Source organism: Rugamonas brunnea (assembly GCF_014042345.1).
Lineage (GTDB): Bacteria > Pseudomonadota > Gammaproteobacteria > Burkholderiales > Burkholderiaceae_D > Rugamonas > Rugamonas brunnea.
Window position 1 is genome coordinate 1 of record NZ_JACEZT010000015.1, and the last position, 54855, is coordinate 54855.

Annotated in this window: 54 protein-coding genes (1 of these 54 only partly in view); 14 read left to right on the forward strand and 40 right to left on the reverse strand. The window is 66.7% G+C overall.

Annotated features, from left to right (window positions below; genetic code table 11):
- Positions 1–130: 130 nt before the first annotated feature.
- The gene (locus H3H37_RS19710) at positions 131–712 is read right to left on the reverse strand and encodes a ferritin-like domain-containing protein (protein ID WP_182165708.1); all 582 of its coding nucleotides are present in this window, start codon (positions 710–712) and stop codon (positions 131–133) included.
- A 64-nt stretch (positions 713–776) separates the two neighbouring features.
- Positions 777–1448, reverse strand: a complete 672-nt coding sequence (locus H3H37_RS19715) for an RNA polymerase sigma factor (protein ID WP_182165711.1) — start codon at positions 1446–1448, stop codon at positions 777–779.
- 209 nt (positions 1449–1657) lie between these two features.
- Here H3H37_RS19715 and H3H37_RS19720 point away from each other — a divergent pair, with 209 nt between their 5' ends.
- From H3H37_RS19720 to H3H37_RS19730, 3 genes are all read left to right on the forward strand, one after another.
- The gene (locus tag H3H37_RS19720; RefSeq protein WP_182165713.1) at positions 1658–2926 is read left to right on the forward strand and encodes a DUF2863 family protein; all 1269 of its coding nucleotides are present in this window, start codon (positions 1658–1660) and stop codon (positions 2924–2926) included.
- Between the two features lie 200 nt (positions 2927–3126).
- Entirely contained in the window at positions 3127–4551 is a 1425-nt protein-coding gene (locus tag H3H37_RS19725; protein WP_182165715.1) for a sensor histidine kinase, read from the forward strand.
- Between the two features lie 17 nt (positions 4552–4568).
- Complete coding sequence (locus H3H37_RS19730) at positions 4569–5216, forward strand: response regulator (RefSeq protein WP_182165717.1); 648 nt, start codon at positions 4569–4571, stop codon at positions 5214–5216.
- Between the two features lie 2 nt (positions 5217–5218).
- Here the strand turns inward: H3H37_RS19730 and pqqD are convergent, their stop codons facing one another.
- From pqqD to scpC, 10 genes are all read right to left on the reverse strand, one after another.
- Positions 5219–5494: a pyrroloquinoline quinone biosynthesis peptide chaperone PqqD gene (gene pqqD / locus H3H37_RS19735; RefSeq protein WP_182165719.1), complete on the reverse strand. Its 276-nt coding sequence runs from the start codon at positions 5492–5494 to the stop codon at positions 5219–5221.
- Between the two features lie 63 nt (positions 5495–5557).
- Entirely contained in the window at positions 5558–5632 is a 75-nt protein-coding gene (gene pqqA, locus H3H37_RS26250) for a pyrroloquinoline quinone precursor peptide PqqA (RefSeq protein ID WP_182155479.1), read from the reverse strand.
- Positions 5633–5739: 107 nt separating this feature from the next.
- Positions 5740–6522: a dihydroorotate dehydrogenase gene (locus tag H3H37_RS19745; protein ID WP_182165721.1), complete on the reverse strand. Its 783-nt coding sequence runs from the start codon at positions 6520–6522 to the stop codon at positions 5740–5742.
- Positions 6519–7604 carry a 3-phosphoserine/phosphohydroxythreonine transaminase gene (gene serC / locus H3H37_RS19750; protein WP_182165723.1) on the reverse strand — a complete coding sequence of 362 codons (1086 nt, stop codon included), beginning with the start codon at positions 7602–7604 and terminating at the stop codon, positions 6519–6521. Before serC ends, H3H37_RS19745 begins: the two co-directional genes overlap by 4 nt.
- Complete coding sequence (locus tag H3H37_RS19755; RefSeq protein WP_182165725.1) at positions 7601–8107, reverse strand: urate hydroxylase PuuD; 507 nt, start codon at positions 8105–8107, stop codon at positions 7601–7603. Before H3H37_RS19755 ends, serC begins: the two co-directional genes overlap by 4 nt.
- Before the next feature lie 115 nt (positions 8108–8222).
- Positions 8223–9368, reverse strand: a complete 1146-nt coding sequence (pqqE, locus tag H3H37_RS19760) for a pyrroloquinoline quinone biosynthesis protein PqqE (RefSeq protein ID WP_182165727.1) — start codon at positions 9366–9368, stop codon at positions 8223–8225.
- A 139-nt stretch (positions 9369–9507) separates the two neighbouring features.
- A complete protein-coding gene (locus H3H37_RS19765; protein WP_182165729.1) occupies positions 9508–9819 on the reverse strand; it encodes a hypothetical protein in 312 nt (103 codons plus the stop codon).
- A gap of 29 nt (positions 9820–9848) precedes the next feature.
- Complete coding sequence (locus tag H3H37_RS19770; RefSeq protein ID WP_182165730.1) at positions 9849–10313, reverse strand: CYTH domain-containing protein; 465 nt, start codon at positions 10311–10313, stop codon at positions 9849–9851.
- A 2-nt stretch (positions 10314–10315) separates the two neighbouring features.
- A complete protein-coding gene (locus H3H37_RS19775) occupies positions 10316–11437 on the reverse strand; it encodes a M14 family metallopeptidase (RefSeq protein ID WP_182165731.1) in 1122 nt (373 codons plus the stop codon).
- Positions 11438–11618: 181 nt separating this feature from the next.
- Positions 11619–13118: a succinyl-CoA:acetate CoA-transferase ScpC gene (scpC, locus tag H3H37_RS19780; RefSeq protein WP_182165732.1), complete on the reverse strand. Its 1500-nt coding sequence runs from the start codon at positions 13116–13118 to the stop codon at positions 11619–11621.
- 99 nt (positions 13119–13217) lie between these two features.
- On the opposite strand from scpC, the gene H3H37_RS19785 reads away from it, so the two are divergent.
- Entirely contained in the window at positions 13218–14108 is an 891-nt protein-coding gene (locus H3H37_RS19785) for a LysR substrate-binding domain-containing protein (RefSeq protein ID WP_182165733.1), read from the forward strand.
- Between the two features lie 43 nt (positions 14109–14151).
- Here H3H37_RS19785 and H3H37_RS19790 read toward each other — a convergent pair whose 3' ends face one another.
- The 4 genes from H3H37_RS19790 to H3H37_RS19805 all read right to left on the reverse strand — a co-directional run bounded on the left by H3H37_RS19790 (position 14152) and on the right by H3H37_RS19805 (position 21911).
- Positions 14152–15261, reverse strand: a complete 1110-nt coding sequence (locus H3H37_RS19790; protein ID WP_229218928.1) for a patatin-like phospholipase family protein — start codon at positions 15259–15261, stop codon at positions 14152–14154.
- A gap of 103 nt (positions 15262–15364) precedes the next feature.
- Positions 15365–16828, reverse strand: coding sequence for a catalase (locus H3H37_RS19795; protein ID WP_182165734.1), 1464 nt, complete (start codon positions 16826–16828; stop codon positions 15365–15367).
- 177 nt (positions 16829–17005) lie between these two features.
- A complete protein-coding gene (cphA, locus tag H3H37_RS19800) occupies positions 17006–19576 on the reverse strand; it encodes a cyanophycin synthetase (protein ID WP_182165735.1) in 2571 nt (856 codons plus the stop codon).
- 172 nt (positions 19577–19748) lie between these two features.
- The gene (locus tag H3H37_RS19805) at positions 19749–21911 is read right to left on the reverse strand and encodes a cyanophycin synthetase (protein ID WP_182165737.1); all 2163 of its coding nucleotides are present in this window, start codon (positions 21909–21911) and stop codon (positions 19749–19751) included.
- A 406-nt stretch (positions 21912–22317) separates the two neighbouring features.
- Between H3H37_RS19805 and H3H37_RS19810 the strand changes: the two genes are divergently transcribed.
- Positions 22318–24588, forward strand: coding sequence for a cyanophycin metabolism-associated ABC transporter (locus H3H37_RS19810; protein ID WP_182165739.1), 2271 nt, complete (start codon positions 22318–22320; stop codon positions 24586–24588).
- Positions 24589–24597: 9 nt separating this feature from the next.
- On the forward strand, positions 24598–25068 hold the full coding sequence (locus H3H37_RS19815; protein WP_182165740.1) for a cyanophycin metabolism-associated DUF1854 family protein: 471 nt from the start codon (positions 24598–24600) through the stop codon (positions 25066–25068).
- 6 nt (positions 25069–25074) lie between these two features.
- Here the strand turns inward: H3H37_RS19815 and H3H37_RS19820 are convergent, their stop codons facing one another.
- A complete protein-coding gene (locus H3H37_RS19820; RefSeq protein WP_182165741.1) occupies positions 25075–25956 on the reverse strand; it encodes a LysR family transcriptional regulator in 882 nt (293 codons plus the stop codon).
- Positions 25957–26060: 104 nt separating this feature from the next.
- On the opposite strand from H3H37_RS19820, the gene H3H37_RS19825 reads away from it, so the two are divergent.
- Entirely contained in the window at positions 26061–26684 is a 624-nt protein-coding gene (locus H3H37_RS19825; RefSeq protein ID WP_182165742.1) for a glutathione S-transferase family protein, read from the forward strand.
- 24 nt (positions 26685–26708) lie between these two features.
- Positions 26709–27347 (forward strand): LysE family translocator, encoded by a 639-nt coding sequence (locus H3H37_RS19830; protein WP_182165743.1) that lies wholly within the window; start codon positions 26709–26711, stop codon positions 27345–27347.
- A 9-nt stretch (positions 27348–27356) separates the two neighbouring features.
- Here H3H37_RS19830 and H3H37_RS19835 read toward each other — a convergent pair whose 3' ends face one another.
- The 4 genes from H3H37_RS19835 to H3H37_RS19850 all read right to left on the reverse strand — a co-directional run bounded on the left by H3H37_RS19835 (position 27357) and on the right by H3H37_RS19850 (position 30195).
- Positions 27357–27665, reverse strand: a complete 309-nt coding sequence (locus H3H37_RS19835; RefSeq protein ID WP_182165744.1) for a type II toxin-antitoxin system RelE/ParE family toxin — start codon at positions 27663–27665, stop codon at positions 27357–27359.
- 4 nt (positions 27666–27669) lie between these two features.
- Positions 27670–27864 (reverse strand): hypothetical protein, encoded by a 195-nt coding sequence (locus H3H37_RS19840; protein ID WP_182165745.1) that lies wholly within the window; start codon positions 27862–27864, stop codon positions 27670–27672.
- A 113-nt stretch (positions 27865–27977) separates the two neighbouring features.
- On the reverse strand, positions 27978–28343 hold the full coding sequence (locus tag H3H37_RS19845) for a VOC family protein (RefSeq protein ID WP_182165747.1): 366 nt from the start codon (positions 28341–28343) through the stop codon (positions 27978–27980).
- A 118-nt stretch (positions 28344–28461) separates the two neighbouring features.
- The gene (locus tag H3H37_RS19850; protein WP_182165749.1) at positions 28462–30195 is read right to left on the reverse strand and encodes a SulP family inorganic anion transporter; all 1734 of its coding nucleotides are present in this window, start codon (positions 30193–30195) and stop codon (positions 28462–28464) included.
- A gap of 272 nt (positions 30196–30467) precedes the next feature.
- On the opposite strand from H3H37_RS19850, the gene H3H37_RS19855 reads away from it, so the two are divergent.
- Together H3H37_RS19855 and H3H37_RS19860 are read left to right on the forward strand one after the other, a co-directional pair.
- A complete protein-coding gene (locus H3H37_RS19855) occupies positions 30468–31424 on the forward strand; it encodes a PAT1 family protein (RefSeq protein ID WP_182165751.1) in 957 nt (318 codons plus the stop codon).
- Between the two features lie 107 nt (positions 31425–31531).
- Positions 31532–32377: a substrate-binding periplasmic protein gene (locus H3H37_RS19860; RefSeq protein ID WP_182165753.1), complete on the forward strand. Its 846-nt coding sequence runs from the start codon at positions 31532–31534 to the stop codon at positions 32375–32377.
- On the opposite strand, the gene pcaF is transcribed toward H3H37_RS19860, so the two are convergent.
- Genes pcaF through H3H37_RS19875 form a run of 3 tightly spaced genes read right to left on the reverse strand, consistent with a single transcriptional unit; the run spans position 32361 to position 34898 of the window.
- Positions 32361–33572, reverse strand: coding sequence for a 3-oxoadipyl-CoA thiolase (pcaF, locus tag H3H37_RS19865; protein ID WP_182165755.1), 1212 nt, complete (start codon positions 33570–33572; stop codon positions 32361–32363). The genes H3H37_RS19860 and pcaF overlap by 17 nt on opposite strands.
- Before the next feature lie 16 nt (positions 33573–33588).
- Positions 33589–34233 (reverse strand): CoA transferase subunit B, encoded by a 645-nt coding sequence (locus tag H3H37_RS19870; protein WP_182165757.1) that lies wholly within the window; start codon positions 34231–34233, stop codon positions 33589–33591.
- Positions 34233–34898 carry a 3-oxoacid CoA-transferase subunit A gene (locus H3H37_RS19875; protein ID WP_182165759.1) on the reverse strand — a complete coding sequence of 222 codons (666 nt, stop codon included), beginning with the start codon at positions 34896–34898 and terminating at the stop codon, positions 34233–34235. Before H3H37_RS19875 ends, H3H37_RS19870 begins: the two co-directional genes overlap by 1 nt.
- Before the next feature lie 136 nt (positions 34899–35034).
- Between H3H37_RS19875 and H3H37_RS19880 the strand changes: the two genes are divergently transcribed.
- Positions 35035–35877, forward strand: a complete 843-nt coding sequence (locus H3H37_RS19880) for an IclR family transcriptional regulator domain-containing protein (protein ID WP_182165761.1) — start codon at positions 35035–35037, stop codon at positions 35875–35877.
- Positions 35878–35982: 105 nt separating this feature from the next.
- On the opposite strand, the gene H3H37_RS19885 is transcribed toward H3H37_RS19880, so the two are convergent.
- Complete coding sequence (locus H3H37_RS19885; RefSeq protein ID WP_182165763.1) at positions 35983–37074, reverse strand: porin; 1092 nt, start codon at positions 37072–37074, stop codon at positions 35983–35985.
- Positions 37075–37205: 131 nt separating this feature from the next.
- Between H3H37_RS19885 and H3H37_RS19890 the strand changes: the two genes are divergently transcribed.
- Positions 37206–37724, forward strand: a complete 519-nt coding sequence (locus H3H37_RS19890) for a cache domain-containing protein (protein WP_182165765.1) — start codon at positions 37206–37208, stop codon at positions 37722–37724.
- A gap of 36 nt (positions 37725–37760) precedes the next feature.
- Here H3H37_RS19890 and H3H37_RS19895 read toward each other — a convergent pair whose 3' ends face one another.
- The 10 genes from H3H37_RS19895 to H3H37_RS19940 form a co-directional block, all read right to left on the reverse strand.
- The gene (locus H3H37_RS19895) at positions 37761–39119 is read right to left on the reverse strand and encodes an MFS transporter (protein WP_182165767.1); all 1359 of its coding nucleotides are present in this window, start codon (positions 39117–39119) and stop codon (positions 37761–37763) included.
- 129 nt (positions 39120–39248) lie between these two features.
- Positions 39249–40523: a benzoate/H(+) symporter BenE family transporter gene (locus tag H3H37_RS19900; RefSeq protein WP_182165769.1), complete on the reverse strand. Its 1275-nt coding sequence runs from the start codon at positions 40521–40523 to the stop codon at positions 39249–39251.
- 95 nt (positions 40524–40618) lie between these two features.
- Positions 40619–41398 carry a 3-oxoadipate enol-lactonase gene (gene pcaD / locus H3H37_RS19905; RefSeq protein ID WP_182165770.1) on the reverse strand — a complete coding sequence of 260 codons (780 nt, stop codon included), beginning with the start codon at positions 41396–41398 and terminating at the stop codon, positions 40619–40621.
- A gap of 28 nt (positions 41399–41426) precedes the next feature.
- Positions 41427–42209 carry a benzoate diol dehydrogenase BenD gene (benD, locus tag H3H37_RS19910; protein ID WP_182165772.1) on the reverse strand — a complete coding sequence of 261 codons (783 nt, stop codon included), beginning with the start codon at positions 42207–42209 and terminating at the stop codon, positions 41427–41429.
- Complete coding sequence (benC, locus tag H3H37_RS19915) at positions 42206–43231, reverse strand: benzoate 1,2-dioxygenase electron transfer component BenC (RefSeq protein WP_182165774.1); 1026 nt, start codon at positions 43229–43231, stop codon at positions 42206–42208. Before benC ends, benD begins: the two co-directional genes overlap by 4 nt.
- Before the next feature lie 52 nt (positions 43232–43283).
- Positions 43284–43775 (reverse strand): benzoate 1,2-dioxygenase small subunit, encoded by a 492-nt coding sequence (gene benB, locus H3H37_RS19920; protein ID WP_182165776.1) that lies wholly within the window; start codon positions 43773–43775, stop codon positions 43284–43286.
- Entirely contained in the window at positions 43772–45142 is a 1371-nt protein-coding gene (gene benA, locus H3H37_RS19925) for a benzoate 1,2-dioxygenase large subunit (protein ID WP_182165778.1), read from the reverse strand. The genes benB and benA overlap by 4 nt, the downstream gene beginning before the upstream one ends.
- Before the next feature lie 14 nt (positions 45143–45156).
- Complete coding sequence (gene catA / locus H3H37_RS19930; RefSeq protein WP_182165780.1) at positions 45157–46077, reverse strand: catechol 1,2-dioxygenase; 921 nt, start codon at positions 46075–46077, stop codon at positions 45157–45159.
- A 51-nt stretch (positions 46078–46128) separates the two neighbouring features.
- Positions 46129–46419 carry a muconolactone Delta-isomerase gene (gene catC / locus H3H37_RS19935; RefSeq protein WP_182165782.1) on the reverse strand — a complete coding sequence of 97 codons (291 nt, stop codon included), beginning with the start codon at positions 46417–46419 and terminating at the stop codon, positions 46129–46131.
- 39 nt (positions 46420–46458) lie between these two features.
- Complete coding sequence (locus tag H3H37_RS19940) at positions 46459–47568, reverse strand: muconate/chloromuconate family cycloisomerase (RefSeq protein WP_182165784.1); 1110 nt, start codon at positions 47566–47568, stop codon at positions 46459–46461.
- Positions 47569–47669: 101 nt separating this feature from the next.
- Between H3H37_RS19940 and H3H37_RS19945 the strand changes: the two genes are divergently transcribed.
- Positions 47670–48584: a LysR family transcriptional regulator gene (locus H3H37_RS19945; protein WP_182165785.1), complete on the forward strand. Its 915-nt coding sequence runs from the start codon at positions 47670–47672 to the stop codon at positions 48582–48584.
- A gap of 19 nt (positions 48585–48603) precedes the next feature.
- On the opposite strand, the gene H3H37_RS19950 is transcribed toward H3H37_RS19945, so the two are convergent.
- The 5 genes from H3H37_RS19950 to H3H37_RS19970 all read right to left on the reverse strand — a co-directional run bounded on the left by H3H37_RS19950 (position 48604) and on the right by H3H37_RS19970 (position 53721).
- A complete protein-coding gene (locus H3H37_RS19950; RefSeq protein WP_182165786.1) occupies positions 48604–49548 on the reverse strand; it encodes an ABC transporter substrate-binding protein in 945 nt (314 codons plus the stop codon).
- A 178-nt stretch (positions 49549–49726) separates the two neighbouring features.
- The gene (locus tag H3H37_RS19955; protein ID WP_182165788.1) at positions 49727–50884 is read right to left on the reverse strand and encodes a zinc-binding dehydrogenase; all 1158 of its coding nucleotides are present in this window, start codon (positions 50882–50884) and stop codon (positions 49727–49729) included.
- 3 nt (positions 50885–50887) lie between these two features.
- A complete protein-coding gene (locus H3H37_RS19960) occupies positions 50888–51580 on the reverse strand; it encodes a hypothetical protein (RefSeq protein WP_182165790.1) in 693 nt (230 codons plus the stop codon).
- A 19-nt stretch (positions 51581–51599) separates the two neighbouring features.
- Complete coding sequence (locus H3H37_RS19965; protein ID WP_182165792.1) at positions 51600–52451, reverse strand: alpha/beta fold hydrolase; 852 nt, start codon at positions 52449–52451, stop codon at positions 51600–51602.
- Between the two features lie 172 nt (positions 52452–52623).
- On the reverse strand, positions 52624–53721 hold the full coding sequence (locus H3H37_RS19970) for a helix-turn-helix transcriptional regulator (RefSeq protein WP_182165794.1): 1098 nt from the start codon (positions 53719–53721) through the stop codon (positions 52624–52626).
- A gap of 167 nt (positions 53722–53888) precedes the next feature.
- Here H3H37_RS19970 and H3H37_RS19975 point away from each other — a divergent pair, with 167 nt between their 5' ends.
- Positions 53889–54855: the 5' portion of an NAD(P)H-dependent flavin oxidoreductase gene (locus H3H37_RS19975; protein ID WP_182165796.1), read on the forward strand. It continues 11 nt past the right edge of the window; only the first 967 of its 978 coding nucleotides appear in the window; its start codon is at positions 53889–53891; the stop codon falls past the right edge of the window.

The window sequence follows — 54855 nt, forward strand, 5'->3', positions numbered from 1 at the left end:
ACCGACAGGCGCGACTCTCATCGTGGCGCGGAGTACATCTCCAATTAGACGCCGGATAGATTTAAGCGAGCCTTCTTACAGCATACAAAAAATCAGCTTGCAAAAAAGAGGGTGACCATAGATTTTTTGTTTAGCCCATGAAGGCGGCCGGTACCGGCTCCTCGCCCAGCGCGTTGCGCAGCACGGCCCAGTGCATGGCCTCGTCGCCGAGGATGCTGGCGGCGGCCTTGGCCAGCTCGCGGTCGCGGAACAGCGGCACCGCGCCCAGGTAGGCGCTCACGGCGCCCTTCTCCAGCCCGGCCGCGAAGCGCAGCACGTCGGCCTGCGTCTTCAGCGTGTCGACCGGGAAGTCGTACTTGGCCTTCGCTTCCACCGGCTTGCCGCCCAGCTTGACGATGGTGGCCGACAGGATGCCGGCGTGGGCCTTGTGGTGGCCCTGGAAGGTGACGGCCAGGTCCAGCGTGGGCTTGAGCAGCAGCCCGCTGTCGGCGCCCAGCTGGTAGGCGGCCACCGCCTCCAGTTCCGCGCCCAGCGCCGTGTTGAGGATCTGGAGGTCGGACGGGGTGGCGGCGCCCTTGGCGGCCAGCGCGTCGCGCCCGGCCAGCAGGGCCACGGCGGCGCCGGACAACAGCAGGCCGGACTGGCCCAGGAACAGACGGCGCGGCTGGGGCCGGGACAGCAGGTCGCCGTCATCATTGGTCAGAAAAGACATGGTGGTTCTCCTTGGTGAACGTGCTACATGAAATCATTGCGGGCGCGGGGCCAAAGGCCCGCCTTCAAAGGCGCGCCAGCACGCCGGCCACGATGCGGTCGCAGCGCGCGCCGTCGAAGCCGAACGCGTCCTCCAGCGCCACATCGACCCGCTGCGCCAGCGCCGCGCGCAACAAGCTACGGGCGCGGAAGTAGCGGCTGCGCACGGTGGCCTCGGGAATATCGAGGCAGGCCGCCACTTCCTCGCCGCTCATCTCCTCCACCGCGCGCAACATGAACACGGTGCGGAACGCTTCCGGCAACTGGTCTATCGATTGCTCCAGCAACTGGCGCATCTGGGTCCGCATGGCGGCGTCTTCCGGCGTATCGTGGTCGCCATTGCTCATAGCCTGTTCCTCCCCTGGTTCGGCACCGCCATCCAGGCGGATCACTTCGGCACGCCGGCGGCCGCGCCGCGCGCGCGCCAGCGCTTCGTTGACGACGATGCGGGTGAGCCAGGTGCCCAGTTTGGCGTCGGCCCGGTACTGGCCGATGGCGCCGAAGGCCAGCAGGTAGGCGTCCTGCAGCGCGTCCTCGGCCTCGGCGTCGTCGCGCAGGATGCTGCGGGCGGCGCGGTACAGGCTGCGGTTGTAGCGCCGCATCAGCAGCGTGAAGGCGTCGCGCTCGCCGGCGGCCACGCGCCGCGCCAGTTCGGCGTCGGGCAGGTCGGGCAAGGCTGGTATCAGGTCGGGCTGCATGATGGAACTTTCTGTGTCAGCTGGGTGGTCATGCCGCATTAGATGCATGCGCGCGGCGCGGCGTTCCCGGCGTTCCGCAAAAAAGGCACTGGCCGGGGACGATTGCCTGATTATCCGGCGAATCCACTACAATACGGGGCATAAGGGTTATCATCTGCCTGACTGATAACTGATCCGCTTTTTTCACTTCATGAGAGCTTTATAGCGCTATGCGTCGTCCATCAAAAGATTCATCCCATAAATTGTCTGCCGAGAGCCAACGCCTCGTCGCCTATGCCCAGGCAGTGGGGCAGGCGGCCAGCCGTATCGAAGAGCGGGCCTGGGAACACAGCCTCGATGCGCAGCTCCAGAAACTCCTCAAGACCGGCCACCAGGACACCATCGACACCACGCTGGGCAGCCTGTTCAAGCAAGACTTGAACGCCTACGACGTGTTGATGGATGGCGTGGAGGCGGTCAGCGAGTCCGCGACCATCACGCAGGACGTGGAAGGCGTGCCGCACCAGTACGACGTGCTGCTGGTGGCTGCGCCCATCCTGGCCTGGACCCGCTTCGCCATCGCTTCCGGCCCCATCCCGGCCGACATCCTGGGCACGCTGTCCACCCATTTCTCGGCCCACCTGCTGGCCGACGGCACGCAGATGGCCATGTCGCCCACGCTGTATTCGATCGACCAGCTGCCGCGCAGCCACGTGGAAACCTATGGCAAGACGCTCAAGCTGGGCCAGGCCGCGCTCAAGGGTTCCACGCTGAAGGCCGAAACCAAGATCCCGGAAACGGCGCCCTTCCTGGCCGACACCCGCTACCTGCTGGTGGCCGTGGTGGCGCCAGCCGGCGCGCCGCTGTTCCGCTGGCAGATGCCGGCCCACCAGGCCAACTTCAGCGCCGAGCGCTCGGCCGCGCTGGAGCAATGGCGCACCCAGGCCATGCCGACCGTGGCGCGCTTGCTGCCGGGCTGCGGCATCGACCTGCTGCTGCCGGAAGCGTATTACATGGCCTGCCGCGAAGCGGACAAGCTGATCCGCCCGGTGTCGATCCGCGCCGCCGTGCACTACCTGACCAACACGCTGTCGGTGGAGCCGTCCGAGCTGCGCGCCGTAATCGCCGGCTTCGGCGAGGAAACGTCGGACGGCCAGATCGACGAGTACCGCGTCGCCTTCACCCAGCGCCAGTCGACGGACGTGATCTACGGCGTGGTGTGGCCGCTGTATGGCCAAGAGGACGAGGAAGGCACGCCACCCGAAGGTCCGGGCCAGGGCGGCGCCGACGGCCCGCTGGGCAAGCCGGTGACGCCGGTCGACGAGATCGTACGCTGCCTGAACGAGGCCGGCGTGACGGTGGTGAAGAAGCACAACGAGCGCTACGTGGTCGAGTTCTGCGACGACTGCGGCGCGCCGCTGTTCGCCGACCCCACCGGCGAACTGGCCCACGCGGAAATGCCGGAAGACGCGCCCACGGGCACCGAGCACTTCCACTGACCGGCGGCCAGCCCGCGCAACAAGCCACGGACAGCCCGCGCCCGCGCGCGGGCTGTTTGTATTTCGCCGCCAGGCCAGTGCGCCGGGACGGAACACCGTGCCAACCATGTGCTGGCACGAATCGCCACACCTCCCCCTCCTGCCCCGCCTGAATCCAACGGTACAATTCTTGCATGCACCTCCACCGGAAGGAGGCTGCGATGGGCGAAGTACCAGCGAAAACAGCGGAAACAGCAACCAGGCTGGCCCGATTGGGGCCATTGAGCCTGCGCACCCGTATCAGCCTGCTGCTGACAGCCGTGGCGGCGTGCCTGACGCTGGCGCTGGGCGCGCTCTGGCTGCAAGCCACGCGGACCAGCATCGACGAGGAAATCACGGCCGGCACCCGCGTCTGCGAACAGTGGCTGACCGTGCTGGCGCGCGAGCAGGACGCTGCGCCCGGCGCGGCCGCAGCCGAACAGTTGCTGGTACGGGTTCGGGCCGCCGGCCGCATCCGCGCCAACGCCCTGCGCGCGTTCGATTCCGCCGGCCGGTTGCTGTACGTGTCGCCGGCGCCGCTATACAAGGCGGGACGCGACGCGCCGCCCTGGTTCGCCAGCCTGCTCGATCCCCATGTGCAGCCGCGCCGCATCGCCGCCGGTGCACTGACCCTGGTGCTGACGCCCGATCCCTCGCGCGCCAGCGTGGACGCGTGGGACAGCGCGCAGGCCATGGTGCGCTGGGCCGTCGCCCTGCTGGCGCTCCTGTTCCTGAGCACCCGCCTCCTGCTCGACCGCGCCCTGGCGCCGCTGGAGCAGATCCGCGCCGCGCTGGAACGCACAGGGCGCGGCCGGCATGACCTGCGCCTGCCGGTCTACGCGGCGCGCGAACTGAACCTGCTGGCCCATGCCTACAACGGCATGGCCGACCGCCTCGACCAGGCCGTGAACGACAACGTGCGCCTGTATAGCGAATGCGAACTGGCGCAGCTGATGCAGGCCAGGGTCGAACGCGAACGGCGCGGCATCGCCCGCGAACTGCACGACGAGCTGGCGCAAGGCATCACCGCCGTACGCGCGCTGGCCGGCGCCATCGTCCAACGCACGGCGGATCAGGCCCCGCTGCACGGCCATGCGCAAAGCATCATCGCCGTCACCAACGACATCCAGCAAGGCATACGCCACATCCTGCGGCAACTGCAGCCTCCGTCCGGCGGCGCGCAGGACCTGGGCGCGGCGCTGCAGCGCCACCTGGCGCTATGGCACCGCCACTATCCGCAACTGGACCTGCAGGTGGAGTCGGACGGCGACTGCCTGCAGGTGGACGACACGGTGGCGCTGGCGCTGTTGCGCGTGCTGCAGGAGGGCTTGACCAACGTCGCCCGCCACGCGGGCGCGGCACGGGTGCGCGTGTCCCTGCGGCTGTGCCGTCAGCCCGACGGCGACTGGCTGGAATTGACGCTGGCGGACGATGGGCGCGGCCTGCCGCCCGCAGCGGCCCGGCGGCACGGCTTTGGCTTGCGCGGCATGCACGAGCGCGTGCTCGCGCTCAAGGGCGAACTCACCATCGAGAACCAGCCAGGACAAGGCGTGCGCCTGTGCGCGCGGCTGCCGGCCCAAGGCGCCACACTGGGCCAGAACGGCTGAACCGGAGACGACAAACGATGAATACGGTATTGAACAATATGACGGTGCTGCTGGCCGACGACCACGCCATCGTGCGCATGGGCTTCCGGCTGCTGCTGGAAGGCGCGGGCGCCGCCCGCGTGCTGGAAGCCGACTGCGGCGAAACGGCGCTCACGCTGTTTGAGCAGGCCGCACCGGACGTGCTGGTGATGGATATCTCGATGCCCGGCATGGGCGGGCTGGCCGCGCTGGCGCGCCTGCTGGCGCACCGGCCCGGCGCGCGGGTCCTGATGCTGTCGGCCTACCATGAAAGCATCGTGCCGATGCGCGCGCTCAAGGCCGGCGCGCTGGGCTACCTGAGCAAACGTTGCCAGCCCGAGGAACTGGTGCGGGCCGTGCGGCAGGTGGGCCAGGGGCGGCGCTACATCGATCCGGAACTGGCGCAGGCGGTGGCGCTGGCCAACCTGTCCGGTGACGCCGATCCCGCCAGCACGCTGACGGAGAAGGAAATGCAGGTGTTCCTGCAACTGGCGCAAGGACGTTCCGTGAACGCTGTGGCGCAGGACTTCCACCTCAGCCCCAGCACCGTGGGCACCCACCTGTACCACATCAAGCAAAAACTCAACATCAGCAACGGGGCCGAAATGACGATGGTGGCGCTGCGCAGCGGCTTGCTGGACGTGTGACCTCAGACCCGCAGCCAGCCCTTGTCGCAAGCCACGTCGAGGAAGGCCAGCGTGCCGCGCTGCACCTCGTCCGGCGTGCCGGGAAACGCTTCCCGCAGTTCAGCCACGATGGCCGCCACGTCGCGCCGGCCGTCGCAGCGTTGCATGATTTCGCTGGCCGAGCCGTTCAGCTTGACCAGTCCTTCGGGATACAGCAGCAGCCAGGCGGCCTGGCTTTCCTCCCAACGGAACACATAGTGCGGCGCGAGCCGGGGAATGGTGTGATCGGACAGGGACATGATGGACTTGAAAACAAGATGGTGAAGGAAAGGAAGCGGCGCGGAGCCGCTTCCCCGTGATACTTAGCGCGTGTAGACGTAAGCCGTCACTTCAAAGCCGAGACGGATTTCGCAGTAGGCGGGGGTTTCCCAGTTCATTGTGTATCTCCTCGATGGATGGCCAGCGACATGCTGCACCTGTGATCAGTATCGCGTCGCCCGCGCGGACGCGCCAACGGCGGCCAGCCAGATGCGCCTCGCGATTATCATGAGTTCGCGAACGACGCGGCCTGTCCTGCCAGGCCTGCCAGCCCTTCTCTGAGCGGCGCGATGCACGCGGCGCCCTGCTCGACGAACGCGCGATGGACCTGGATGCCGCCGGCTCCGGCCTGCAACGCGGCCCGCACGTCGGCCGCGCTGCGCATGCCGCCCACGGCGATCAACGTGGCGCCAGCGCGGGCGCCGATGGCCCAGCCATGCAGCCAGTCGATCCGGGCGGCGTGTTCCGGCAGCACGGTGACCAGGGCATCGAAGCCCGATTCCAGCGCCGCGCGCGCCGGAGCGCTGGGCCGTGGCCCGTCCAGCGGCAGTTTCAGCGCGAAGCCGACGCGCCGGCCACCACGCGCCGTCAGCCGGGCGCGTTCGGCGGCCACCGTGGCCAGCGCGCCCGCGATCATGCCGTCGTATTCAGGACGCAGCAAAGGGCGATAGGCGGCGGCGCTGAGGTTGAAGCACAGATAGTCGGCCACCGGCCACGCGGCGCGCATCCCGGCCAGCCATTGCGCGCCCAGCGCCTCGGGCGCCATGCCGGCGTTCATGCCCAGGCCGATGCCGATCCGTGCCCGGTCCGGCTGCGCCGCGACGGCCGTCAGGCGCTGCACCAGCGCCGCCACACCGGGCTGGCCGCCTTCGCCGGGCAAGGGCGCGGCGGTGCCGAATTCCACGCTGGCGAAGCCGCAGGCCAGCAGCGACGCGGCGCGGCCGCCATCGCGGTCAACACCGCCCGCCAGTCCGGGACGTTCGCGCAGCGCGCGCAACCAATCGTTCATCCGTAGCGCCTCATAAAGTCGGCCATGCAGGTGACGAGCGCATGCACGCCCTCCTCCGGCATGGCGTTGTACAGACTGGCGCGCAGCCCGCCAAACGCGCTGTGGCCATGCAGATGGTGCAGTCCGCGCTGCGCCGCATAGTCAAGGAAAGGCGTGGTCAGTTCGGGGCGGGCCAGTTCAAAACGCACGTTGACGGGCGAGCGGTGGCCGGGCGCCACGGGGGCGCGGAAAAAACCGCCGCTGGCATCGATCGCGTCATACAGCAAGGCCGCCTTGCGCTGAAGGCGCGCCTGCATCCCGGCCAGCCCGTCCTGCTGCGCGATCCAGTCGAACATCATGCCTGCCAGCGCGATGGCGATGGTGGGCGGCGTGTTGGCGCGGCTGCCTTGCGCGGCCTGCGCGCGGTAATCGCAGCTGGATGGCACCAGCGGCGCCGGACGCCGCAGCAAATCGTCGCGCACGATCACCACCGTCATGCCCGCGATGCCCAGGTTCTTTTGCGCCGCCGCGTACAGCAGGCCAAAGCGCGCCACCTCCAGCGGCGCCGTCAGCAAGCAGGAAGTGACGTCGGCCACCAGCGGCACGGCGCCGCAATCGGGCAGCGCCGGATAGGCGATGCCGTCGGCCGTCTCGTTGGGGGTGATGTGGCAATAGGCGCAGTCGTCCGGCAAGCACCAGGGCGACAGCGGTGGCGCCGCCAGCGGCCGCTCGCCTTCGTAGCGGGCGGCGATGGTAACGGCGGCGTAGCGGCCGGCCTCGCGGATCGCGCGCTGCGACCAGTGGCCGGAATCGGCGTAAGCCACGTGCGACGCGTCGCCCAGCAGGTTGAGCGGCACCATGGAAAACTGCTGGGTCGCGCCGCCGGCCAGGAACAGGATGTGGTAATTGTCCGGCACCGCCAGCAAATCCTTCAGGCGCGCACGCGCGTGCGCCAGCGTGGCGCCGAACGCCTCGCCGGTGAATGGCTGCTCGAACGCGGTGCTGCCGTCGTCCGCGCGCGCGAACAATTCCGTCCGTGCGCGTTCGACCACGGCCGCGGGCAAGCCGGACGGGCCGGACGCGAAGTTGTACCCGGCGTTCATGCCAAGGGCAAACCGCCGTGCGCGCCGGCCGCCATGAAGAACAACAGCGGCACCGAGAGCATGGTGTTGGTGCGCGACGACAGGTGGGTAATGCGCGAGCAGCGCAAGCGTTCCTCGACGGGCGCGGGCACCAGCCCCAGCACCTTTTTCTGATGGGGCCACAGCACGAACCAGACGTTCAGCATCATCAGCGTGCCGATGTACATGCCGATGCCGATGGGCGCCTGCCCGCCCTGCAAGTGCAAGGCAGCGGGCAATGCGCCGCGCTGCCACAGCATCAGCAGGCCCGCGCTCCAGGTCACCACTGAAGCCCAGCGGAATATCCCGTGTTCACGATTGAGCATGGACTGGAAGCGCGCGCTGGTGTCGCCGATCAGGTCGGACGCTTGCAGCGGCACATAGGTCGGCCGTTGCACCACGCTCGAATAATTGTGGCCCACCCACACCACACCGGCCAGGAAATGTGCCCAGCGCAGCACCAGGGCGAAAGTCGCGGCATCCATGCCGGCCTCACTGCGCGCCGTAGCGTTGCAGCGCCACCAGCACAGTCGTCAGTACAGCCGTCAGCAGGGCCCCGCACAACAGGGTGCTCAGGGCGTGATCGAAGGGAGAGCGCATTCAATCCTCCATGAAGGCGGTGGACATTACGCCGGCCACGCGCTTGACCAGCGGTTTGCGAAAGCGCAGCGGCTTGGTCGCGCTGTGCACGGCCGCCTGCATCAGGTGGTGGTGCGGCGAGCGGTCGCAGGCCGGGTCGGTGTTGGCGGCGTCGCCTGTCAGCAGGAAGGCCTGGCAGCGGCAGCCGCCGAAATCCTTCTCGCGCTCGTCGCAACTGCGGCACGGTTCGGGCAACCAGTCCAGGCCCCGGTATTTGCGGAACAGCGGCGACTCGTTCCAGATCCAGTCCAGCGGCTGCTCGCGCACCGAGACGAAATCGAGGCCGGGCACCGAGCGCGATTCCTGGCACGGCATGGCCACGCCGTCGGGGGCGATGGTCAGGTGGATGGCGCCCCAGCCGTTCATGCAGGCCTTGGGCCGGCCCTCGTAGTAATCGGGGATCACATAGTAGATGGCCATGCGCTTGCCCAGCTTTTCCCGCCACTGCTGCACCACCGTTTCCGCCTCGCGCAAGGCGGCCAGCGTGGGCATCAGTTCATCGCGGTTGATCAGGGCCCAGTTGTAGTACTGGAGGTTGGCCAGCTCCAGGTATTCCGCGCCCAGTTCGGCCGCGTATTCGATCATCGCGCCCACCTGGCCGATGTTCTGGCGGCCGACCGGCATGTTGAGCACCATCGGCAGGCCGTGCTCCTTGATGCGGCGCGCCGCATCGAGCTTGAGCTGATGGGCCTTGGCGCCCACCAGTTCGTCCGTCATCGCGGCATCGGTCGATTGCATGGACAGCTGGATTTGCCGGAGTCCGGCCTGTTTCAGGCCCAGCAGCCGCTCGTCCGTCAGGCCCACGCCGGAGGTGATCAGGTTGGTGTACAGGCCGATCTGCTCGGCGTAGGCCACCAGTTGTTCCAGGTCGCGCCGCTGCAACGGTTCGCCGCCGGTGAAGCCGATCTGCAAGGCGCCCAGCGCGCGCGCCTCGCGCATCACGCGACACCACTCCTCGGTGCTCAGTTCGCGCTCGGCGTAGTCGTCGAAATCGAGGGGATTGCTGCACCACGAGCACTTGAGGGGACAGCGGTAAGTCAGTTCCAGGGCCAGCCACAGCGGCTTGCCCTGGCCGTCGAGGCGCAGTGCGGTCGAATCTTGCGGCATGGCGCGGGCCCTTTCGAGATTGAAGTGGTCCGGCACATCCGGACCTGGCAACAATTATCGGGCGCCGCGTGCGGCGGCAAGTCGGGAAAAGCGGGAAACGGCTCTCGCGATCGGCTGCGGCGCGGACTAGCGATTTTCGCTAGTGCTGCTTCACGGGCGGGTGCGGATCGGGCGGGATGTTGTAGATGATGACGGGCGGCTGGGCCACCTGCTGGGTCACGGCTGGCGGCGCCGCCGTCGGGACGCCCGGCGCGCGCAGTTCACGCGATGAGGCGAAATACAGGCCGCCGAAACCGAGGAACATGCCGATCAGGGACGCCAGCATCCACCGATGGGTATCGGTCGACATCTTGTACATGTCAGCGCGCAACGCCTCAATGTCCGCCTTCGTCGCCAACGTCGGCAGGACGGCATTGAAATGCGCTTCCAGCGCGGTAAGCCGTTCGTCCATCTCTCCAGCTTAGTACAAAACGATAGCGTTTACCAGCTGGTGTAGGGATGGCGGATCAGGTTGGCGTTGAGGTAGCGCACATCCGACGTCACTTCTTCGCCCACCCAATCCGGCTTGTCGAACGCCTCGTCCTCGCTGCCGAGTTCAATCTCGGCCACCACCAGGCCCGCATTGGCGCCCAGGAATTCATCGACTTCCCACACATGGCCGCCGATGGCAATGCGGCTGCGGTACTTCTCGATCAGAGGCTGTTCGCACAGGCCCTCCAGCAGCTCGGCCGCATCGGCCAGCGGAATCGGATACTCCCATTCGCCGCGGCTGGCGCCCTGCGTGCGGCCCTTGATGGTCAGCATGGCCTGCCCGCCTTCGATGCGCACCCGCACCACGCGCTCCTTGTGCGAGGACAGATAGCCCTGCCGCAGCAGCACGGGCTGGCCCAGCCCGCGCCAGCCGTCGCCGCGCAGCAGGAACTTGCGTTCGATCTCGACGCCCATGCTCAGTCCAGCGACAACAGGATAGGTTGCAGGATGGCCGCGCCCAGCGCCTTGCTGCGCGCGCCGTTCCAGCCCACGTGCGGATCGGGCAGGTCGGCGTTGTCCTTGAACGGCATTTCCAGCGTCAGCGACAGGCAGCCGAAGTGGTGGCCCACGTATTTCGACGCCAGCGTCAGCATGTCTTCCTTGTACTTGCTGGCCGCGTAGCCGTACTTGTCCTGGAAGTCCGGGCTGGCCTGCTTGTAGCGGTCGATGAAGTCTTGCTGCGCGGCGCGGCGCGCCTCGCTGAAGTTCTCCAGCATCTCGTTACCGGCCACGAAGTTGTAGGGCAGCGCTTCGTCGCCGTGGATGTCGAAGAACATGTCGATGCCTGTCTCGTGCATCTTCTGCTTCACCACCAGCACTTCCGGGCTGCGTTCGGCGGTGGGCGTCATCCACTCGCGGTTCAGGTTGGCGCCGGCCGCGTTGGTGCGCAGGTTGCCGCGCACCGAGCCGTCCGGGTTCATGTTCGGCACGACGTAGAACACGCAGCGCTGCAGCAGCTTGCGGGCGATCGGGTTGGCATCGTCCAGCAGCGCGTCGATCATGCCCTCGATGAACCACTCGGCCATCGACTCGCCGGGATGCTGGCGCGCGATGAACCAGATCTTCTTTTCCGCCTTGGGATCGCCGACCACCACCAGGTTCATGTCGCGGCCATCGACCGTGTTCCCGAGATCCAGCACGCGCGCCACCGGATTCTCGGCCACTTCACCCAGCAGGCGCAGGTGGCGCTCGAACGAGTACGGCTCGAAATAGGCGTAGTACACGCTGTCGAGGTCCGGCGTGTGGTGGATGGTCATCACCTGGCCGTCGAACGAGGTCGGCACCTGGAACCAGTTCTCGCCGTCGTAGCTGGCGCGGGCCTGGTAGTCCTCGTAGCCCTTGGCGTAGGTGGCCGTGCCGGCGTTCAGGAACTTCATGGTGCAGGCCTGGCCGCGCGCGCCCTGCAGGCGGAAGTGGAACCACTGGCGGATATCGGCGCTGTTGTCCTGGCGCAGATTCAGTTCGATGGTGGCGGCGCTGTCCGCGCGCAGCACCTCGATGGCGCCGGAGTCGAAGTTTTGGCTGATTTTGATGGTCATTGCTGGTTCCGTGTAGATGGCGTTGCCGATGCCGCTATTTTCCCGGTTTTGCCGCATTTCTCCAAGCGTGGCGCCGGCCAGTTTACGCCACACGCAAAATATTCGGACGGCGAAATAAAAAAAGCCCGGCGATTATTCATCGCCGGGCCAAGCCACTTCAAAAACGGTCAGATCGAGGTCGTCAGATGCTTGTCGTCCGCATGTCGCCAGTGTCACGGTAGCGCATATGCCACGACAGCGCCTGCTCCAGCACGTGCGGGGTCTGCCCGCCGCGCTGCAAGGCTTGCTCGAAGTAGGCGCGCAGCGCCGGGCGGTAGGCCGGATCGGCGCACTTCTCGATGATCAGCGGCGCGCGCTCGCGCGGCGCCAGCCCGCGCAGGTCGGCCAGGCCCCATTCCGTCACCAGCACGTCGACGTCGTGCTCCGTGTGGTCGACGTGGGACACCATCGGCACCACGCTCGAAATCTTGCCACCCTTGGCCGCCGCCTTGCTGACGAAGATGGACAAGGCGCCGTTGCGGGCGAAGTCGCCCGAACCGCCGATGCCGTTCATCATGTGCGTGCCGCCCACGTGGGTGGAGTTGACGTTGCCGTAGATGTCGAATTCCAGCGCCGTGTTGAGCGCGATGATGCCCAGCCGGCGCACCACTTCCGGATGGTTGCTGATCTCCTGCGGCCGCAGGATCACGCGCTTGCGGTAGTGTTCCAGTTCGCGGATGAACTTGTCGTGCATGGCGGCCGACAGCGTGATCGAGGACGCCGACGCCATCGCCAGCTGGCCCGAATCGAGCAGTTCCAGCGCGCTGTCCTGCAGCACCTCCGAATACATGGTCAGGTCGCGGAACGGCGAATCGACCAGACCATGCAGCACGGCGTTGGCGATGGTGCCGATGCCGGCCTGCAGCGGCAGCAACTCCGGCCCCATGCGCCCGGCCTTGACTTCCCCTTCCAGGAAGGCGATCACGTGGCGCGCGATGGCGTCCGTTTCCGCGTCCGGCGGCAGCGCGTTGGACGGGCTGTCCGGGCTGTCCGTGATGACGATGGCGGCGATGCGTTCCGGGTCGACGGGGATGGTGGTCGAGCCGATGCGCTGCCATGGCGTGAGCATGGGGATGGCGCCCCGGTGCGGGCGGGCGGCCGGCAGGTAGATGTCGTGCAGCCCTTCCAGCGCCAGCGGCGCGCTCAGGTTGATCTCGACGATGACCTGGCGCGCCTGCTGCACGAAGCTGGCGCTGTTCCCGACCGACATGGTGGGCACGATGCCGCCGTCGGGCGTGATGGCCACCGCTTCCACCACGGCGATGTCGATGCCGTGCAGGTCGCCCGAGCGCAGTTGCTCGGCCGTCTCCGACAGGTGCTGGTCGATGAACATCACCTCGCCGCTGTTGATCTTGCGGCGCAGCGCGGCGTCGCTCTGGAACGGCATGCGGCGCGCCACCACGCCGGCGTTGGCCATCAGCCCGTCGCTGTCGTTGCCCAGCGAGGCGCCCGTCACCAGCGTCAGTTGCAGCGCTTCCTGGCGCGAACGCTCCACCAGCGCCAGCGGCAGCGCCTTGGCGTCGCCGGCCCGGGTGAAGCCGCTCATGCCCACGGTCATGCCGTTGCGGAACAGGCGGGCGGCCTGCTGGGCGGTCATCAGTTTTTCCATCAGCGCCGGACGGCGGATGCGGTCTTGGTACATGCGGTGCTCCTCGCTCTTCTTGATTGGATACGAACGAGTATAAAATTGGAGCCGCATGCGTTTTATGACTTATTCTCCCACTTTTCATTCGGAATTTTCATGGACCTCCGCTCGCTGCGCTACTTCGTCGAGACCGTCAAACTGAACAGCTTCACGCTGGCGGCCGAATCGCTGCACGTGACCCAGTCCACCATCAGCAAGATGGTGCGCCAGCTGGAGGACGAGGTGGGCGCCCAGTTGCTGGTGCGCGACGGCCGCAGGCTGACGCTGACCGACACCGGCCAGGTAGTGTATGCGCGCGGCGAGGACATGCTGGCCACCATGCGCCAGCTGAACCTGGAGCTGCGCGACATCCAGGCCGCCAAGGCGGGCAGCCTGACGGTGGGCATCCCGCCCATGATCAACCTGCTGTTCACACCCGTGCTGAAGGCCTTCCGCCAGCGCTACCCGGACATCGTGCTCACGCTGCACGAAGGCACGGGCCAGGACATCGAGCGCCAGGTGGCGGCCGGCGAACTGGAAATCGGCATGACGGTGCTGCCGGCCGATCCGGCGCTGCAACTGGAGACGGTGCGCATCGCCAGCTATCCGATCTGGGCGCTGGCGGCGGCCGGCACCTTCCCCGGCCAGCGCACGTCGCTGCCCGTCAAGGCGCTGGCCAAGCTGCCGCTGGTGCTGCTCAAGGACGATTTCGCGCTCACCCGCAACTTGCGCGCGGCGTTCCACGAGGCCGGCTTCGAGCCGCAGGTGACAGCCCAGAGCGGGCAATGGGACTGGCTGGTGGCGATGGCCTCGGCCGGCATGGGCGTGGCGCTGGTGCCGGAACCCTTCATCCGCCGCCTCGCCATCGGCCGGCTGGACGCTCTGCCGCTGGTGGAACCGAGGCTGCAATGGCAGGTGGCCCACGTGTGGAACGGCCGCTACCTGTCGCATGCCGCCCGCGCGTGGCTGGACGTGTGCCGCCAGGTGCTGCGCGCGCCCACGCCGTGACGGGCGCCCAGCCAGACAAGCGCGCCGCCGGGCCGCCAGGCGGCTACGCGACCGGCGGCAGCTCGTGGATGGCCACGCCCTCGATCGGATCGACCTCCTCTTCCCACGGCTTGAGGGCGATGAAGCGCTGCGTGTCGTCGTAGCCGGCCTGCCAGCGCTGGCGTATGCCCTGGGCGCTGAAGTCGATATCCTTGGTGTGGTCCTCGCCGCCCAGCCGGGGCGCCTTGAGCGAGACGATGTGCATGGTGGTGCCGCAGCCCCAGGCGGCCAGCTCGCGCACTTCCGGTGAACCGGCCGCCTCGTCCGACAGGTGCAGCGTCAGCTGCCGGATCACGTGGCGCAGCCGGTGCAGCTTGCGCTGCTGCTCCACGTTGCCGGCGCGGCTCGCGTACTGGATCTCCTTGTGCTTGTCGAGCACCTCCAGCACGCTTTGCGGTTCGCTGCCGTCCGGATTCCAGACCTGCACGGAGAAGATCACGGAACTGCGGCGCGGCTCGTCGTCCAGCACCGCCTCGATCGGCGTGTTCGAATAGATGCCGCCGTCCCAGTATGGCTCGCCGCCGATGCGCACGGCCGGAAACGCGGGCGGGATGGCGCCGGAGGCCATCACGTGGGAGGCGTCCAGCGTCTCCCTGCGGGTGTCGAAATAGCGCATGGCGCCGGTGCGGGCGTTGACGGCGCCCACCGTCAGGCGCGTGTGGCCGCCGTTGAGGTAATCGAAATCGACCAGCGTGTCGAGCGTGGTACGCAGCGGCGCCGTGCGATAGTAGGCCGCCTGCTCCACGCCCAAGCGCACTTCCGGCCCCCACCACGCGGCCAGGTTGGGTTCAAAAAAGGCGGGGATGCCCTGCCCCATCGTCACCAGGTTGGCCAGCGCGCGCGGCATGGCCGAAAAACCGAGCGCGTTCTGCTCCATCTGGCCCCAGAACTGGCGCAGCCGGTCCAGCCGGTGGTGCGGCGGATTGCCGGCGATGATGGCGGCGTTGATGGCGCCGATCGAGGTGCCGATCACCCAGTCCGGCTCCACGCCCGCTTCGTGCATGGCCTGGTACACGCCCAGCTGGTAGGCGCCCAGCGCGCCGCCGCCCTGCAGCACCAGCACCACCTGGCCCGGCATGGACGGATGGGAATGACGGGTGGGAGTACGGTTCATCGGACCTCCGCGCGGCTGGCTGCAATCAATCGGAATCCTGATTGTAGTGCAGTTCCGCGCGGCCGCGCCCCGCCCATCGCAAGCGGGCGCCCGGCCCGCCGCATCAAGCGATATTGACGCCCTTTACCTTGAGTGCCGCCCGCACGCCGGCGCCGTAGGCCGGATCGGCGCGGTCGAACAAGGCCAGCTGGCGCTGCACGATCTCCTGCGGCACCTGGCTCAGGGGGCCGGCCAGGTTGTCGAACAGGTTTTGCCGCTCCTGGGCCGGCAACAGGCGGAACAGGTTGCCGGCCTGGGTGTAATCGTCCTCCTTGCCGCGTCCGTCGTAGCGGCCCGCGCCGCCGTGCAGCGCCAGCGCCGGTTCGCCATGCCCCAGGCCGGACGGGTGGCTGCCCTCGGCCGCCACGGTGGCGTAGTTGGGCGCGGCGCCGCCGTTCTGGATCGCCATCGCGCCGTCGCGCTGGTGGTTGTGGAACGGGCAGCGCGGCGCGTTCACGGGCAGGTGCTGGTGGTTGGTGCCGACCCGGTACAACTGCGCGTCGTGGTAGGCGAACAAGCGGCCCTGCAGCATCTTGTCGGGCGAGTAGCCCATGCCCGGCACCGCGTTGGCCGGCGAGAACGCGGCCTGCTCCACCTCGGCGTGGTAGTTGTCGGGATTGCGGTTCAGTTCCAGCACGCCCACCGGCAGCAGCGGGAAATCGTGGTGCGGCCACACCTTGGTCAGGTCGAACGGGTTCCAGCCGGTGCGCGCTTCCCACTCGGCCAGCTGCTGTTCCGTGGCCACCTGCAGCTTCACCTCCCACTGCGGGAAGCGTCCGTCGGCGATGGCGCCGAACAGGTCGCGCTGGGCGTAATCGGGATCGGACCCGGCCAGCCGCGCCGCCTCCGCCGCGCTCAGGTTGCGGATGCCCTGGCGGGTCTTGAAGTGCCATTTGACGTAGACCTTCTCGCCGGCCGCGTTGATCAGGCTATAAGTATGGCTGCCGAAACCATCCATGTGGCGGTAGCCGTCCGGCGTGCCGCGGTCGGAGAACAGCATCGTCACCTGGTGCAGGCTCTCGGGCGCCTTGCTCCAGAAGTCGAACATCATGGTGGCCGACTTCAGGTTGGTCTGCGGATCGCGCTTCTGGGTGTGGACGAAATCGGGGAACTTGATCGGGTCCTTGATGAAGAACATGGGCGTGTTGTTGCCCACCAGGTCCCAGTTACCCTCCTCCGTGTAGAAACGCACGGCGAAGCCGCGTGGGTCGCGCTCGGTGTCGGCGCTGCCGCGCTCACCGCCCACGGTGGAGAAGCGCACGAAGGTGGCGGTCTGCTTGCCCACGCCCGCGAACAGCTTGGCCTTGGTGTAGCGCGAGATGTCGTGGGTGACGGTGAAGGTGCCGTAGGCGCCCGAGCCCTTGGCGTGCACCACGCGCTCGGGGATGCGCTCGCGGTTGAAGTGCTGCAGTTTCTCGATCAGGTGGAAATCCTGCAGCAGCAGCGGGCCGCGCGGGCCGGCGCTGGCGGAATTCTGGTTGTCGGCGACGGGGATGCCGGAGGCGGTGGTAATCGGTGGCTGGTGCATGGCGTTGACTCCTGGGTGGTGAACGATGGAGACAGTCTAAACAAAAGGGCCGATAAGTAAAAACTATAAATATTTATGAATTCAATAGTTTTCCTAAATACACCTCAAACAAAACGGCCGCCGGCGCGCCGGGAATGCCCGGCACGGCGGCGGCCGTGCGCTGCGCGTGCCTGAAGCTCAGGCTTCCGCGATACGCTTGGCGATGTGGGCCAGCGATTCCTCCACCTGGTCGACCAGGATCAGGCACAAATCGCCCTCCTGCAGGCGCGCCAGCGCCGTGTCGATGGCCAGGAATTCGCCCGTGATCTCGGCGATGTGGCTGGTGCGCGGCGCGCCGCTCAGGCCCGCGCGCAGCAGTGCCACCACTTCACCGTCCACCCGGCCACGCTGGCACTGGTCCTGGTACAGCACCACGTCGTCGAAGGCGCGGCCCAGGATTTCCGTCTGCTGGGTGATGTCCTGGTCACGGCGGTCGCCGGCGCCGGAGATCACCACCGAGCGGCGCTTGGCCGGCATGGTTTCCACCGCCTGCACCAGGGCCAGGATGGCGTCCGGATTGTGGCCGTAGTCGGCGATCAGGGTGGCGCCCTTGTAGTCGAACACGTTGAAGCGGCCGGGCGCATTGTCGGTATCGTTGGCGAAGGTCTTCAGGCCCAGGCGGATCGCTTCCCAGCTGATGCCCACGCCCCACGCCGCCGCCACGGCCGCCATCACGTTCTCGACCTGGAACCCGATGCTGCCGTTGCGGGTGATGGGCACCTGGGTCAGGTCCACCTGGTGCATCTGCTTGCCCTCGACTGCCACCAGGTGGCCGTTCTCGACGTAGATGGTGCGGCGGCCCTGCGCCACGTGGGTGGCGATCACGGGATGGCCACGCTCGGCGCCGAAGAAGATCACCTTGCCACGGCAGTTGGCGGCCATGCCGGCCACGATGGGGTCCATCGCGTTGAGCACGGCGAAGCCGCTGTCGGCCACGTTCTGCACGATCACGCGCTTGAGCACGGCCAGGTCTTCCACCGTGGTGATGTAGTTCAGGCCCAGGTGGTCGCCGGTGCCGATGTTGGTCACCACGGCCACCTGGCAGCGGTCGAAGGCCAGGCCTTCGCGCAGCACGCCGCCACGGGCCGTCTCGAACACGGCCGCGTCCACGTCCGGGTGCAGCAGCACGTTTCGCGCGCTGCGCGGGCCGCTGCAATCGCCGCTGTCGGTGCGGCGGCCCTCGATGTAGACGCCGTCGGTGTTGGTCATGCCGGTGCGCAGGCCGCTGGCCGTGAGCAGGTGGGCGATCAGGCGCACGGTGGTGGTCTTGCCGTTGGTGCCGGTGACAGCCACCACGGGGATGCGGCCATCCTCACCCTCGGGGAACATGCTGTTGACGATGGCTTCGCCCACCGGGCGGCCCTTGCCATAGGACGGCGACAGGTGCATGCGCAGGCCGGGCGCGGCGTTCACTTCCACCACGCCGCCACGCTGGTCTTCGATCGGTTGCAGCACGCCGTCGCACACCACGTCCACGCCGCAGATATCGAGGCCGATCATCTGCGCCGCTTCCACCGCGCGCGCCGCCACTTCCGGATGGACGTCGTCGGTCACGTCGGTGGCGGTGCCGCCGGTGGACAGGTTGGCGTTGTTGCGCAGGATGACGCGCTGGCCCTTGGGCGGAATCGAATCGGCCTCCAGGTCCTGCAGCGCCAGGCGGGCCAGCGCGATGTCGTCGAACTTGATCTTGGTGAGCGAGGTCGAATGGCCGCTGCCGCGACGCGGGTCGGCGTTCACTTTCTGCACCAGCTCGCGCACCGTGTGCACACCGTCGCCCACCACCTGGGGCGGATCGCGGCGGGCGGCGGCCACCAGCTTGTCGCCGATGACGAGCAGGCGGAAGTCGTTACCGGGCAGGAAGCGCTCGACCATGATGTCGTCGCGGAATTCGCGCGCCGTGTGGTAAGCCTTGGTCAGCTGCTCGCGGGTCATGACGTTGACGGTCACGCCCTTGCCCTGGTTGCCGTCCTTGGGCTTGACCACCACCGGCAAGCCGATCTCCTGGGCCGCGGCCCAGGCGTCGTCGGCATCCTCCACCGAGCGGCCGATGGGCACGGGCACGCCGGCCGCGTGCAGCAGCTTCTTGGTCAGTTCCTTGTCCTGCGCGATCGATTCGGCGATGGCGCTGGTCGAATCCATTTCGGCGGCCTGGATGCGGCGCTGGCGGCTGCCCCAGCCGAACATCACCATGCTGCCCTCCGTCAGGCGGCGGAACGGGATGTTGCGGGCCACGGCGGCGGCCACGATGGCGCCCGTGCTGGGGCCCAGGCGCACGTCCTCGTCCAGCTCGCGCAGCTCGGCCAGCGCGCCGGTCAGGTCGTATGGGGTGTCGGCCACGGCCGCGTTGATCAGGTTCTCGGCCAGTTCCAGCGCCAGCCGGCCCACGGCTTCCTCCGTGTACTCGACCACGGTCTGGTAGATGCCCGTTTCCAGCGTGGGCGTGGTGCGGCTGAAGGTGACGGGGCAACCAGCCTGCGCCTGCAGGCTCAGGGCCACCAGTTCCAGCACGTGCGCCATGGGCACGGCTTCCGTGTGGCCGGTGGGCTGCAGTGCGCTCAGGGCCGGGAAGCGGGTGCGCAGGCGTGCTTCGAAACCGGACAGCAGTTCGATATTCTGCTCTTCGGGGGTGCACGACACGATGGCCTCGACGGCCGTGTGGTGACTCCAAAGATTCGGGCCGCGCAGCGCGCGGATGCGTATGACTTCCATAAATCTGCTTATCCTGTCGTGTTTACGTCGTGGCGGCTATAGCTGACGCCATCGCTGGTGGCGGACCGCGGCGCGTGGGCGCCGCCTTCCGCTTGCATATTGTTCTCGTTACTGTCGCGTGCCTGTCCGTGCTGCTGCGGTGCTGCTGTGCTGCTGCTGCGGTGCTGCTGCTTCAGTGCTGCTTTTGCGCGTGGGGTTCGTAGGTGCGCAGGCCGGCGCCGATCAGTTCCGGCGTCAGGTCCAGCGCCCAGGCGGCGGCGATGGCGGCCAGCACGGCTTCCGGCGGCACCAGTGGCGACAGGGGCAAGGTCGCCGTTTCATCCATGCCGGTGGCCAGCACGATGCGGTCGGCGCGCTGGAACACGGCGCGCTTGCCCTGAGCGCGGTGCGCGGCCAGCGCGGCCAGTTGTTCATCCACGCCATAGAAGATCACTTCGCCGTCGCACAGGTCGGCCATCTCCACTACTTGCGCGTCGGCCGCGTTGAGCACGGCCGCGCCATCGGGCAGCACCACGTCGACCTGGGTGCGCAGCACGCCGAACAGGCGCTCCGGGCTGTCGATGTAGAACTCGCCCAGGTCGTCCTCGCTGGTGGCGCTCATCACCACGCCCACGGCGCATTTGTCGTAGGCCAGGCCTTCGGTCAGGATCATGCGGGCGCTGCTCTCGAACACGGCGGCGTCCACATTCTTGTTGAGCAGCAGGCGCTCGCCCGTTTCCCAGTCGCTGAAACCATCCTTGGGCAGCAGGCGGCCGTTGACGAACAGGCCGTCCTGGCAGGTCAGGCCCACCTTCTGGCCGCCGATCTGCAGCAGCCACGCGATCAGGCGCGCGGCCATGGTGCTGCCATGGCCGCCGGCGATGCCGACGATGGGCATGCGGCCCGTTTCGCCGATCGCGAACAGGTGGTCGACGATGGCCGCGCCCACGTTGCGCGGCTTGCCGCTGGCCGGCTTCAGGTGGGCCAGCAGGCCGGGGCTGGCGTTCACTTCGATCACGGCGCCGCCCTGCTCTTCCAGCGGACGGCTGATGTCGGCCGCCACCAGGTCGATGCCGGCGATGTCCAGGCCCACCACGCGCGCGGCCAGCGTGGCCGTGGCAGCGACGGATGGATGCACCTGGTCGGTGACGTCGAACGCCACGTTGCCATTGGTCTGGATCAGCACCTGCTGGCCGGCGGCCGGCACGGAATGGGCCGTCATGCCCTGGCGTTCCAGCTCCAGGATCACTTCGGCCGCTTCGTCGGCGCGGATCACGTTGAGCGGCGCGTCTTCCGTCACGCCACGGCGCGGGTCGATGTTGATCTGGGTGTCCACCAGCGTCTTGATGGTCGAGGTGCCGTCGCCGGTCACCCACAGCGCTTCGCCGGCGGCGGCCGCGATCAGGCGCTTGCCCACCACCAGCAGGCGATGTTCATTACCGGCGATGAAGCGCTCCACGATCACGCTCTTGCTGCCGCCCTTGCGCGCGGCCAGGTGGTAAGCCTTCTCCACGTCGGACTGCGTCATCAGGTTGAGCGACACGCCGCGGCCGTGGTTGCCGTCGTACGGCTTGACGACGACGGGCAGGCCGATGTCCTTGGCCGCTTCCCAGGCCGCGTCGGCGCTGGTCACCAGCTCGCCCTCGGGCACGGGCACGCCGCACGAGGCCAGCAGGCTTTTGGTCAGATCCTTGTCGCTGGCGATGCCTTCGGCGATCGCGCTGGTCTGTTCCGTCTCGGCGGTCCAGATGCGGCGCTGGCGGGCGCCGTGGCCCAGTTGCACCAGGTTGCCGTCGGTCAGGCGGATGAAGGGGATCTTGCGTTCGGTGGCCGCATCGACGATATTGCCGGTGCTGGGGCCCAGGCACAGCGAGTCGACCATGTCGGTCAGCGTGGCCACGGTGGCGGCCAGGTCGTAGGGACGGTCTTCGATGCAGGCCATCAGCAGGTCGCGGCCGGCGGCCAGCGCGGCGCGGCCCACCTGTTCCTGGCGGGTGCGGAAGGCCATCTTGTAGATGCCGCTGCCTTCGGCCACTTGCCGGGTCTTGCCGAAACCGGTCTTCATGCCGGCCAGGTTTTGCAACTCCAGCACCACGTGCTCGAGGATGTGGCCAGCATACGTGCCTTCGCGCAGGCGCTCCAGGAAGCCGCCGCGCTCGCCCACGCCGCAGCGGTGTTCGAGCAGGTTGGGCAGCAGGGCCGTCAGGCGTTCATACAAACCAGGAAGTGCATTCGAGGGAAACTGCTCCAGCGCGCCGATATCCAGCCACGCCTCGATCACTGGGCGGTAGGTCCAGATATTTGGTCCGCGCAAATGCGTTACACGGAGAACTTCAATGTCTTTCTTCTTGGTCATGTTTCAATTCTTGTATCTTTGTTATCAGCCGTGGCCAGCCCGCGCCGTATTGTAATCCCTACGTCGTTACGCACCGCAAATTTCCAGTCCAGGACTGCCACTGCCGGGTCAAGCTTACTGCCAGAAATATCCGTGCCCGCGAGGCATCGAATTTTCTTGAAGGCACTTTCGCTCGTCTGCTGCCCGCGCTCTTGCGGTATACTTGCCGCTCACGCTAGCCGCCCATTCGCCTTGATTTCAGTCAAATGGTCACCCACTGACAGAATACCGTAAATAAAGCCGCCCACCGCCGCATTCCGGCCTGCCGGGCGCGATTATTTCCGGGGCAGGCCGCGCGATCCGCCATTTTCCCTTTAGTTTACAGTTTTTGCCACATGGCAAGGACCGACCCGGAGTACGTCACATAATGACAAGCACACAACTTTCTTCACCGACCAGCCAGCCCGACGTGCCAGAACGGTGGCGCTCCGAGGTACAGGCGCAACTACCTTCAGGTGAGAACGTTGCAAGTGCCCTGGAGGTTGACTTGGATCATCAACTTCATTTCTCCAAGGGTGTAGTGCTGGTCACGCCGGAACGCATCGTCAGCCGCGCGCCGGGCGCGAAGGAATGGCAACAGTGGCCGTTCAAGGCCGGCATGGCCCTGCGCCACCACGACCACGCAGGCGTGGGCCACCTGGAACTGGTGGACCAGACGGGCCGGCTGGCCGCCTGGCGCTTCACGCTGGGCCAGAACCTGCACGCAATCCGGCTGGTGGAACAATTCGATGCCCTGCTGCAAAGCAAGGTGACGGGCTTGCCCGTGGTGCGCGATGAGCAGCACGTGTGCCCCAGCTGCAAGGCGCCGCTGGAGCCGGACCAGGAGGAATGCCCGATCTGCACCAAGGTGGTCTACACGCCGCCCTCGACCTGGACCCTGTTCCGCCTGTGGCGCTTCACCAAGCCTTACCAGGGCCAGCTGGGCCTGGGCTTTTTGCTGATGCTGCTGAGCACGGGCGCGCACATGATCCCGCCCTACCTGACCATGCCGCTGATGGACAATGTGCTGATTCCGTATCAGAACGGCAAGCCGGTCGACCCCATGCTGGTGACCATGTACATGGGCGGCCTGGTGGGCGCGGCCGTGATCGCATGGGCGCTGGGCTGGGGCAAGACCTATGTGCTGGCCCTGGTGTCCGAGCGCATCGGCGCCGACCTGCGCACGGCCACCTATGAACACCTGCTCAAGCTGTCGCTCGAATACTTCGGCGGCAAGCGCACGGGCGACCTGATGTCGCGCATCGGCAGCGAGAGCGACCGCATCTGCGTGTTCCTGTCGCTGCACCTGCTGGACTTCGCCTCCGACGTGCTGATGATCATCATGACGGGCGTGATCCTGTGCTCGATCGACCCGTGGCTGGCTGCCGTCACGCTGCTGCCGCTGCCCTTCATCGCCTGGCTGATCCACGTGGTGCGCGACAAGCTGCGCACCGGCTTCGAGAAGATCGACCGCGTGTGGGGTGAAGTGACCAACGTGCTGGCCGACACCATCCCCGGCATCCGCGTGGTGAAGGCCTTCGCCCAAGAGGCGCGCGAGGCGGCCCGTTTCCGCACGGCCAACAAGCACAACCTGGCCGTCAACGACAAATTGAACAAGATCTGGTCGCTGTTCTCGCCCACCGTGTCCTTCCTGACGGAGCTGGGCTTGCTGGTGATCTGGGTGTTCGGCATCTGGCAGGTGGCGCACGGCCGCATCACGGTCGGTGTGCTGTCGGCCTTCATCGCCTACAGCAGCCGCTTCTACGGCCGCCTCGATTCCATGAGCCGCATCGTGTCCGTGACGCAGAAATCGGCCTCGGCCGCCAAGCGCATCTTCGACATCCTCGACCACGTCTCGTCCGTGCCCGAACCCACCAACCCGGTCAAGCTGGCCAAGGTGGAAGGCAACATCACGCTGCGCGAAGTGGGCTTCCGCTACGGTAACCGCGCCGTCAACCGCGGCATCAGCCTCGACATCAAGGCCGGCGAGATGATCGGCCTGGTGGGCCACTCCGGTTCCGGCAAGAGCACGCTGGTCAACCTGATCTGCCGCTTCTACGACGTATCCGAAGGCGCCATCATGCTCGACGGCGTGGACATCCGCGCCTTCCCCGTGTCCGACTACCGCCGCAACATCGGCCTGGTGCTGCAGGAGCCGTTCCTGTTCTTCGGCACCATCGCCGAGAACATCGCCTACGGCAAGCCGGGCGCCACGCGCGAGCAGATCATCGCCGCCGCGCGCGCCGCGCACGCGCACGAATTCATCCTGCGCCTGCCGCAGGGCTACGACTCGATGGTCGGCGAACGGGGCCAGGGCCTGTCGGGCGGCGAGCGCCAGCGCATCTCCATCGCGCGCGCGCTGCTGATCGATCCGAAGATCCTGATCCTGGACGAGGCCACCTCCTCGGTGGACTCGGAGACGGAAAAGGAAATCCAGAAGGCGCTCGACAACCTGGTGCACGGCCGCACCACGATCGCCATCGCCCACCGTTTGTCCACGCTGCAGAAGGCCGACCGCCTGGTGGTGCTGGACCGTGGCGTGGTGGTGGAGGAAGGCGCGCACGAAGAACTAATGGCGCGCGAAGGCGCCTATCACCGCCTGTACACGGCCCAGGCCCGCAACGTGGACGTCGACCCCGACGACAGCAGCTCCGATTAAGAACACACCATGACCACTACCCGCTTTGAATTAGTCCGCAACCCGTTTGGCCGCCTGGTGCTCACCACCGAGGATGGCCAGGTGTTCGAGAACGTGGCGCCGGCGCGCGCCTTCCCCGTGCAGGCGCCGCAGGAGGGCATCGCCCTGGTGTGCAGCGATGGCAAGGAGGTCGGCTGGATCGACAAGCTCGACGACCTACCGCCGGCCATCGCCGCGCTGGTGCGCGAGGAACTGGGTGGACGCGAGTTCATGCCCGAGATCTCGCGCATCGTCAGCGTGACCAGCTACGCCACGCCGTGCACCTGGAAGGTCCACACGGACCGGGGCGACACGGAATTCGTGCTGCGCGGCGAGGAAGACATACGCCGCATCGGCCCTGATACCCTGTTGGTATCGGACATCCACGGCATCCACTTCCTGATCCGCGACGCGCACGAGCTGGACAAGCACAGCAAGAAGATCCTGGACCGCTTCCTGTAACCGGGATTACAAACCAAACCGCCCCATCACGAAGTCGATAAAACTGGTCTGCTTGGGCGTGGCCTGGCGGTCGCGCGGATAGACCAGGTGCATGGGGCGCGCCGGCGGCACATGCTCCTGCAGCAGCCGCACCAGCTGGCCGCTGCGTAACTCCTCCTGCAACACGATTTCAGCCTGCATCACGATGCCCAGGCCGGCCAGCGCGGCGCGCTTCAGCGCTTGCCCGTTGTTGGAGCGGAAGCGGCTCTGTGGCGGCGTACATTGCTGATCGCCGCCATCGAGACGCCAGCGCACGAGGCGCTTCCAGTGCAGGAAGTCCAGGCATTGGTGCTGCGCCAGGTCGGCCGCCGTGCGCGGCCAGCCGTTGCGCTCAAGGTAGGATGGCGCGGCGCAGATCACCATGCCGTAAGCCCGCAGCGGGCGCGCCACCAACGCCGAATCGTCCAGCGTGCCGATGCGGATGGCCGCGTCGAACCCTTCATCGACGATGTTGACCACGCGCGGCCCCAGATCCAGATCGACCGACACTTCGGGATGCTGCGCCAGATAATCGGCCAGCGCCGGCGCCAGGCACTCACTGCCGAATGCCACCGGCGCGCTCACCTTGAGCGTGCCGCGCGCCTCGCTGCGCATGGCTTCCGCGCCCGTTTCCGCCTGCCGCACCAGACTCAGTATCTGCAAGCATTGCTGGTGGTAGCGCGCGCCGATCTCCGTGAGGGCCTGGCGGCGCGTGGTGCGCGTGAGCAGGCGCGCGCCCAGTTGCTGCTCCAGGCTGGCGATGTGCTTGCCCACCATGACAGTCGACATGTCCAGCTGGCGCGCCGCCGCCGTGAAGCTGCCCGCGCTCACCACCGCTGCGAACACTTCCATACCGCGCAATCTGTCCATGCTAATTATGCAGCCATAGTTAATAGTATTAAAAATTATAGGTTATTTATCGAATGACCATACCCTGCCATACTGTCATTGTTCGCAACACAAGGAGAACCATCATGCTGACCATCCTCGGACATGCCGTATCCATCAATGTGCGCAAGGTGCTGTGGACTTGCGCCGAACTGGATCTGGAATACACGCTCGACGCGTGGGGCGGCACCAGCCGGTCCACGTCCAGTCCCTCGTTCCTGGCGCTGAACCCGAACGCCACCGTGCCCGTGCTGCGCGACGGCGATCTGGTGCTGTGGGAATCGAATACGATCTGCCGCTACCTGGCCGCGCGCTACGGCGACGGCGCCCTGCTGCCGACGGCGCCCGGGCCGCGCGCGCAAGTGGAACAATGGATGGACTGGCAGGCCACGGACCTCAACAGCGCGTGGCGCTATGCCTTCATGCACCTGGTGCGGCGCAATCCCGCGTTCAGTGACGCGGCGGCGGCAGAGGCCAGCGCGCAGGAATGGAACCGCCGCATGACCATCCTCGATGGCCAACTGGCGCACACCGGCGCCTACGTGGCTGGCGCGGAATTCTCACTGGCCGACATCGTGATTGGCTTGTCCGTGAACCGCTGGCTGCTGTCGCCCATCGCGCGTCCGGAACTGGCGGCCGTAGCGGCCTACCACGAACGCTTGCTGCAACGGCCCGGCTATGCAGCCCATGGTGCCAACGGCCTGCCTTGAACTTAACGACACTGTCCACTGAAGATGACCATATCGACCTGGCTGCTCTTTCTGAGCATCTCCCTGCTCACCACCTTCTCGCCCGGCCCGGGGGTGCTGCTGGCCATCGCCAACAGCGCCACGCTGGGGCCGCGCAAGGCCATGTGCAGTTCGCTGGGCAATGCGCTCGGCATCCTGATGGTCGCCATGCTGTCGGTGACGGTGGTGGGCTTGCTGTTCAAGACGTCGGCCACGGCCTTTCTGGCGCTGCGACTGGTGGGCGGCGGCTATCTGATCTGGCTCGGCTGGCGCCAGTGCGGCAAGCAATCCTTCAGCGCGGCACCGGCCGGTCAGCACGCGCATGCCGCCGCGGCGCGCGACCAGAGCGGCTGGCAGACGGCGGGCCAAGGGCTGCTGGTGGCGCTCACCAATCCCAAGAGCCTGATGTTCTTCATCGCCCTGTTCCCCCGCTTCATGGCCGGCGATGACGGCGGCGGCACGCGGTTCGCCCTGCTCACCGCCACCTTCGCCGCCTGCGCCATGCTGTCGCACCTGACCTACATCGCGCTGGCCCGGCCCGTGCTCAGCTTCATGGCCAGCGGCCGCCGCGCGCGCCTGTTCAACGGCGCCACGGGGCTGCTGCTGATCGGACTGGGCTTGTCGATGTTCACCATGCAGCGATAAAAGTCCGATTCAGCGCGCAACGAGGTCTGCAGAGAGGTCACGTCGCTCGTGCAGCACGCGCAATACATCAACCAAGTCGCCGTCGATGCGGTAAAAAATCAGCAACGGGAAATGGTCAAGCTGCCAGACGCGCAGCGAATGATCAGCCAGGAAATGCGCGTAACGGGGCGAGCCCATGCCGGGTTGCCCGCACAGCCCCTGCAGCGTGAATTCCAGCTCGGTGACAAACCGTTCCGCAAGCCCGGTAGAGATTTCGTTGTAATAGTCAGTGATCTCCAGCACGTCCCTTCTGGCGATGGGAGCGAGCTTGAATTCCATGAGGCTATCGCTTGGGACGAATGCGTGCGCGCAGTTCCTCGGCCAGCGCCGCGACGCTCGTTTTAGGTGAAGGGCCGCTATTGATGCCTTCCATGACGAGCTCGTACAGCCGCCGCTCCGCTTCGTTTTGCGGACCAACGACGTCGGCGTCTGGCGGCACCTGGAATGCTGAGGGCGCTTTGGTGGTGGGGGTGGTCATCGGTGAATTATAGGCTGATTCGCTATGCGGCGTTTTAGGATAGCGCAATCGCAACCTGCGGGCTCAACGTCCGCAGGCCCCGATTCCGACGCCGTAACAACGACTGCGCCGCCTCACTCCGGCGCGAACACGCGCAGCCGGTGGCCGTCGCGGTCCAGCGCCACGAAGGTGTAGCCGAAATCCATCTGCACCGGACGCTGGGCGATGCTCACGCCGCGCTCCACCCAGTCGGCATAGATGTCATTGACGGCGCTGCGGTCGGCCTGGGCGAACGCGATCTCCGCGCCGCCGCCGGACGCCATCGCTACCGGCTGCACCGTGTGGCGCGCCCACAGCCCCAGCTTGAGCCCGGACTTGAGCGCGAACAGCGCAAAGGTGGGCGATGCCTCCACCGGCGCCACGCCCAGCAGATCAGTGTAGAAGGCGGCGCTGGTTTGCGGGTTGTCCACGTACAGCAGGATGAAATTGGGGTCGATCATGATGAGCTCCGCATAGCATAGGTTCAAAGTGTTGCGCGCTTGTGACGTCGCGAAACATTATGCTAAGGGCAAGCGCTGACAGTTTCTGTCAGTAGCGTTTAAGTAGACACCCCGCCCTTCAATCATGCTTGTTGGCGAAGAAATGCTTGCTCACGTTGACCAGCTTTTCCGCCTGCAAGGTCACCGCCGAGCGCTTGCGGCCGCCATGGGCGACCTCATCCTTGCAGCGCGCCAGTGCCGCGCCGAACTCCTGCTGGTAGTCGGATGGCCCCAGCACGTCGAACAGGTCGGCCTTCTCCAGCTTGGCCTTGACGCGCTCGTTGGCTTCGCACAGCAGCACGCGCACGCCGCGCGCCTGCATCTTGCGCACCACTTCCTCCAGCGTCTGGATGCCCGTGATGTCCATGAACGGCACGTGGCGCAGGCGGATGATGAGGATGTGCGGTTCGGTATGGGTCTGGATCAGGGCCCGCTCGAAATTCTCCACGGCGCCGAAGAACACCGGCCCTTCGATGCCATACACCAGCACGCCCGGCGGCAGCGCCGGCAAGCCCTGCTCCGCCAGTTCCTGGGCCAGTTGCTTTTCCGTCTGCGGGTTGACTTCCACGGAACTGGACATGCGGCGCAGGAAGTGCATGGTGGCCAGGATCACGCCGATGTTGACGGCCACCACCAAGTCGGCGAACACCGTCAGCAGGAAGGTGATGACGAGGATCACCACGTCGGCCCGCGGCGCGCGCCGCACCATGCGCACGAAGTGCTTGATCTCACTCATGTTGTAGGCCACCACGAACAGGATGGCGGCCAGCGCGGCCAGCGGCACACTGGCCGCCAGCGGCGCGAGCGCCAGCACGATCAGCACCAGCGTGATGGAATGGACAATGCCGGCCAGCGGGCTGGAACCGCCGTTGCGGATGCTGGTGGCCGTGCGCGCGATGGCGCCAGTGGCGGCAAAACCGCCGAACAACGGCGCGACGATGTTGGCCAGCCCCTGTCCGATCAGCTCCTGGTTGGAATCGTGGCGGGTGCCCGCCATGCCGTCCGCCACCACGGCAGACAGCAGCGATTCGATCGCGCCCAGCATGGCGATGGTGAACGCGGGGCTGATTAATTCAACGATGCGCGCCAGCGACACGGTCGGCAGCTTGAAGCCGGGCAGTTGCTGCGGGATGCCGCCGAACGCGCTGCCGATGGTGGCCACGCCGTCGAACCGGAAGACAACGTAGACCACGGTGGTCACCACCATCGCCACCAGCGGTCCCGGCACGTGGCGCAAGCCCGGTATGCGCGGCGAGAGCAGCACCAGCAGCAAACTCAGCACGGCCAGGCCCGTGGTGGCCAGGTGCAACTGGGGCAGGATCTGGATCAGATTCCACAACTTTTCGTGGAAGTGGCCAGCGTCGACGGGATGCAGGCCAAAGAAATACTTCCACTGCCCCACCCAGATGATGACGCCGATGCCGGCCGTGAAGCCGACGATGACGGGCGCGGGAATGAAGCGGATCACGGCGCCCATGCCGGCGAAGCCCATGGTGACCAGCATCAGGCCCGCCATCAGCGTGGCCACCTGCAAACCGTCGATGCCGTAGCGGGCCGTCACGCCGGCCAGGATGGCGATGAAGGCGCCCGTCGGGCCGGCGATCTGGGCCCGCGTGCCGCCGCAGGCCGATACCAGCGCGCCGGCCACGATGGCCGTGTACAAGCCCTGCTCGGGCCGGGCGCCGGACGCGATGGCGAACGCCATGGCCAGCGGCAGCGCCACCACGCCAACAATCACGCCAGCGACCACATTGCGCAGCAACTGGCTGCGCGCAAACAAGCCGGCGCGATGCGCCGCGACGATACCGATCATGCTCATCCTTCGCTGTGGCCGGACTACGGGCCGTTGCTGTCCATAATACGACAGCGGCGCGCAAAATGGGACCGCCTGTTGCCACGGCCGCGCACGGTAGCCGTGCCCCGGCACGGCACGCATCCTTCCATTCTGCTAGCATGAGGTCGTACCAACGCCCATCCAAACGCACATGCAAACCCGCATGCAATCGCGAAAGAGCGCTGCGATCAAGGGCAACGATCAAGGGCAGCGCCGGCGCAGGCGCCGGCAGCGCCCCGGAGGAACCGAACATGAGAAACCGACTACTGCTTTGCTGGCTGCTGGCAGGCGCGCCCCTGGTGGGCAGCGCGGCCACGTATGTCAGTGTGAACTTCAACCTCTCCACCTACCCCGAACTGGCGCCGGTGCCGGGCTACCCGGTCTACTATGCGCCCCGGCTGCGTGCCAACTTCTTCTTTTATGACGGCCTGTACTGGCTGCTGAGCGGCGATAGCTGGTATGTCAGTTCCTGGTACAACGGCCCCTGGTCCTACGTGGGGCCGGACGCCGTGCCACTGTTCATCCTGCGCATACCCGTGCGCTACTACCTCGCCCCGCCCGTCTATTTCGTAGACTGGCGCCGCGATGCGCCACCCATGTGGGGCCGCCACTGGGGACCGGACTGGGAACGCCGCCATGAAGGCTGGGAGCGCTGGAACCAGCGCGCCGTGCCGGCCCGCGCGCCGCTGCCCACTTATCAACGCCAGTATGCGGGCAGCCGCTATCCGCAGCCTGCCCAGCAGCAAACCCTGCAAAACCAGCATTACCGCTACCGCCCGCACGACGCGGTGGCGCAACAGCACTTCCAGGCGCCGGGACCCGCGCCGTTCACCGCGCCGGAACGCCAGCACGCGCCGCCGGGCCGGCAGGAACACGGGCAGCAGCAGCAGCGTCCGCCACAGCAGGAGCATGGGCAGCAGCGTCCACCGCAACAGGAGCACGGGCAACAGCGACAGCAGCCGGTCCCGTACTATGGCCAGCCGCCCCACGCGCCGCAACCATTACCGTCGCCGCCGCCCAATCGCATGGAGACCAACCGCCCGCCTCCGCAACGCGAGCAGGGTCCATACCAGCAAGCGATGCCGCAAGGACATGGAGCGCCACCGCGCGAGGCGGCGCCACGGCCCGAGCGTGGAGAAGAGCGCCGCGGGCCGCCAGCCAGGCAGAACGAAGGCCGGCGCGACAAGGATCAACACGACGAGCGCTGACGGCCTGTGTTGTACTGGCCCTGTTTCCTGACCGGATGTCGTATTGATGACTGGAAAGTTCGCAAGCCGTCCAGTAAGATGGCGCTTCCGGCCGTCCAGGAATCCGCATGAGAATGACCACCATCGCCCTGTCCACGATCGCCCTGCTGACTGGCTGGGCGTACGGGGCTGCGCGCGCCACGCCGCTGGCGCCGGAACAGGTGATCCGGGTGTGCGGGCAAATCGCCGAATGGCCGCCCTACCTGTATTTCAAGCGCGACATTGGCGGGCCGACCGATGAGGTGACCGGCTATTCGGCCGAGATGCTGCAACTGAGCCTGGAACGCAAGGGTTTACGCTACACGTTCGACATGCTGCCGTGGCGGCGCTGCACGGAATCGGTCCGGCTCGGCATGCACGACATGATGACGGACCTGGCCAACAACCCGGAGCGGAGCCACACCTACCTGGTGAGCAAGCCGTACTACAGCCAGCACCTGGTCTATTTTTACGACCTGGCGCGCCCCAGGCCGGCCGTCGACACGGCGCCGGACCTGAAAAAACTGCGGCTGTGCGGCATCAACGGCTATACCTACGCCGCGTTCGGCCTGAACCCGGCGCACATGGACACTGGCTCGCAAGACCTGATCCAGTCCCTGCTCAAGCTCAAGAACAACCGTTGCGACGCCGTGCCGGAACGGCTGGAGATCGCGCTGGGCTACCAGGCACTGGGCAAGGTCGATTTCAAGGTGCTGGGCATCGCCTACGGCGCCCTGCCGGATCTGGCGCCATCGCCGTTCCACATGATGGTAAGCCGCAATGTGCCCTACGCGGCCGAACTGCTGGATGTGATCAACGACGGCATCGACATCCTCGGCCGCAACGGCGAAGCGAAGCGGCTGGCGGCCAAGTACGGCATCGCCGATCCTGGCCTGGGCAAGCCGCCGCGCCGCCCCGTTACACGCGTTCGATGACGATGGCGATGCCCTGTCCCACGCCGATGCACATGGTGCACAGGGCATAGCGTCCTCCGCTCCGCAGCAACTGGTACATGGCCGTGGTGACCAGCCGCGCGCCGCTCATGCCCAGAGGATGACCGAGCGCGATGGCACCGCCATAGGGATTGACGCGCGGATCATCGTCACGCAATCCCAGCGCGCGCAGCACGGCCAGCCCCTGCGACGCGAAAGCTTCATTGAGCTCGATGACGTCCATCTGATCCAGGGTCATGCCCAGCTGGCGCAGCAGCTTTTGCGTGGCCGGCGCCGGGCCGATGCCCATCACGCGCGGCGCCACGCCGGCCGTGGCCATGCCGACGATGCGGGCGCGCGGCGTCAAGCCATGCCGGCTCGCTGCCTGCGCATTGGCCAGCAGCAGCGCGCAGGCGCCATCGTTGACGCCGGACGCATTGCCGGCGGTGACGCTGCCATCGGGCCGCACCACGCCCTTGAGTTTGGCCAGCGCTTCCGGGGTGGTCTCGCGCGGATGCTCGTCCTGCGCGAAGAGGACAGGCTCGCCCGCGCCGCGCCGGGCCGGCGGCAGCGTGACCGGCACGATCTCGTCCGCGAACAGGCCGTCGCGCTGGGCCCGCGCCGTCTTCTGCTGGCTGGCCAGCGCGAAGCGGTCCTGGTCGGCGCGGCTGATGGCGTAATCGTCGGCCACGTTTTCCGCCGTCTCCGGCATGGCGTCCACGCCGTACAACTCCTTCATCAACTTGTTGGGGAAGCGCCAGCCGATGGTGGTGTCGTAGATGGCCGCGTTGCGCGAGAAGGCCGCATCGGCCTTGCCCATCACGAACGGCGCGCGCGTCATCGATTCGACGCCGCCGGCGATCATCAGGCCGGCGTCGCCGGACATGATGGCGCGGGCCGCCGTGCCCACCGCGTCCATGCCGGAACCGCACAGGCGGTTGACGGTCGAACCGGGCACTTCCAGCGGCAGGCCGGCCAGCAGCAAGGACATGCGCGCCACGTTGCGGTTATCCTCGCCGGCCTGGTTGGCGCAGCCGTAGATCACGTCGTCGACCTCGTTCCAGCGTACGGACGGATTGCGGCGCATCAGTTCGCGCAGCGGGATGGCGCCCAGGTCGTCGGCCCGCATGTCCTTCAGGGCGCCGCCGTAGCGGCCGATGGGGGTGCGGATCGCGTCGCAAATAAAAGCTTGATTCATCAAGTATTCCTCTCTATCAGAGCGTGGGAGGCAGCAACCGCGCGCCGGTGACGGCCTGCAGCTGCTCAAAAGTGAGGCCGGGCGCCATCTCGCGCACGGCCAGGCCGGCCGGGGTGACGTCCAGCACGGCCAGGTCGGTGTAGATGCGGTCCACGCAGGCCACGCCCGTGAGCGGGTAGGCGCACTGCGCCACGATCTTGCTCTCGCCGCTCTTGGTCTGGTGGTCCATCATCACGAACACCTGCTTGGCGCCGATGGCCAGGTCCATCGCGCCGCCGACGGCGGGAATGGCGTCCGGCGCGCCCGTGTGCCAGTTGGCCAGGTCGCCGTTGGCCGCCACCTGGAAGGCGCCCAGCACGCAGATGTCGAGGTGGCCGCCGCGCATCATGGCGAACGAATCGCCGTGGTGGAAGTACGCGCCGCCTGTCAGCAGCGTGACGGGCTGCTTGCCGGCGTTGATCAGGTCTTCATCCTCGTCGCCGGGTGCGGGTGCGGGGCCCATGCCGAGCAGGCCGTTTTCGCTGTGCAGGAACACTTCGCGTTCGGGCGGCAGGTAGTTGGCCACCTTGGTCGGCAGGCCGATGCCCAGGTTGACGTAGGCGCCTTCGGGAATGTCCTGCGCCACGCGGGCGGCGATCTGGTCGCGGGTGTAGCGGTTCATTATGCGGCCTCCTTCACGATGCGCTGTACGAAAATGCCGGGCGTGACGATCACTTCCGGGTCCAGTTCACCAAGCGCCACCACCTGGCGCACCTGGGCGATGGTGGTCTTGGCCGCCATCGCCATGATGGGGCCGAAGTTGCGGGCCGTTTTGCGGTACACCAGGTTGCCCCAGCGGTCGCCGCGCAGCGCCTTGATCAGCGCGAAGTCGGCGTGGATCGGCGACTCCAGCACATACATGCGGCCGTTGATCTCGCGCGTCTCCTTGCCCTCGGCCAGCAGCGTGCCGTAGCCGGTGGGCGAGAAGAAGCCGCCGATGCCGGCGCCGGCGGCGCGGATGCGTTCGGCCAGGTTGCCTTGCGGCGTCAGTTCCAGCTCGATCTTGCCGGCCCGGTACAGGGCGTCGAAGTGGTGCGAGTCGGCCTGGCGCGGGAACGAGCAGATGATCTTGCGCACCCGGCCCGCCGCCAGCAGCGCGGCCAGCCCCGTGTCTCCGTTGCCGGCGTTGTTGTTGACGATGGTGAGCTCGCGCGCGCCCTGCTCGATCAGCGCGTCGATCAGCGCCGAGGGCATGCCGGCATTGCCGAAGCCACCGATCATGACAGTCGCGCCGTCGTGCACATCGGCCACGGCGCGCTGTAGTGATTCAAAAGTTTTGTCGATCATATTTCCGCCTTGATTTCCGAGTTGTGCGATTATCGAACTAATGATTGATAACCGCACACTCAGTGTAATGAGGGTGAACCGTCGCGGTCAAGAAAAAAACAACTATCGATTCCGGCGGCTGCATTAAAATCACGCCATGTCCAAGACCACCAAAGCCATCCAACCGCCCGTCGCCGACCCGGCGCCGGAGCGCGAACCGACCATCTCCGAGCAGATCGACGCCCTCACCGATCCCAGTTTCATGACCTCGCTGGCGCGTGGCCTGGCGGTGGTGCAGGCCTTCAGTGATTCGCGCAAGCCGCAGACCATTGCCAACATCAGCCAGAAGACGGGCATTCCCCGCGCGGCCGTGCGGCGCTGCCTGCACACGCTGCGCCAGCTCGGTTATGTCGACGCGGAGCTGAACAACTTCTCGCTGCGGCCCAAGGTACTCACGCTTGGCTATTCGTATCTGTCGTCCACGCCGCTCACGGTGTCGGCCCAGCCCTACCTGAACAACATCAGCCGCACCCTCAACGAATCGAGCTCGCTGGCCGTGCTGGACGACGACGAGGTGCTGTACGTGGCGCGCGCCGCCACGTCGCGCGTGATGTCGGTGGCGCTCAACACGGGCAGCCGGCTGCCGGCCTACTGCACCTCGCTGGGCCGCGTGCTGCTGGCCCATTTGCCGCCCGATGAACTGGACCAGTACCTGGCGCGCACCAAGCTGCGGCCCATGACGGAGCACACCGTCACCTCCGTCAAGCGGCTGCGCGAAGTGCTGGCCGGCGTGCGCCAGGCTGGCTACGCCGTCAATGACGAGGAACTGGAACTGGGTCTGCGCTCGATCGCCGTGCCCGTGCGCGGCGCGTCCGGCAAGGTGCTGGCGGCGCTGAACGTGGGCGCGCAAGCGGCCCGCGTCAGCGTCCAGCAACTGGAGCAGGAATTCCTGCCGGTGCTGCAACGCGGGGCGCAGGAGCTGGCCATTCTGCTGCCTTAGCGGATACGTCGTTCCCGCGCAGGCGGGAACCTATAGCCAACGTACTTAGACGCTCAGCATGGGTTCCCGCGTTGGCGGGAACGACGAGTTACTGGCCCTGGCCGCTCAGAACGTGTGCCGCAAGCCCGCCATCACGCCGTTCTGCGACCGGCCCACACCCACCGTACCGCCCGCATCGAGCGCGATGGCCGACAGGCCGCTGTTCTTCATGTGCCCCACGCTGCCATAGACCGCCGTGCGCTTGGACAGGTAGTAGCTCAAACGCGCCACCAGCATCGTCGCATCGGCATCACTGTGCTTCACGTCGCGTTTGGCCACCTGCGCGTCGAGCGTGGCCTGCGGTGCCACCGGATAGCTGACGCCGAAGTAGTACAGATCCGATTCCGTCAGCCCGGTGGCCGCGTGCGTGGTGCGTTCCACCACACCGCCCGCCAGCTTGGCCGCGCCGGCCATGAAGTAGCCGTTCACGGTCACGCGGCGGTCGCTGTTGTCGCTGCTGGTCAGGCCATTGGCCGCGCCCACGTTGCCGTACATGATGTCGTAGGAAGCATTGAGACCGTATGCCTTGGTCTCGTAGCCGAGCAGGCCCGTGATCTGGCGGCAGGCTTTGGCGTTGCCGGGCACTTCACCGGGGCAGTTGGTGGCGGACGGACCGCCGGCGGCCGAGCCATCGCGCCCCGTGCTGTAGGTGGCGCCCACCACCACATCGTTGAAGTAGCCCAGGTAGCCGATCGCGTTATCACTGCGCGCATTGGGCAGGTACGGGTCGATGCTGTTAATCGAGAACAGGTTTGGTCCCAGCACGTCCGACTTGGTCAAGGCAATGTAGGTCATATTGATCTGGCGGCCCAGCGTCAGCGTGCCGTAACGCCCCTTCAGGCCCACCGACGCCTGGCGTCCGAACAGGCGGTTGCCCTGCCCCATGCTGCCGGTGTCCATCGCCAGGCCAGATTCCAGCGTGAACACGGCCTGCAGGCCATCGCCCAGATCCTCGGCGCCACGGAAACCCAGCCGCGACGGGAAAGAGCCCGTCAGCGAGGGCATCTTGGTCACCGCGTCGCCTGCAGCGTTGGTGTTGGTCATGTGGGCCAGGCCCGTGTCCAGCAGGCCGTAGACGGTGACGGTACTTTGCGCCATGGCGCCGCTCGCGGTGGTTGCAGCCAACAGCGCGAGTGCGCAACGGATCGTGTTTTTCATGCTTTGCTCCTTGGTTATTATGGTGTGCGATAACCGCCCAATGGGTTGTTAATCGCACATTGATTCGCTACTATGGGCGGGCACAACCACTTTCAAGACAGTGCACATCCCCCGCCCGCACCGCCCGCCGCATGGCGCGCGGCCATGCGGATCACACTCAGTTCCAAGCACGGCAACCTCAGAGGAGATACACCATGACGATACAAAAACTGCTGACCCTCGCAACGCTGGCGGCAGCCGCCACCACCATCGCCCCGGCGGCGCTGGCGACGCCGGAAGACAGCGTCCAGCAACTGGTCAAGAAGGCCATCGGCCACCTGAAGGCCAGCGGTCTGCAGCAGGCCTGCGCCGATTTCGGCGACCCGGCCAAGGGCTACATGGCCGGCGAATCCTATGTCTTCATCCAGGACATGCACGCCAAAATGGTGTGCAATCCGTCCAATCCACGCATCGTCGGCAAGGACCTGTCCGAGCTGCGCGACACCGACGGCGTCGCCTTCAGCAGCGACATGGTGCGCATCGCCAAGGCATCCGGCAGCGGCTGGGTCGAATACAAATGGGTCAACCCGGCCACCAAGCAGCTGCAGAAGAAGAAGTCCTATGTCGAGCGCAGCGACGACTACGTGGTCGGTTCCGGCTTCTACAAGTAAGCCGGGACACCGTCACCGCCGCTGCTCCGCTGTTCCTCAGGCAGCGGCGGTGCGCAAGCCGCCCTCGCCCTCGCGTACTTCCTTGATGGCCGACGCCGAGCGGCCATGCCGGATCAGCGACACGGCGATCGTCGCGATCACGGCCGGGATGGAAATGGCCATGAAGTTCTGTTCCAGCGGCAGCGCCAGGCCGACCAGCGTGCCGATGGCGATCGGTGCGATGATCGCGCCGCTGCGGCCCACACCGGAGGCCCAGCCGATGCCGGTGGAACGGACCGCCGTCGGATAGAACTGGCCCGCATAGGCATAGGTGACGATCTGGGTGCCGATGGTGGAGGCGCCGGCCAGGCCGACCAGCACGAACAAGGCAGCCGTGGGCACCTTGAAGCCCAGCAGCGTGATCGACACGGCGGCCAGCGCGTACATGCCCACCAGGACGTACTTGATGTGGAAACGGTCGGCCAGCCAGCCGCCGCCGATGGCGCCGATCACGGCGCCGAAGTTCAGCACCAGCACGAAGGTCAGCGCGGAACCGAGGCTGTAGCCGGCATTGGCCATCAGCTTGGTCAGCCAGGAACTGAGCGCATACACCATGAACAGGCACATGAAGAAAGCCACCCAGAACATGACGGTGCTGAAGCCGCGGCCATCCTGGAACAGCTTGCGGATCGGGGCGCCCTCGATCTTGTCGTGCGCCGCCACCACGAACTGGTCACGCTCGCCCGGCAGGTAGCCCGGCGCGATGCGCGTGAGGATCTGCTTGAGCTCTCCCGTGCGCTGGTGACGGATCAGGAACGGCATCGATTCCGGCAAGCCTTTCAGGATGAACGGGATCAGCACCACCGGCGCGCCGGCGGCCAGGAACACGGACGACCAGCCGTAAGACTCGATCAGTCCCTTGCCCAGCAAGGCCGCCAGCATGCCGCCCACCGCATAGCCGCTGAACATCAGCGTGACCATGGTGGCGCGGATTTTGCGCGGCGAGTATTCCGTCATCTGCGCCACCACATTCGGCATGACGCCGCCGATGCCCAGGCCGGCCAGGAAGCGCATGGCACTGAACACGTAAGGGTCCTGCGTCAACCCCGCTGCCGCCGTGAACACGCTGAACAGGGCCAGGCAGATGGCGATGGCGTGGCGGCGGCCGATGCGGTCGGCGACGGTGCCGAGGAAGATGGCGCCGAACATCATGCCGAACAGGGCCGAACTGACCATGAAGCCCGCGTTCTGGGCCGTCACGCCCATCGCCTTCATGATCGACGGCAGCGCGATACCGGCGACGGCCAGGTCGTAACCGTCGCAGATAATGATGATGGCGCACCACGCCAGCACGCCGGCATGGAAGCGGTTGAAGCGCGCCCCGTCGGCAAGTTTGTGGACATCGATTTGCTGCATGATAGCTGCCTCCCTTGTGTTGTAGGTGTGTGGGTACTGCGGTGAAAAAGACGATCGAACAGGGTGGCCCACGCCGCCGGGGCATGGGTCACGCGATTTGGACTTGCTGGTTTGGCTGACTGCGTTGGCTTACTTCGGCGCGGCGGCAACCGGCGGCGGGTCGGCCCGCAACAGGCGGTGCGCAATGACGCCGATCAGGATGCCCCAGAACGCCGAGCCCAGGCCGAGGAAGGTCATGCCGGAAGCCGTGGCCAGGAAGGTCAGCACGGCGGCATCGCGTTCCGGCGCGGAGGCGATATGGACCAGGTTGACCGTGACCGGCCCCAGCAGGGCCAGCCCGGCCAGCGTGACGATCAGTTCATGGGGCAAGGCGCCGAACAGCATCACGACCGAGCCGCCGCAGGCGCCGGCCAGCAGGTAGAACAAGCCGTTCGAGATGCCGGCGATGTAGCGTTTGGCCGGGTCTTCGTGCGCGTCGCGGCCCGTGCACATGGCGGCCGTGATGGCGGCGATGGCGATGGTGATGCCGCCCACCAGCGCCGTCGCCAGCGAAGCCAGGCTGTTGACGACGATGATGGAACGCACCGGGCTGTCATAGCCGCTGGAGCGCAGGATGGCCATGCCGGGCAGGTACTGGCCGGTCAGCGTCGTCAGCACCAGCGGCAAGGCCAGGCTGAAGGTGCTGGTCCACGACCACGACGGCGCGATGAACTGCGGCGTGACCAGCTCGAAACGCACGCCGGAAAAATGGGTCTGCCCCGTCAGGCCCGCGATGGCGGCGCCCGTGACGAGCAGCAGCACCACGCAGTAACGGGGGAACAGGCGCTTGTAGACGAGGAAGGACACGATCATGCCGCCGGTGAGCAGCGGCAGCGTGCTACTGCCTTTGAACGCATTCAGGCCGAACGGCAGCAGGATGCCCGCCATCATGCCGCTGGCGATGCCCTTGGGGATGTGCGCCATCAGCCGGTTGAAGCCACCCGACAGGCCGATGATCAGCAACAGCACGGCGGCGGTGATGTAGGCGCCCACCGCCTCGTGGATGGACAGGCCGGGGAACAGCGGGATCAGCAGCGCCGTGCCGGGCGCCGACCAGGCCGTGATGACGGGCGCCTTCATCACCCAGCTCAGCAAAATGCCCGACACGGCCGCGCCGATGGCGATGCCCCACACCCACGAGGCGAACATTTCATTCGACAGGTGCGCGGCCTGGGCGGCCTGGTAGAAGATGGTCAGCGGGCCGGCAAGCGACACCAGCACGGCCAGAAAGCCGGCGGCGACGGCGGAGATGGACCAGTCAGCGAACCACCCGGACCTGCGCGCGCCAACCGCGCGGTCATTGGATGGTTCCGGTATCTCGTCGGGGCGCAACGGCTCCTGCCTGCGCTGGGCGTTTGGATGCATCGGTGTCTCCTGCTGTCGTTATGGTTGGCCGCCGGTTATGGGTGGCGGTCCGTTCACGGCGGCTTGTGCCGCCGCTTGTCTGTTGCCCTGCTGTTTCAGGCGGCCAGGAAGCGCGACAAGGCCTCGCTGAACGCCGGTGCCGCCTCGATGTTCGAAATATGCGACGCCGCCAGCGTCACCAGCCGCGCGTCCGGGATAGCCTCGCGCATGGCCTGCGCATCGGCCACCGTCGTCACCGGATCGGCCGCCCCGGCGATGATCAGCGTGGGCACGCGGATTTCCCCCAACTGCGCGCGCAGGTCGGCCAAGGCCAGCGCTTCGCAGCAGGCCGCGTAGCCTTCCGCACTGCCGGCGCGCAGCGTTTCGGCCAGCGCCGTCACCGTCAACGGGTCCTGCGTGGCAAAGTCCGGCGTGAACCAGCGCCCCGGCGCGCCGGCGGCGATGCCGTCCAGCCCTTCCCTGCGCGCCAGCGCGGCACGCTCGCGCCAGCCGGCCTCGGTGCCGATGCGGGCCGCCGAATTGGCGATCACCAGCTTGCGCAGCCGCTGCCGCGCGTGGATGCCCAGCCACTGCGCCGTGGCGCCACCCATCGAGATGCCGCAGAAATGGGCGCGTTCGATGTCGAGATGGTCGAGCACCGCCAGCGCATCCTGCCCCAGCTGCGCCAGGCTGTACGGCCCGGGCGGCGCGGCGGACCGGCCATGGCCGCGCGTGTCGTAACGGATCATGCGGAACTGGCCGCGCAGGCTGTTGACCTGTAGCTGCCACATGCGCCAGTCCGTGCCGAGCGAGTTGGAGAACATCAGCGCCGGCAAGCGGGGATCGCCCTCTGTTTCAAAATGGATCTCGGTGTCGGTGGTACGAACGACTGGCATGAACTGGCTCCTGCTGCAAAAAGATGGATTAACCCTGGTCGCCGCCACCGACCGGCAGCACGGTGCCGGTGATGTAGGACGCTTCGCTCGACGCGAGGAACAGGATGGCGCGCACTTGCTCATCGATGGTGCCGTAGCGGTGCATCAGGCTGCTGGCCACGGTCTGGTCCACGATGCCCTGGTACCACTCCTGCTCCTGCGCGCTGAGCGGCTTCTCGTTGCGCGGGATGCGGCGCGGCGGCGCCTCAGTGCCGCCGGTGGCCACCGCGTTGACGCGGATGCCATCCTGCGCGTGTTCCATCGCCAGGCTGGCCGTCATGGCGTTGACGCCGCCCTTGGATGCCGCATACGGAATGCGGTAGATGCTGCGGGTGGCGATCGAAGAGACGTTGACGATCACGCCCTGCTTGCGCGCCACCATGTCCGGCAGCACGGCGCGGCAGCACCACAGCGTCGGGAACAGCGAACGCCGCACCTCGGCCTCGATCTGCTCGGGCGTGTATTCCTGGTAGGGCTGGGCCCAGATGGTGCCGCCCACATTGTTGATCAGCACATCGACCCGGCCGTAGGCGGCCAGCGACGCCGCCACCAACTGTTCGGCGCCGGCCCAAGTCTCCAGGTCCACCCTGGACACCAGCGCCAGCGCGCCCAGCGCCTGCACTTCGGCCGCCACTTCTTCCACCAACTGCGAGCGGTCGGCCAGCACCAGCTGCGCGCCCTCCTGCGCCAGCGCCAGCGCCACACCCCGGCCTATGCCCTGGGCCGCGCCCGTGACGATGACCACCTGTCCTTCAAAACGTCGCGCGCTCATGCTGCCACCTCGCTGCTGGCCGAGAACTTCTCGAAATAGAAATTAGCCGGGGTCACGCCGCATTCGGCCAGCCAGCGCCGCACCGCGTCCACCATCGGCACCGGGCCGCAAAGGTACAGATCGACGTCGCCACCGTTCAGCCATGCCGGATCGACGTGTTGGGTCACATAGCCCTTGCGCGGATGGGGACTATCGACCGACGCCACCACCGTGCGGTAGCTGAACTGCGGGTGGCTGGCCGCGATGCGTTCCAGGTGGTCGAGCGCGACCAGGTCCACGTCGTTGGTGACACCGAACACCATGCGCACCGGCTGGCGGAAGCCGCTGGCCGCCAATACCTGCAACATCGACAGGAACGGCGCGATGCCCGTGCCGCCGGCCAGCAGCAGCAACGGGCGCTTCACTTCGCGCAGGTAGAAGCTGCCGTAGGGGCCGGAGAACGAGATCGGCTGGCCGACCTGCGCATCGTGCGCCAGGAAGGTGCTCATGCGGCCCTGCGGCACGTTGCGCACCACGAAGTCGTAACGGCGCGATCCGGGCGCGGAGCTGAACGAATAGGAGCGCGTGAGCGAGGTGCCCGGCACTTCGACGTTCACGTACTGGCCGGACAGGAAGCCCACGTCGGCGCCCTCCTCCAGTTCGATCGAAAAGCCCAGCGTCGTCTCCGACAGGCGCTTGACCTGCGCCAGGCTGCCGTCGTAACGGGACACGCCCGTCTTGCAGGCCGCCGAGGTGGCGGGGATGCGCACCACGCAGTCCGAGGTCGGCTTCATCTGGCAGGCCAGCACGTGGCGCTGGGCCGCTTCCTCCGGCGTCAGCGCGTCCTCGATGTAGCTCGACTCGGGCATGTCGTAGCTGCCCGACTCGCACAAGCCGCGGCAGGTGCCGCACGCGCCATCGCGGCAATCGAGCGGAATGTTGACCTTCTGGCGGTATGCGGCGTCGGCCAGCTTTTCATTGTCGTTGCAAGAAATGAAGCGGGTCACCCCGTCTTCGAATTGCAGTGCGATGCGGTAGCTCATCGTCTGTCTCCCAGTTTCTGTTGCGGTATGGCGGTTGCGGCGGTCTTGCGTCCTACAGGTGATAGATGTCGATCACCTGGTGGATGTAGTCGTTCTTCAGCACCACGTACTTGTTCGTGATCAGCGGCTGCGGGCCGGAGAAGTCGATCTCGTAACGCATCATGCCGAAGTGGCTGAAGTCGGTCTGGTAGCGGTGGCTCAGCGTATGCCAGTTGAAGCGCACCGTGACCCGCGCGCCGTCCTGCCGCTCGATCTCCACGTTGGAGATGTTGTGGCTGGTGCGCGTATCCGGAATGGTGGCGCTCGAACGTTCGGTCTTGATGCGGAACACGCGGTCTTCCAGGCCCTGGCGGGTCGGGTAGTAGATCAGCGAAATCTCGCGCTGCGGATTGCTGATCAACTCCCCGTCGTCGTCCCACGACGGCATCCAGTACTGGACCTCCGGGTGGTAGCACGCCAGCCACTCATCCCACTGCTGGTCGTCCAGCAGGCGGCTTTCGCGGTACAGGAAAGCGCAGATATCGGTGATGGAAATCGCGTTCATGCCTGCTCCCCTTCGCTGCGCACGGCGCGCTGCATCACTTCCAGCCAGTAGCGGTGCTGGATCGTGTACAGGCCCTCGTCCTCCGTCTTCAGGCCGCTCATCACCGGCTTCAGGCCAATTTCACGGGCGGCCGCATCGGCGCCTTCTATCCAGTGCTCGCTGCCACGGCACATGTCGTTCCATTCCAGCGCGCTGCCCATGTAGCCCTGCTGGCAGGCGCGGAATTCTTCCAGGTCGTCCGGCGTGGCCATGCCGCTGACGTTGAAGAAGTCCTCGTACTGGCGGATGCGGCGGGCGCGGGCCTCGTCCGATTCGCCTTTCGGCGCGATGCAGTAGATCGTCACTTCCGTCTTGTCGACCGAGATCGGGCGCAGCAGGCGGATCTGCGATCCGAACTGGTCCATCAGGTACACGTTCGGATACAGGCACAGGTTGCGCGAACGGCCTATCATCCAGTCGGCCGTGGCGCCGCCGAAGCGCTGCGCGTATTCCTCGCGACGCGGGAAGTTGGGCCGGTCCTGCGGATTGGCCCACTGGGTCCACAGCAGCATGTGACCATGCTCGAAGGCGTAGAAACCGCCGCCCTGCTTGCCCCACTTGCCCGCATCCATGGCGCGGATATTGTCCGGACGCTTCTCCGATTCATCCTTGCGGCGATTGGTGGTGGCCGCGTAGTTCCAGTGCACGGCCGACACGTGATACCCATCCGCCCCGTTCTCGGCCTGCAGCTTCCAGTTGCCCTCGAAGGTGTAGGTCGAGGAGCCGCGCAGCACTTCCAGCCCGTCCGGCGACTGGTTGACGATCATGTCGATGATCTTGCCCGCCTCGCCCAGGAATTCAGCCAGCGGCGCCACGTCGGGATTGAGGCTGCCGAACAGGAAGCCCTTGTAGCTCTCGAAACGCGCCACCTTCTTCAGGTCGTGCGAACCTTCCTTGTTGAAGCAGTCCGGATAACCGGCATCCTCGGGGTCCTTCACCTTCAGCAGCTTGCCGTTGTTGTTGAAGGTCCAGCCGTGAAACGGGCAGGTGTAGGTGGCCTTGTTGCCGCGCTTGTGGCGGCACAACTGCGCACCGCGGTGGGTGCAGGCGTTGATGAAGGCATTCAGCTCACCCTGGCGGTTGCGCGCGATGAACACCGGCTGGCGCCCGATATGGGTGCTGTAGTAGTCGTTGTTCTCCGGGATCTGGCTTTCATGGGCCAGGTAGATCCAGTTGCCTTCGAAGATGTGCTTCATCTCCAGTTCGAACAGGGCCGGGTCGGTAAAGGCGCTGCGGTGCAGGCGATAGTCGCCGCGCTCCTTGTCCTCGACCAGGAAGCCGTCCAGGCTGTCCAGCCTGGGCGCGGCGGCGGGATGGATGGGGATCATGATCTCGCTCTCCCTCAGGCGGCGGCGCGCACGCGCTCCACCACAGCGGCAGGGGCCACCGGCGTTTCAGCGTACAGCTGGAAGTCGAAGTCGATCTCGGCGTACGGCGTCTGCAGGCCCTTGGTGGCGATGGCGGCCGGCTCGGTCACGTGGCGCACCGATGGCACCAGGCCTTCGCGGCTGGCGAACGCGAAGTCGTCCCACAGGTACTTGTCGCCTTCGATGTTGATCTGGGTGGTCAGCTTGCGCTGGCCGTCGGCGCTGACGAAGAAGTGGATGTGGGCGGGACGGTTGCCGTGGCGGCCCAGCTGGTCCAGCAGGCGCTGGGTGGTGCCTTCCGGCGGGCACGAGTAACCGACCGGCAGGATGCTGCGGAACTGGTAGCGGCCTTCGCCGTCGGCGATGATGGTGCGGCGCAGGTTGAAGTGCGACTGCGTCTTGTCAAAGAAGGAGTAGTTGCCCAGCAGGTTGCAGTGCCACACTTCGACCTTGGCGCCCGGCAGCGGCTTGCCGTCCTGGTCGCGCACGGTGCCCTGCATGAACAACACTTCGGCGTTGTCGCTCTCGGTGCCGTCGTCCAGGCGGGCGTAGCCCTTGCTCTCGGGGGCGCCGGCCACGTACAGCGGGCCTTCGATGGTACGCGGGGTGCCGCCCGTCAGGCCGGCTTTCGCTTCGGCTTCGTCGGCGCGGATGTCGAGGAAGCGCTCCAGGCCCAGGCCCGGCGCCAGCAGGCCCAGTTCATTGCGGGCGCCTGCTTCGCTCATGTATTCCAGGCCTTTCCAGAATTCGCTGGGCTGGATGTCCAGGTCTTCGATCGCTTTGCACAGGTCGCCCACCAGGCGCAGCACAACCTGCTGCACGCGCGGGTTCACGGGGCCGGTGGCCTTGTCGCAGATCCAGCCCTTAACCAGGGTATCGATGTCGTTATGGGTCATGCTAGTCTCCTTCAGTTGAGGTGGGGGGGTGTTGGGTTCAGGTGTGGAAGTTCAGGCGTCGCCGTCGCGCACCGACGAGGGGTGGCGGCACAGCGGCATGATCTCGATCTGCATGTACGGGAACAAGGGCAGCGATGTGAGCAGCGCATGCAGTTCGTCCACGCTGGGCACGTCGAAGATGCTGACGTTGGCGTACTGGCCGGCGATGCGCCACAGGTGGCGCCACTGGCCGCTGCGCTGCAGGCTCTGGGCCAGTTCGCGCTCGGTTTTCTTGAGTTCTTCGGCCTGGGCCGGCGGCATGGCCGGCGGCAGGTTCACATTCATGCGTACGTGGAATAACATCGTGCTCTCCTCTTGTCCGTGGTTCGATATGCTGCGTGATCAATGGCGGCGCAGGTCGCGCAGCTTGTCCATGTCCGGCGCCACGCCCAAGCCGGGGCCGGTGGGCACCTGCAGCATGAAGTCCTTGTAGACCAACGGCGTGCGCAGCACTTCCTCGGTCAGCAGCAAGGGGCCGAACAACTCGGTGCCGAAAGCCAGCTCGCCGAAGGTGGAAAACAGGTGGGCCGAGGCGGCCGTGCCGATGCCGCCTTCCAGCATCGTGCCGCCATACAAGCTGATGCCGGCCAGTTGCGCCACCGTCGCCACCTGCGCGGCCGGCACCAGGCCGCCGGACTGGGTGATCTTGACGGCGAAGACGTCGGTCGCTTCGTTGCGGGCGAAGGCCAGCGCATCGAGCGGGCCATGCAGGGCCTCGTCGGCCATCAGGGCCACGGCGAAGCGCTGCGTCAGGCGGGCCATGGCGGCCATGTGTTCGGCCCGCACCGGCTGCTCGATCAGGTCGACCCCGCCCGCCTCCAGCGCCGCGATGCCGCGCACCGCGTCCAGTTCGGACCAGGCCTGGTTGACGTCCACCCGCACGCTGACGCTGTCGCCCAGCGCTTTTTTAATGGCCAGCACGTGGGCCACGTCGTCGGCCACCGGACGGCTGCCGATCTTGAGTTTGAAGATGTTGTGGCGGCGCAGTTCCAGCATCTTTTCCGCCTCCGCGATGTCCTTGGCCGTGTCGCCGCTGGCCAGGGTCCAGGCCACGGGCAGCGCGTCGCGCACCCGGCCGCCCAGCAGTTCGCTCAGCGGCACACCCAGGCGGCGCGCCTGCGCGTCCAGCAGCGCCGTCTCGATGGCGCACTTGGCGAAGCGGTTGCCCTGGATGACCTTGCGGATTTTTGCCATGGCCTTGGCCACCTGGCTCGCCTCCATGCCGATCAGCAGCGGCGCGATGTGGGCATCGATATTCGCCTTGATGCTGTCCGGGCTCTCCTCGCCATAATTGAGGCCACCGATGGTGGTCGCCTCGCCCCAGCCTTCGATCCCGTCGGCGCAGCGCACCCGTACCAGCACCAGGGTCTGGGTGTGCATGGTCGCTACGGACAGACGGTGCGGACGGATCGTCGGGACCTCTGCCAGGATGACTTCGATGTTCGTGATCATATTTAATTTGTATAATGGGTCGCAATGGATACACGATATGTCACGCAAACACGGGCGTCCAACACTGAGTTAGTATTGTTTCCATACTCAAAAGGTATAATATGGAATTGCGTCACCTGCGCTACTTCGTCGCCGTCGCGGACGAGAAGAACTTCACCCGTGCCGCCCAGCGGCTGCACATCGCCCAGCCGCCCCTGAGCCGGCAGATCCAGTTGCTGGAGGAGGAACTGGGGGTGGAACTGATCGAAAAAGGTTCGCGCCCGCTGCGCCTGACGGAGGCCGGCCACTTCTTCCACGCGCACGCGCAGGAACTGCTGGCCAAGGCGGCCGAGCTGAAAACCATGACCCAGCGGGTGGGCAAGATCGAGCGTACGCTGTCGATCGGCTTCGTCGCTTCAACGCTGTATGGCCTGCTGCCGCAGATCGTGCGCCGCTTCCGCGAGCGCAACACGAACGTCGAGGTGACCTTCCACGAACTGACCACCATGCAGCAGATCCAGGCCCTGAAGGATGGCGTGATCGACGTCGGCTTCGGTCGCGTCAAGAGCGAAGACCCCAACATCCGCCGCATCGTGCTGCGTGAGGAACGGCTGATCGTGGCCCTGCCCTCCAACCATCCGCTGGCCAGTTCCACCGACCCCGTCAAGCTGCTGGACCTGCAGATGGAATGCGTGATCGTCTACCCCAAGGCGCCGCGCCCCAGCTTCGCCGACCAGGTGCTGGCCGTGCTGACGGAACGTTCCATCGCCCCGCACAAGATCCTGGAGGTGCGCGAACTGCAGATCGCCATCGGCCTGGTGGCGTCGGGACAGGGGGTGGCGGTGGTGCCGGAGAGTGTGAAGGGGATGCGGCGCGACGACGTGGTCTACCGCGACATCGCGGACCGCCACGCCATCTCGCCCGTGATGTTCAGCGTGCGCAAGCTGGACCGCTCGGACGAGCTGCAAAGCATGCTGTCGGTGATCTATGAAATCTACGACGAGGTGGGACTCCCCTACGTGCGCGAGTCGCTATGACGGCGTGCCGGCCGGTATATCAGGGTACCAGCAGATTGCGGATGTCCGGGCGGTCCAGGTTCTCCAGCGTCACCGCCACGGCTTGCGTGTAGATGGCCGGCTCGCGGGCATGCTCCCCCCGCGCCGCCGCGACGGCGGCCTTCATGCCCAGGTAACCCATCTGGCGGGGGTTCTGGATGATGAGGCACTGGATGTCGCCCTTGCGCACCCCGTCGAGCAGGAAGTCGGTAGTGTCGAAGCCGACGAATTTCTTCTTCCCGGCCAGCCCGGATTGCCTCAGCGCCCGTAGCATGCCGTCGCTGGACGATTCATTGACGGCGAAGACGCCGTCCACCTCGGGCCATTGCTCCAGCATCGCCAGCGCCTTGTGGTAAGCCTTGCCGCGCGTGCCGCCGCCATATTCGTCGGCCACCACGGTGATCTGCGGCGCGAACTTGCGCAGGTAGGCCAGGAAGCCTTCGGCACGTTCGTCGGTGGACGCGCTGCCCGCCACCGTGCGCAGCACGGCCACGCTGGCAGGGCCGTTCAGTTGCCCCGCCAGTCGCTCGGCCGCCAGCCTGCCGGCGGCCACGTTGTCGGTGCTGATGAAATTGACGGGGGATTTGTCGGCCAGGCCGGAATCGACCACCACGACCTTGATGCCCAGCGCCGCCGCCTTGCGCACCGGCTCCACCAGCCGCAAGCGGTCAGTGGGCGCGATGATGATGGCGTCTACGCCGGGCCGCGTGTACACGCCCAGGATCTGGATCTGGGAATCGATGTCATCGTTGTTAGCCGGCCCGCGCCAGGTCAGCGACACGTTGCCGGCCTCGCGGACAGCTTGCTCCACGCCCTGGCGCATGAAGGTCCAGAAGTCCTGGTCGCGGGCCTTGGGAATAAAAACGATATTGAGCTGGCGCGGGGCCGCGTAAGGAACGGGCAGCGCCAGCATGGCGCATGCGCACAGCAGTAGCCGACGTCTCATCGTCATGTGCCTCATGTGCCGCATGTGACCCCTTTGCCTCCCCTGACGGGCTGCCGCTCGGAACACCGATTTTACTCCCGCTGGCGGCCATGGCAAGGCATGCTGTGACCAGAACCGTACAGTACCGGCGGCTACCAGGGCCGGTGCTCGGGCAGCACCGGGCCATGGCCGGCCATGCCTACGGCTGTTGCGCGAGGCTGGCGGGGTCGATGAGGATCTTGGCGTGGCGCTCGGGGTCGCGCAGCGCATCGAAGGCCGAGGCCACGCCGCCCAGCCCCACGGTGCCCGTGACCAGGTGGGCGCACTTCACTTTACCCTCGGCCATCAGGTGCAGCGCGTCGCGGTATTCGAGCGGCGAGTAGCCCATGCAGAAGCGCAGGTCGATCTCCTTGTTGTTGCTCATGGCCGGCTCGATGCGGTCCGGCTCCATGCAGTAGCCGACCACCATAATGCGCGACAGCAGCGGCGCGCCGTCGATCAGGCGCTGCAGCATGCCGGGCACGCCCACGCATTCGAAGATGATGGGCCGCTTGGGCTGCAGGCCCAGTTTTTCGGCCAGGCGCCACACCTGCCACCACGGCAGCGGCAACTTGCCCAGCTTCTCGCGCGTACCCATGCCCAGTTCCAGCAATCCGGACAAGCCATCCAGGAATCCATATCGCTCTGGATGCTCGAACGGCGAATTCTCGGCCGGATTGATGACGACATCGGCGCCGCACAAGCGGGCCAGCTCGCGCCGCTTGGGCGAGAAATCACTGGCCACCACGGTGGCCACGCCGCGCGCCTTGAGCATGGCCACCACGGCCAGCCCCACCGGGCCGCAGCCGACCACGATGGCCACGTCCTTGCGCGTGGCCTGGCTGCGGTTGACGGCATGCAGGGCCACGGCCATCGGCTCCGTCAGCGCCGCCTGGTCGCTGGGCAGCCCGTTCGGGATCGGCATCAGCATGCTCTCGTCGACCACGATGCGCTCGGCGTAGGCGCCGGGCGAGCGCGAGGACAGGCCGATCATGTCGATCTCGCTGCCCTTGCGCATGACGGGCATGGCGCACACCCGCGTGCCCGTCTTGAGCTTGCGCGCGGTGCCGGCGCCCTGCTCCAGCACTTCGCCGCAAAACTCGTGCCCCATCACCAGCGGCTGGCTGGCTGTGGGAAAGTGGTGGTAACCGGTGCGCGCCATCAGCGCGCCCATGTGGTCGCAATGGTGGCGCATGTGCAGGTCCGAACCGCAGATACCGCAGCGCAGCACCTTGAGCAGCACCTGCCCCGCTTGCGGCACGGGATCGGGCAGCTCGCGCACGGACAGTTCAGCGTTCTGGCAAACGACAGCTTTCATGACTCAGTTTCCCCCATCGTGACGAACGGCGGACTGGCGCGCACTGCGATACCAGCCCATGCCCAGGAAGGCCAACAGCAGCACGGCGCCGGTGGCCAGGCGCAGGTCGGGCAGCACCAGGTCGCCGTCGGTCGGCACCAGCAGCACTTCCAGCGCGCGTAGCTTGTACGGCTCCAGCGGCGCGTAGCGCGGGTCGGACACCAGTTGCAGGAAGGCGCGCCGGTTCGGGTAACGCACCAGCAGCATGCGCGACCAGTGGTCGAACGAAGCGTCGGTGCCGATCGGGATCAGCGCGTCCTTGAAACGGATATCGCTGCCGTAGGGCGCGCTGCCCGCGTTGGGCAGCAGCAGCTTGAAGGCCTGGTCCTCGTAATAGGTGTTGGCCGCCTGCGGCGTCATGTTCAGCGGCGCCGCGCCTTGCGGCTCGACCAGTTTGGGGAAGTGGCGCATCAGGTTGAGCATGTAGAACGGCTTGCCGTCGTCGGCCTCGGCCCAGGCCCGCAGGCGCTGCATCACGCGCTGCTTGAGGGCCGGGTCGGGCATCTCCAGGTTCTTGTCGGCCGCCGCCAGATAGGTGTCGATTTCCGGCTTGGCCAGCTTGCCGGTGATGATGCCCGGCGTCTGCCACAGGTAGACGGCGACGAAAACCAGGCCCAGGGCCGCGCCGAAGCGGGCCATGAAAGCGCTGTTGCGCATAGAGTGACTCGCTTGAATGTTAATAGGTTGAAGAAGGAACGTGGCGTTCCAGATAGGACAGCAACAGGGCATTGACCGCCTCGGGCGCTTCCACCGTCATCCAGTGGCCCACGTTGTCGAGCCGCGTGTAGCTCCAGCCGCGCTTGCAGTAGCGCTGCGAGCGCGTCATCTGGCTCTCCACCAGGAAGTGGTCGTCCGTGGACCAGACGCCATACACGGGCACCAGCGCGTCGCCCCGGTTGACGGGCAACAGCAGGTCGGGATTGGCCCGGTAGTAGTTGATGCCCGCCGTCAGCCGGCCCGGCTCGGACAAGGCCTTGCGCCATTGCGGCATTTCCTGCGGACTGCCGCCCAGCAGGGCCAGTCCCTTGAAGTTGCCCAGCTTGAGCAGCCATTCGGGCAGCCACGGCAACTGGAACACCAGCGTGTAATAACCCTTGAGCTTTTGCAGCAGGCCGGCGCGCGCGTAGCAGGTCGGATGGCCGACGGACAAGGCCACGTAGCAGGCCACGCGTTCGGGATGGCGCAGCACGAAGGCCCAGCTGATCACGGCGCCCCAGTCGTGCCCCACCAGCCGCACCTGGCGCAGCTCCAATGCATCCAGCAAGGCGGCGACATCGGCCACCAGGTTCGTGAGGCGGTACGACCACTTGCTGCGCGGGATATCACTCTGGCCGCAGCCACGCAAATCCGGCGCGATCACGCGGTAGCCGGCCTTGACCAGCGCGGGGATCTGGTGGCGCCAGATGGCGTGCGTGTCGGGGAAGCCATGCAGCAGCAGCACCGGCTCGCCCTGTCCCTCGTCGATCACATTCAGGGTGATGCCGTTGACGCACACGCGCCGGCTGGCAAATGCCGTAGTCAGTTCCATGCGCCCGCCCCCGCCGGCGCTGTTCGCGGCTTGATGTTCATCGCTTTGTCTCCTTGATGATCGCGGCCCTCGGTCGGGGCCTTTGATGGGAGACATTGTCGGGCAGGCTACGCGACGAAACTTGTTAATTTCTGCCAACCCGTGATCATTTTCTGCCACGGGCGCGGTGGTTTCACTCGCTGTGCAAGGCAGCGCCGCCGGCATCGCGGAACTGGCGCGGCGTCTGTTGATGATGGCGGCGGAAGGCGCGGATGAAGTTGGAAGTGTCGCTGTAGCCGGCATGCGCCGCGATCTCGTCGATGCTCAGCGCCGATTGCGTGAGTAGCAGCCGGGTCGCGTCCATGCGCACCTGGTCGAGGATCTTCTGGTACTGCTGCCCTTCCTGCTGCAGCATCCGGCGCAAGGTGCGCGGCGACAGGCAGAAGTGGGCGGCCACCTGGTCGAGCGTGGGATAGGCGCCCGCATGGCCGGCCAGCCAGGCGGCCACGCGCTCGGACAAGTGGGCCGACCCAGCCCGCATGTCGAGCTGGCACTGGCGCATGGCCAGGGCATGGGCGTGGGCATCGGCGGTCGGCAGTTCCCGCTCCAGCAGGTCGGCCGGAATCCGGGCCGCCAGCATGGGCGCGTCGAATTGCGCATCGCACGGGCAGTGGGCGGCGCGCTCGGCCTCCCAGGCGGGCGCGGAGAACGGATACTCGATGCACACGCGCCCGATGCCGCCGCTGACCAGCCCGCGCAACACTTCGATGGCCGTGAACGCGACCACCGTGGAAACGAATTCGTCCAGCTCATACAGCGGCACCACGGGTACCAGCTCCATCCGGACAAAGCCGCCCGCCTCGCGCAGGGTCACGCGGATGCCCGAGCAGCGCAGGCTGGCCAGCATTTCCGCCGTGCGCAAGGCCTGGCGCACGGTGTTGCAGGAAAAGATGGCGTTGCCGACGTTGCCATGCACGTTGGCGCGGATGCGCCGGCCCCACTCGATCGACAGCAAAGGGTCCGGGCACTGCCGCACGGCCAGCCGCAGCAACGCCAGCAACTGGGAAAACAGGATGGGACCGGCCGCCTCGCTGAGCGCGTCCGGCGCCAGGCCGGCGCCGGCGAGCAAGGCCTCCACGGCCAGCCCGCGCTTGCGCAAGGTGTTGCACAACAGGCGCACATAGACGGGGTGGATGCTGGGCGCCTGGCGGACGCGCAGCGCGGCCGGGGCGGCCGGGGCAGTGGTAGCGGTCCTGGCAATCGTGGCGGTCGGGGCGGCGGGCAGGTTCATGGCCGCCAGCATAACGCATATTGGCCTGAAATGACTATCGAATGTCCATCCCGGCCCTGTGGCGATGCCGCACGCCGCTGCGACAATAGCCGGGACAGGCCAGCGCGCCGCCGGGTTCGACAGGTGTGTTCGCCGCATCCAACCATCCACTTCAAGCGAAATACGTCATGAAAACGAAAATCACGGAATTATTCGGCATCGAACATCCCATCATCCAGGGCGGCATGCACCACGTGGGCTACGCCGAGATGGCGGCCGCCGTCTCCAACGCGGGCGGCCTGGGCATGATCACCGGCCTGACGCAACGCTCGGCCGACGACCTGGCCCGCGAAATCGCCCGCTGCCGCGAGATGACGGACAAGCCGTTCGGCGTCAACCTCACCTTCCTGCCCATCATCAACACGCCGGATTATCCGGCCTACATCCGCGCCATCGTCGACGGTGGCGTGAAGGCCGTCGAAACGGCCGGCAACAACCCGCAGAAATACCTGCCCCAGCTGCATGAAGCCGGCGTCAAGGTGATCCACAAGTGCACCTCGGTGCGCCACGCGCTGAAGGCGCAGAGCATCGGTTGCGACGCCGTCAGCGTGGACGGCTTCGAATGCGCCGGCCACCCCGGCGAGGACGACGTGCCCAACTTCATCCTGCTGCCGCGCGCGGCCGACGAGCTGGAGATCCCCTTCGTCGCCTCGGGCGGCATGGCCGACGGCCGCAGCCTGGTAGCCGCGCTGGCGCTGGGCGCCCAGGGCATCAACATGGGCACCCGCTTCATCGCCACCAAGGAAGCGCCAGTGCACGAGAACGTCAAGCAAGCCATCGTGGCCGCCAGCGAACTCGATACCCGCCTCGTCATGCGCGGCCTGCGCAACACGGAACGGGTGCTGCGTAACGCGGCCGTGGACCGCCTGATGGAAAAGGAACGCGCGCTGGGCGCCGCCCTCAAGTTCGAGGACATCATCGAGGAAGTGGCCGGCGTCTATCCGCGCATCATGAAAGAAGGCGACATGGAAGCGGGCGCCTGGTCGTGCGGCATGGTGGCCGGCCTGATCCACGACATCCCCACCGTCCAGGAACTGATCGACCGCATCATGGCCGAGGCCACCAGCATCATCCGCCAGCGCCTGGCGGGCTTCC

What these genes read in the sequence shown, in the direction of transcription:
- H3H37_RS19710 (WP_182165708.1), bottom strand. Translation starts at nt 712, where the DNA reads ATGTCTTTTCTGACCAATGATGACGGCGACCTGCTGTCCCGGCCCCAG.
- H3H37_RS19715 (WP_182165711.1), bottom strand. Translation starts at nt 1,448, where the DNA reads ATGCAGCCCGACCTGATACCAGCCTTGCCCGACCTGCCCGACGCCGAA.
- H3H37_RS19720 (WP_182165713.1), top strand. Translation starts at nt 1,658, where the DNA reads ATGCGTCGTCCATCAAAAGATTCATCCCATAAATTGTCTGCCGAGAGC.
- H3H37_RS19725 (WP_182165715.1), top strand. Translation starts at nt 3,127, where the DNA reads ATGGGCGAAGTACCAGCGAAAACAGCGGAAACAGCAACCAGGCTGGCC.
- H3H37_RS19730 (WP_182165717.1), top strand. Translation starts at nt 4,569, where the DNA reads ATGAATACGGTATTGAACAATATGACGGTGCTGCTGGCCGACGACCAC.
- pqqD (WP_182165719.1), bottom strand. Translation starts at nt 5,494, where the DNA reads ATGTCCCTGTCCGATCACACCATTCCCCGGCTCGCGCCGCACTATGTG.
- H3H37_RS19745 (WP_182165721.1), bottom strand. Translation starts at nt 6,522, where the DNA reads ATGAACGATTGGTTGCGCGCGCTGCGCGAACGTCCCGGACTGGCGGGC.
- serC (WP_182165723.1), bottom strand. Translation starts at nt 7,604, where the DNA reads ATGAACGCCGGGTACAACTTCGCGTCCGGCCCGTCCGGCTTGCCCGCG.
- H3H37_RS19755 (WP_182165725.1), bottom strand. Translation starts at nt 8,107, where the DNA reads ATGGATGCCGCGACTTTCGCCCTGGTGCTGCGCTGGGCACATTTCCTG.
- pqqE (WP_182165727.1), bottom strand. Translation starts at nt 9,368, where the DNA reads ATGCCGCAAGATTCGACCGCACTGCGCCTCGACGGCCAGGGCAAGCCG.
- H3H37_RS19765 (WP_182165729.1), bottom strand. Translation starts at nt 9,819, where the DNA reads ATGGACGAACGGCTTACCGCGCTGGAAGCGCATTTCAATGCCGTCCTG.
- H3H37_RS19770 (WP_182165730.1), bottom strand. Translation starts at nt 10,313, where the DNA reads ATGGGCGTCGAGATCGAACGCAAGTTCCTGCTGCGCGGCGACGGCTGG.
- H3H37_RS19775 (WP_182165731.1), bottom strand. Translation starts at nt 11,437, where the DNA reads ATGACCATCAAAATCAGCCAAAACTTCGACTCCGGCGCCATCGAGGTG.
- scpC (WP_182165732.1), bottom strand. Translation starts at nt 13,118, where the DNA reads ATGTACCAAGACCGCATCCGCCGTCCGGCGCTGATGGAAAAACTGATG.
- H3H37_RS19785 (WP_182165733.1), top strand. Translation starts at nt 13,218, where the DNA reads ATGGACCTCCGCTCGCTGCGCTACTTCGTCGAGACCGTCAAACTGAAC.
- H3H37_RS19790 (WP_229218928.1), bottom strand. Translation starts at nt 15,261, where the DNA reads ATGAACCGTACTCCCACCCGTCATTCCCATCCGTCCATGCCGGGCCAG.
- H3H37_RS19795 (WP_182165734.1), bottom strand. Translation starts at nt 16,828, where the DNA reads ATGCACCAGCCACCGATTACCACCGCCTCCGGCATCCCCGTCGCCGAC.
- cphA (WP_182165735.1), bottom strand. Translation starts at nt 19,576, where the DNA reads ATGGAAGTCATACGCATCCGCGCGCTGCGCGGCCCGAATCTTTGGAGT.
- H3H37_RS19805 (WP_182165737.1), bottom strand. Translation starts at nt 21,911, where the DNA reads ATGACCAAGAAGAAAGACATTGAAGTTCTCCGTGTAACGCATTTGCGC.
- H3H37_RS19810 (WP_182165739.1), top strand. Translation starts at nt 22,318, where the DNA reads ATGACAAGCACACAACTTTCTTCACCGACCAGCCAGCCCGACGTGCCA.
- H3H37_RS19815 (WP_182165740.1), top strand. Translation starts at nt 24,598, where the DNA reads ATGACCACTACCCGCTTTGAATTAGTCCGCAACCCGTTTGGCCGCCTG.
- H3H37_RS19820 (WP_182165741.1), bottom strand. Translation starts at nt 25,956, where the DNA reads ATGGACAGATTGCGCGGTATGGAAGTGTTCGCAGCGGTGGTGAGCGCG.
- H3H37_RS19825 (WP_182165742.1), top strand. Translation starts at nt 26,061, where the DNA reads ATGCTGACCATCCTCGGACATGCCGTATCCATCAATGTGCGCAAGGTG.
- H3H37_RS19830 (WP_182165743.1), top strand. Translation starts at nt 26,709, where the DNA reads ATGACCATATCGACCTGGCTGCTCTTTCTGAGCATCTCCCTGCTCACC.
- H3H37_RS19835 (WP_182165744.1), bottom strand. Translation starts at nt 27,665, where the DNA reads ATGGAATTCAAGCTCGCTCCCATCGCCAGAAGGGACGTGCTGGAGATC.
- H3H37_RS19840 (WP_182165745.1), bottom strand. Translation starts at nt 27,864, where the DNA reads ATGACCACCCCCACCACCAAAGCGCCCTCAGCATTCCAGGTGCCGCCA.
- H3H37_RS19845 (WP_182165747.1), bottom strand. Translation starts at nt 28,343, where the DNA reads ATGATCGACCCCAATTTCATCCTGCTGTACGTGGACAACCCGCAAACC.
- H3H37_RS19850 (WP_182165749.1), bottom strand. Translation starts at nt 30,195, where the DNA reads ATGATCGGTATCGTCGCGGCGCATCGCGCCGGCTTGTTTGCGCGCAGC.
- H3H37_RS19855 (WP_182165751.1), top strand. Translation starts at nt 30,468, where the DNA reads ATGAGAAACCGACTACTGCTTTGCTGGCTGCTGGCAGGCGCGCCCCTG.
- H3H37_RS19860 (WP_182165753.1), top strand. Translation starts at nt 31,532, where the DNA reads ATGAGAATGACCACCATCGCCCTGTCCACGATCGCCCTGCTGACTGGC.
- pcaF (WP_182165755.1), bottom strand. Translation starts at nt 33,572, where the DNA reads ATGAATCAAGCTTTTATTTGCGACGCGATCCGCACCCCCATCGGCCGC.
- H3H37_RS19870 (WP_182165757.1), bottom strand. Translation starts at nt 34,233, where the DNA reads ATGAACCGCTACACCCGCGACCAGATCGCCGCCCGCGTGGCGCAGGAC.
- H3H37_RS19875 (WP_182165759.1), bottom strand. Translation starts at nt 34,898, where the DNA reads ATGATCGACAAAACTTTTGAATCACTACAGCGCGCCGTGGCCGATGTG.
- H3H37_RS19880 (WP_182165761.1), top strand. Translation starts at nt 35,035, where the DNA reads ATGTCCAAGACCACCAAAGCCATCCAACCGCCCGTCGCCGACCCGGCG.
- H3H37_RS19885 (WP_182165763.1), bottom strand. Translation starts at nt 37,074, where the DNA reads ATGAAAAACACGATCCGTTGCGCACTCGCGCTGTTGGCTGCAACCACC.
- H3H37_RS19890 (WP_182165765.1), top strand. Translation starts at nt 37,206, where the DNA reads ATGGCGCGCGGCCATGCGGATCACACTCAGTTCCAAGCACGGCAACCT.
- H3H37_RS19895 (WP_182165767.1), bottom strand. Translation starts at nt 39,119, where the DNA reads ATGCAGCAAATCGATGTCCACAAACTTGCCGACGGGGCGCGCTTCAAC.
- H3H37_RS19900 (WP_182165769.1), bottom strand. Translation starts at nt 40,523, where the DNA reads ATGCATCCAAACGCCCAGCGCAGGCAGGAGCCGTTGCGCCCCGACGAG.
- pcaD (WP_182165770.1), bottom strand. Translation starts at nt 41,398, where the DNA reads ATGCCAGTCGTTCGTACCACCGACACCGAGATCCATTTTGAAACAGAG.
- benD (WP_182165772.1), bottom strand. Translation starts at nt 42,209, where the DNA reads ATGAGCGCGCGACGTTTTGAAGGACAGGTGGTCATCGTCACGGGCGCG.
- benC (WP_182165774.1), bottom strand. Translation starts at nt 43,231, where the DNA reads ATGAGCTACCGCATCGCACTGCAATTCGAAGACGGGGTGACCCGCTTC.
- benB (WP_182165776.1), bottom strand. Translation starts at nt 43,775, where the DNA reads ATGAACGCGATTTCCATCACCGATATCTGCGCTTTCCTGTACCGCGAA.
- benA (WP_182165778.1), bottom strand. Translation starts at nt 45,142, where the DNA reads ATGATCCCCATCCATCCCGCCGCCGCGCCCAGGCTGGACAGCCTGGAC.
- catA (WP_182165780.1), bottom strand. Translation starts at nt 46,077, where the DNA reads ATGACCCATAACGACATCGATACCCTGGTTAAGGGCTGGATCTGCGAC.
- catC (WP_182165782.1), bottom strand. Translation starts at nt 46,419, where the DNA reads ATGTTATTCCACGTACGCATGAATGTGAACCTGCCGCCGGCCATGCCG.
- H3H37_RS19940 (WP_182165784.1), bottom strand. Translation starts at nt 47,568, where the DNA reads ATGATCACGAACATCGAAGTCATCCTGGCAGAGGTCCCGACGATCCGT.
- H3H37_RS19945 (WP_182165785.1), top strand. Translation starts at nt 47,670, where the DNA reads ATGGAATTGCGTCACCTGCGCTACTTCGTCGCCGTCGCGGACGAGAAG.
- H3H37_RS19950 (WP_182165786.1), bottom strand. Translation starts at nt 49,548, where the DNA reads ATGAGACGTCGGCTACTGCTGTGCGCATGCGCCATGCTGGCGCTGCCC.
- H3H37_RS19955 (WP_182165788.1), bottom strand. Translation starts at nt 50,884, where the DNA reads ATGAAAGCTGTCGTTTGCCAGAACGCTGAACTGTCCGTGCGCGAGCTG.
- H3H37_RS19960 (WP_182165790.1), bottom strand. Translation starts at nt 51,580, where the DNA reads ATGCGCAACAGCGCTTTCATGGCCCGCTTCGGCGCGGCCCTGGGCCTG.
- H3H37_RS19965 (WP_182165792.1), bottom strand. Translation starts at nt 52,451, where the DNA reads ATGGAACTGACTACGGCATTTGCCAGCCGGCGCGTGTGCGTCAACGGC.
- H3H37_RS19970 (WP_182165794.1), bottom strand. Translation starts at nt 53,721, where the DNA reads ATGAACCTGCCCGCCGCCCCGACCGCCACGATTGCCAGGACCGCTACC.